The 55492-nt window shown below is 55.4% G+C and carries 58 protein-coding genes and 1 tRNA gene (1 of these 59 cut by a window edge); 26 read left to right on the forward strand and 33 right to left on the reverse strand.

Annotation, left to right across the window (positions count from 1 at the left end; all coding sequences use genetic code 11):
• Positions 1–277: 277 nt before the first annotated feature.
• From RBB62_RS15140 to RBB62_RS15160, 5 genes are all read right to left on the reverse strand, one after another.
• Positions 278–547, reverse strand: a complete 270-nt coding sequence (locus RBB62_RS15140) for a hypothetical protein (protein ID WP_309399846.1) — start codon at positions 545–547, stop codon at positions 278–280.
• A gap of 113 nt (positions 548–660) precedes the next feature.
• Complete coding sequence (locus RBB62_RS15145) at positions 661–987, reverse strand: hypothetical protein (protein ID WP_309399847.1); 327 nt, start codon at positions 985–987, stop codon at positions 661–663.
• Positions 988–1330: 343 nt separating this feature from the next.
• Positions 1331–1645, reverse strand: a complete 315-nt coding sequence (locus tag RBB62_RS15150) for an integrase core domain-containing protein (RefSeq protein ID WP_309399848.1) — start codon at positions 1643–1645, stop codon at positions 1331–1333.
• A gap of 36 nt (positions 1646–1681) precedes the next feature.
• The gene (locus RBB62_RS15155; protein WP_309399849.1) at positions 1682–1930 is read right to left on the reverse strand and encodes a hypothetical protein; all 249 of its coding nucleotides are present in this window, start codon (positions 1928–1930) and stop codon (positions 1682–1684) included.
• A 159-nt stretch (positions 1931–2089) separates the two neighbouring features.
• Positions 2090–2386, reverse strand: a complete 297-nt coding sequence (locus RBB62_RS15160; protein ID WP_309399850.1) for a hypothetical protein — start codon at positions 2384–2386, stop codon at positions 2090–2092.
• Between the two features lie 234 nt (positions 2387–2620).
• Between RBB62_RS15160 and RBB62_RS15165 the strand changes: the two genes are divergently transcribed.
• Positions 2621–2791 (forward strand): hypothetical protein, encoded by a 171-nt coding sequence (locus RBB62_RS15165; RefSeq protein ID WP_309399851.1) that lies wholly within the window; start codon positions 2621–2623, stop codon positions 2789–2791.
• A 359-nt stretch (positions 2792–3150) separates the two neighbouring features.
• Here the strand turns inward: RBB62_RS15165 and RBB62_RS15170 are convergent.
• A tRNA-Pro gene (locus RBB62_RS15170) sits at positions 3151–3227 on the reverse strand.
• 116 nt (positions 3228–3343) lie between these two features.
• Between RBB62_RS15170 and RBB62_RS15175 the strand changes: the two genes are divergently transcribed.
• A complete protein-coding gene (locus RBB62_RS15175) occupies positions 3344–4030 on the forward strand; it encodes an acyltransferase (RefSeq protein WP_309399852.1) in 687 nt (228 codons plus the stop codon).
• 120 nt (positions 4031–4150) lie between these two features.
• Complete coding sequence (locus tag RBB62_RS15180) at positions 4151–5491, forward strand: radical SAM protein (protein WP_309399853.1); 1341 nt, start codon at positions 4151–4153, stop codon at positions 5489–5491.
• Positions 5492–5530: 39 nt separating this feature from the next.
• Here the strand turns inward: RBB62_RS15180 and RBB62_RS15185 are convergent, their stop codons facing one another.
• The 3 genes from RBB62_RS15185 to RBB62_RS15195 form a co-directional block, all read right to left on the reverse strand.
• A complete protein-coding gene (locus tag RBB62_RS15185) occupies positions 5531–5866 on the reverse strand; it encodes a hypothetical protein (RefSeq protein ID WP_309399854.1) in 336 nt (111 codons plus the stop codon).
• Positions 5867–6015: 149 nt separating this feature from the next.
• A complete protein-coding gene (locus RBB62_RS15190) occupies positions 6016–6711 on the reverse strand; it encodes an AIM24 family protein (RefSeq protein ID WP_309399855.1) in 696 nt (231 codons plus the stop codon).
• Between the two features lie 108 nt (positions 6712–6819).
• On the reverse strand, positions 6820–8250 hold the full coding sequence (locus RBB62_RS15195; protein ID WP_309399856.1) for a B12-binding domain-containing radical SAM protein: 1431 nt from the start codon (positions 8248–8250) through the stop codon (positions 6820–6822).
• Positions 8251–8372: 122 nt separating this feature from the next.
• On the opposite strand from RBB62_RS15195, the gene RBB62_RS15200 reads away from it, so the two are divergent.
• Positions 8373–9488 carry a hypothetical protein gene (locus tag RBB62_RS15200; RefSeq protein WP_309399857.1) on the forward strand — a complete coding sequence of 372 codons (1116 nt, stop codon included), beginning with the start codon at positions 8373–8375 and terminating at the stop codon, positions 9486–9488.
• Between the two features lie 239 nt (positions 9489–9727).
• Complete coding sequence (lysS, locus tag RBB62_RS15205; RefSeq protein ID WP_309399858.1) at positions 9728–11389, forward strand: lysine--tRNA ligase; 1662 nt, start codon at positions 9728–9730, stop codon at positions 11387–11389.
• A gap of 271 nt (positions 11390–11660) precedes the next feature.
• Here the strand turns inward: lysS and RBB62_RS15210 are convergent, their stop codons facing one another.
• A complete protein-coding gene (locus RBB62_RS15210) occupies positions 11661–12275 on the reverse strand; it encodes a PEP-CTERM sorting domain-containing protein (protein WP_309399859.1) in 615 nt (204 codons plus the stop codon).
• 308 nt (positions 12276–12583) lie between these two features.
• Between RBB62_RS15210 and RBB62_RS15215 the strand changes: the two genes are divergently transcribed.
• On the forward strand, positions 12584–13459 hold the full coding sequence (locus tag RBB62_RS15215; RefSeq protein WP_309399860.1) for an MYG1 family protein: 876 nt from the start codon (positions 12584–12586) through the stop codon (positions 13457–13459).
• 106 nt (positions 13460–13565) lie between these two features.
• Here the strand turns inward: RBB62_RS15215 and trpC are convergent, their stop codons facing one another.
• From trpC to RBB62_RS15230, 3 genes are all read right to left on the reverse strand, one after another.
• Complete coding sequence (trpC, locus tag RBB62_RS15220; RefSeq protein WP_309399861.1) at positions 13566–14357, reverse strand: indole-3-glycerol phosphate synthase TrpC; 792 nt, start codon at positions 14355–14357, stop codon at positions 13566–13568.
• Between the two features lie 83 nt (positions 14358–14440).
• Complete coding sequence (locus tag RBB62_RS15225; protein WP_309399862.1) at positions 14441–15415, reverse strand: glycosyltransferase family 9 protein; 975 nt, start codon at positions 15413–15415, stop codon at positions 14441–14443.
• Positions 15416–15470: 55 nt separating this feature from the next.
• Positions 15471–16424 (reverse strand): helix-turn-helix domain-containing protein, encoded by a 954-nt coding sequence (locus RBB62_RS15230; RefSeq protein ID WP_309399863.1) that lies wholly within the window; start codon positions 16422–16424, stop codon positions 15471–15473.
• A 241-nt stretch (positions 16425–16665) separates the two neighbouring features.
• On the opposite strand from RBB62_RS15230, the gene RBB62_RS15235 reads away from it, so the two are divergent.
• Positions 16666–18786, forward strand: coding sequence for a hypothetical protein (locus RBB62_RS15235; protein ID WP_309399864.1), 2121 nt, complete (start codon positions 16666–16668; stop codon positions 18784–18786).
• A gap of 15 nt (positions 18787–18801) precedes the next feature.
• Here the strand turns inward: RBB62_RS15235 and RBB62_RS15240 are convergent, their stop codons facing one another.
• The 3 genes from RBB62_RS15240 to pyrE form a co-directional block, all read right to left on the reverse strand.
• Entirely contained in the window at positions 18802–20463 is a 1662-nt protein-coding gene (locus RBB62_RS15240; protein ID WP_309399865.1) for a tetratricopeptide repeat protein, read from the reverse strand.
• A 56-nt stretch (positions 20464–20519) separates the two neighbouring features.
• Positions 20520–20903, reverse strand: coding sequence for a VOC family protein (locus RBB62_RS15245; RefSeq protein WP_309399866.1), 384 nt, complete (start codon positions 20901–20903; stop codon positions 20520–20522).
• A gap of 113 nt (positions 20904–21016) precedes the next feature.
• Positions 21017–21589 (reverse strand): orotate phosphoribosyltransferase, encoded by a 573-nt coding sequence (gene pyrE / locus RBB62_RS15250; protein WP_309399867.1) that lies wholly within the window; start codon positions 21587–21589, stop codon positions 21017–21019.
• A gap of 151 nt (positions 21590–21740) precedes the next feature.
• Between pyrE and RBB62_RS15255 the strand changes: the two genes are divergently transcribed.
• The 4 genes from RBB62_RS15255 to RBB62_RS15270 are packed head-to-tail and all read left to right on the forward strand — an operon-like array spanning position 21741 to position 24986.
• Positions 21741–22616 (forward strand): transglutaminase-like domain-containing protein, encoded by an 876-nt coding sequence (locus tag RBB62_RS15255; RefSeq protein WP_309399868.1) that lies wholly within the window; start codon positions 21741–21743, stop codon positions 22614–22616.
• A gap of 39 nt (positions 22617–22655) precedes the next feature.
• Entirely contained in the window at positions 22656–23585 is a 930-nt protein-coding gene (gene aroE, locus RBB62_RS15260; RefSeq protein ID WP_309399870.1) for a shikimate dehydrogenase, read from the forward strand.
• Positions 23582–23917, forward strand: coding sequence for a hypothetical protein (locus RBB62_RS15265; protein ID WP_309399872.1), 336 nt, complete (start codon positions 23582–23584; stop codon positions 23915–23917). The genes aroE and RBB62_RS15265 overlap by 4 nt, the downstream gene beginning before the upstream one ends.
• A 37-nt stretch (positions 23918–23954) precedes the next feature.
• Complete coding sequence (locus RBB62_RS15270; RefSeq protein WP_309399873.1) at positions 23955–24986, forward strand: prepilin peptidase; 1032 nt, start codon at positions 23955–23957, stop codon at positions 24984–24986.
• On the opposite strand, the gene RBB62_RS15275 is transcribed toward RBB62_RS15270, so the two are convergent.
• From RBB62_RS15275 to rplU, 6 genes are all read right to left on the reverse strand, one after another.
• Positions 24980–25795, reverse strand: a complete 816-nt coding sequence (locus RBB62_RS15275; RefSeq protein WP_309399874.1) for a LolA-like protein — start codon at positions 25793–25795, stop codon at positions 24980–24982. The two genes, RBB62_RS15270 and RBB62_RS15275, sit on opposite strands and share 7 nt — an antisense overlap.
• A gap of 62 nt (positions 25796–25857) precedes the next feature.
• Entirely contained in the window at positions 25858–26472 is a 615-nt protein-coding gene (locus RBB62_RS15280; protein ID WP_309399875.1) for a hypothetical protein, read from the reverse strand.
• A gap of 4 nt (positions 26473–26476) precedes the next feature.
• Positions 26477–27178: a DUF502 domain-containing protein gene (locus RBB62_RS15285; protein WP_309399877.1), complete on the reverse strand. Its 702-nt coding sequence runs from the start codon at positions 27176–27178 to the stop codon at positions 26477–26479.
• Between the two features lie 16 nt (positions 27179–27194).
• Entirely contained in the window at positions 27195–27530 is a 336-nt protein-coding gene (locus RBB62_RS15290) for a hypothetical protein (RefSeq protein ID WP_309399878.1), read from the reverse strand.
• Positions 27531–27640: 110 nt separating this feature from the next.
• Complete coding sequence (gene rpmA / locus RBB62_RS15295) at positions 27641–27898, reverse strand: 50S ribosomal protein L27 (protein WP_309399880.1); 258 nt, start codon at positions 27896–27898, stop codon at positions 27641–27643.
• A 5-nt stretch (positions 27899–27903) separates the two neighbouring features.
• Complete coding sequence (gene rplU / locus RBB62_RS15300; RefSeq protein WP_309399881.1) at positions 27904–28218, reverse strand: 50S ribosomal protein L21; 315 nt, start codon at positions 28216–28218, stop codon at positions 27904–27906.
• Positions 28219–28665: 447 nt separating this feature from the next.
• On the opposite strand from rplU, the gene RBB62_RS15305 reads away from it, so the two are divergent.
• From RBB62_RS15305 to RBB62_RS15320, 4 genes are all read left to right on the forward strand, one after another.
• Entirely contained in the window at positions 28666–29403 is a 738-nt protein-coding gene (locus tag RBB62_RS15305; protein ID WP_309399882.1) for a class I SAM-dependent methyltransferase, read from the forward strand.
• Positions 29404–29476: 73 nt separating this feature from the next.
• Positions 29477–30199, forward strand: coding sequence for a hypothetical protein (locus RBB62_RS15310; RefSeq protein WP_309399883.1), 723 nt, complete (start codon positions 29477–29479; stop codon positions 30197–30199).
• Positions 30200–30254: 55 nt separating this feature from the next.
• Positions 30255–31553, forward strand: a complete 1299-nt coding sequence (gene hisD, locus RBB62_RS15315) for a histidinol dehydrogenase (protein WP_309399885.1) — start codon at positions 30255–30257, stop codon at positions 31551–31553.
• The gene (locus RBB62_RS15320) at positions 31550–32557 is read left to right on the forward strand and encodes a hypothetical protein (RefSeq protein ID WP_309399887.1); all 1008 of its coding nucleotides are present in this window, start codon (positions 31550–31552) and stop codon (positions 32555–32557) included. The genes hisD and RBB62_RS15320 overlap by 4 nt, the downstream gene beginning before the upstream one ends.
• Here RBB62_RS15320 and RBB62_RS15325 read toward each other — a convergent pair.
• Complete coding sequence (locus RBB62_RS15325) at positions 32554–32688, reverse strand: hypothetical protein (protein ID WP_309399889.1); 135 nt, start codon at positions 32686–32688, stop codon at positions 32554–32556. The two genes, RBB62_RS15320 and RBB62_RS15325, sit on opposite strands and share 4 nt — an antisense overlap.
• 38 nt (positions 32689–32726) lie before the next feature.
• Positions 32727–33455, reverse strand: a complete 729-nt coding sequence (locus RBB62_RS15330) for a VC0807 family protein (protein WP_309399891.1) — start codon at positions 33453–33455, stop codon at positions 32727–32729.
• Between the two features lie 85 nt (positions 33456–33540).
• Here RBB62_RS15330 and RBB62_RS15335 point away from each other — a divergent pair, with 85 nt between their 5' ends.
• Positions 33541–34191 carry a phosphopantothenoylcysteine decarboxylase domain-containing protein gene (locus RBB62_RS15335; RefSeq protein ID WP_309399893.1) on the forward strand — a complete coding sequence of 217 codons (651 nt, stop codon included), beginning with the start codon at positions 33541–33543 and terminating at the stop codon, positions 34189–34191.
• Here the strand turns inward: RBB62_RS15335 and RBB62_RS15340 are convergent.
• On the reverse strand, positions 34188–34586 hold the full coding sequence (locus tag RBB62_RS15340; RefSeq protein ID WP_309399894.1) for a tellurite resistance TerB family protein: 399 nt from the start codon (positions 34584–34586) through the stop codon (positions 34188–34190). The two genes, RBB62_RS15335 and RBB62_RS15340, sit on opposite strands and share 4 nt — an antisense overlap.
• Before the next feature lie 79 nt (positions 34587–34665).
• Positions 34666–35004 (reverse strand): hypothetical protein, encoded by a 339-nt coding sequence (locus RBB62_RS15345; RefSeq protein WP_309399895.1) that lies wholly within the window; start codon positions 35002–35004, stop codon positions 34666–34668.
• 96 nt (positions 35005–35100) lie between these two features.
• On the opposite strand from RBB62_RS15345, the gene RBB62_RS15350 reads away from it, so the two are divergent.
• On the forward strand, positions 35101–35961 hold the full coding sequence (locus RBB62_RS15350; RefSeq protein WP_309399897.1) for a YicC/YloC family endoribonuclease: 861 nt from the start codon (positions 35101–35103) through the stop codon (positions 35959–35961).
• 5 nt (positions 35962–35966) lie between these two features.
• Complete coding sequence (locus tag RBB62_RS15355; RefSeq protein WP_309399898.1) at positions 35967–37436, forward strand: phytoene desaturase family protein; 1470 nt, start codon at positions 35967–35969, stop codon at positions 37434–37436.
• Positions 37437–37560: 124 nt separating this feature from the next.
• Here RBB62_RS15355 and RBB62_RS15360 read toward each other — a convergent pair whose 3' ends face one another.
• The 4 genes from RBB62_RS15360 to RBB62_RS15375 are packed head-to-tail and all read right to left on the reverse strand — an operon-like array spanning position 37561 to position 41621.
• Complete coding sequence (locus tag RBB62_RS15360; RefSeq protein ID WP_309399899.1) at positions 37561–38166, reverse strand: hypothetical protein; 606 nt, start codon at positions 38164–38166, stop codon at positions 37561–37563.
• A gap of 1 nt (position 38167) precedes the next feature.
• On the reverse strand, positions 38168–40402 hold the full coding sequence (locus RBB62_RS15365) for a hypothetical protein (RefSeq protein WP_309399900.1): 2235 nt from the start codon (positions 40400–40402) through the stop codon (positions 38168–38170).
• 4 nt (positions 40403–40406) lie between these two features.
• A complete protein-coding gene (locus tag RBB62_RS15370) occupies positions 40407–41096 on the reverse strand; it encodes a PilW family protein (RefSeq protein ID WP_309399901.1) in 690 nt (229 codons plus the stop codon).
• 6 nt (positions 41097–41102) lie between these two features.
• Complete coding sequence (locus RBB62_RS15375; RefSeq protein ID WP_309399902.1) at positions 41103–41621, reverse strand: PulJ/GspJ family protein; 519 nt, start codon at positions 41619–41621, stop codon at positions 41103–41105.
• A 285-nt stretch (positions 41622–41906) separates the two neighbouring features.
• Here RBB62_RS15375 and RBB62_RS15380 point away from each other — a divergent pair, with 285 nt between their 5' ends.
• Together RBB62_RS15380 and RBB62_RS15385 are read left to right on the forward strand one after the other, a co-directional pair.
• Positions 41907–43493, forward strand: coding sequence for a putative Na+/H+ antiporter (locus RBB62_RS15380; RefSeq protein ID WP_309399903.1), 1587 nt, complete (start codon positions 41907–41909; stop codon positions 43491–43493).
• 644 nt (positions 43494–44137) lie between these two features.
• Positions 44138–45067 (forward strand): hypothetical protein, encoded by a 930-nt coding sequence (locus RBB62_RS15385; protein ID WP_309399904.1) that lies wholly within the window; start codon positions 44138–44140, stop codon positions 45065–45067.
• 292 nt (positions 45068–45359) lie between these two features.
• Here RBB62_RS15385 and RBB62_RS15390 read toward each other — a convergent pair whose 3' ends face one another.
• Positions 45360–47243, reverse strand: a complete 1884-nt coding sequence (locus RBB62_RS15390) for an FAD-dependent oxidoreductase (RefSeq protein WP_309399905.1) — start codon at positions 47241–47243, stop codon at positions 45360–45362.
• Positions 47244–47399: 156 nt separating this feature from the next.
• Between RBB62_RS15390 and RBB62_RS15395 the strand changes: the two genes are divergently transcribed.
• From RBB62_RS15395 to RBB62_RS15415, 5 genes are all read left to right on the forward strand, one after another.
• Positions 47400–48272 carry a ribokinase gene (locus RBB62_RS15395; protein WP_309399906.1) on the forward strand — a complete coding sequence of 291 codons (873 nt, stop codon included), beginning with the start codon at positions 47400–47402 and terminating at the stop codon, positions 48270–48272.
• 317 nt (positions 48273–48589) lie between these two features.
• On the forward strand, positions 48590–49336 hold the full coding sequence (fabG, locus tag RBB62_RS15400; protein ID WP_309399907.1) for a 3-oxoacyl-ACP reductase FabG: 747 nt from the start codon (positions 48590–48592) through the stop codon (positions 49334–49336).
• 36 nt (positions 49337–49372) lie between these two features.
• Entirely contained in the window at positions 49373–49630 is a 258-nt protein-coding gene (locus tag RBB62_RS15405; RefSeq protein ID WP_309399908.1) for an acyl carrier protein, read from the forward strand.
• 57 nt (positions 49631–49687) lie between these two features.
• Positions 49688–50950, forward strand: a complete 1263-nt coding sequence (gene fabF, locus RBB62_RS15410; protein ID WP_309399910.1) for a beta-ketoacyl-ACP synthase II — start codon at positions 49688–49690, stop codon at positions 50948–50950.
• A gap of 267 nt (positions 50951–51217) precedes the next feature.
• Positions 51218–52351 carry an acyl-CoA desaturase gene (locus RBB62_RS15415; protein WP_309399912.1) on the forward strand — a complete coding sequence of 378 codons (1134 nt, stop codon included), beginning with the start codon at positions 51218–51220 and terminating at the stop codon, positions 52349–52351.
• A 232-nt stretch (positions 52352–52583) separates the two neighbouring features.
• Here the strand turns inward: RBB62_RS15415 and RBB62_RS15420 are convergent, their stop codons facing one another.
• Positions 52584–53042: a hypothetical protein gene (locus RBB62_RS15420; RefSeq protein ID WP_309399913.1), complete on the reverse strand. Its 459-nt coding sequence runs from the start codon at positions 53040–53042 to the stop codon at positions 52584–52586.
• A 137-nt stretch (positions 53043–53179) separates the two neighbouring features.
• Complete coding sequence (locus RBB62_RS15425; protein ID WP_309399914.1) at positions 53180–55000, reverse strand: OPT family oligopeptide transporter; 1821 nt, start codon at positions 54998–55000, stop codon at positions 53180–53182.
• A gap of 483 nt (positions 55001–55483) precedes the next feature.
• Between RBB62_RS15425 and RBB62_RS15430 the strand changes: the two genes are divergently transcribed.
• Positions 55484–55492 carry the 5' end (the start) of an N-acetylglutaminylglutamine amidotransferase gene (locus RBB62_RS15430; RefSeq protein ID WP_309399915.1) on the forward strand. Its footprint extends 1767 nt past the window's final position, so 9 of the gene's 1776 nt are visible here — the first part of the coding sequence; its start codon is at positions 55484–55486; its stop codon lies off the right edge, out of view.

Consider the following 55492-nt stretch of genomic DNA (forward strand, 5'->3'; position numbering starts at 1 on the left):
CGTTCTTGCATTAGGACCAGACTGATAATCCATGGTCTATCACACAACTGTCAGATTGCCTCGTAACTACTTCAACTTTGGTCCGGTAGGCAGTTGGTCCGCCCTTGGCTATGGTTGGCCTGTAGGTTCATTTATTTTGTCTCATTTTTAGAAAAACTATACTAATGATCGCTAAGGATATTATAAATGGACATATATAGATAAGGGTGTTGTTGTGGTGATGTTCTAATGCATCGTTATCTTTTTGAATATCCGAATACTCTTCATTTGTTTTTAGCTATTCATGCTTGTCAGTGCTGCTTGGCATATCTTCACTATTTGTCTCTATTGTGTTATCAAAATAGGTATCGTTTGTTGATTTATTTGTATTCGTGGTATCAGTTGGCAAGAGTTCAGCGCGTTCAGTTCTTATCAAAAACCTATCGTAGGCATTATTTATTTTCAGTAAGTTTATTTTTCCCGCTTGCCCCTGCTTAACAAAAGACGCTTTCTTTCTTCTAAACAGGTCGTTGATGCTTTTTGTGAGATGGGGGCTTGCATCTTTCATCTGGGGATAGCTAGAAAGTCTGTTCATCGTCATCGTTAGATGATCAAAGTTTGCCACATCAGCAAATTTAATGAAAACAGGGACTGTTTCATCAGTTTGCTTTAATCTCCCAATTACGACAGGGATGTATCGGCCTTATCAGCTAAATAAAGAACGCCCTCAAGGAAATTTAATGCCGTTTGGGAGCTCTCAAAATTGTATTTATTAAGGGCTTCCGCCAATTCCATTGCAACATTATCGCTTTCGTTGTCTATGCCCAATTCACTCAATTTTGTAGTGTTCTCATCAACGCGTTTTTTCATAGAGTGCAGCTCTTTAAGCAGCGCTTCTTGTTCTGATACGGCTCTATGATCTGTCACTGAATCGTCAGCAGTCATTAACAAATTGCCAGTGACTAAAAATAAAATAACTGCAAGGTATTTGTATGAAGATGAATACATCGGTGAGGGTATTAGATTGTAGATTCTACAGAAATAGCATTTTATGATCACATCTCAAAATCAGGCAACGGGTAGTCATGACTTTGCATATCCGCCATCGTGGTCGGCCTACGGGGATAGATTTCCTAACCGCTTCGCAGAATTTTTGTACTTTGTTTATCCCCATAGGTTCACCGATGGGTAAGTATTTGCAAAATAGAATCGGCGAATTTTGAGCCGCTTTGTCCCTATTTGCTGTTCTTTTGCCCCCAAAACAGGGGATTTCGGCTCGCATCCCCAAAGGTCAGACCGATGGAGATAAGGTGCGAAAATAGAACATCGAGATCAGCGAATTGCGGTATTTTTAGGCTACCTTGAGTTCCTCCTTTCCGTTATCGCGGTGATAGTAATTGAGCAGGCCTCCGAGGCGTTCAAATTTACGAATCTCTGAGGATTGATCCGGTTTAGCGGGCGAGTAGGGGAATGGGATCAAATTGTCTAGGCCCTGATGGTTTCGCTCATGGTGAAAATGCTTCATATACTCAGAAATCGCCTTTTGCAGCGAGTTCTCACCCAAGAAGATGAAGTGGTTCAGGCACTCACGCTTGATGCACTTGACGAAGCTTTCGGCATAGCCGTTTTGCTCAGGACAGCCTCTCATTGTCGGAACGACTTTCACTCCGGCCTTCTCGATGATGTCAATGAAGGCAGGAGTCTAGAGCGGATCGTTGTCGACGATGAGGTATTTCATGCCCCGGAGGAACCCATCGAAGTCGTTGGTCAGTTCTCGCGCCAGGTTGCACATGACCTCGCCGTTGACCTGGCACCCTGTATGCACAATCTTGACTTTGCGTTTGGCAATATTGATGACGAAAGAGCTTAAGTAACGGACCAGTCCATATGGCGTCCAGACTTCTGTCGTGAAGAAATCAGCGGCGGAGATGACTGATAAATGATTGCGCATGAAGCGTTTCCAATTGGTTCGCTTCGCGCGTTCGGGGGAGGGGAGTATGCCGCTTTGCCGGAGGATGTTGCCAACCGTAGATTCGCAGACGTCGTAGCCAAGATTGGCCAGTGCGCCTTGGATCCGGCCATAGCCCCAATGGTCGTTTTCTTGGGCGAATTAGATGCACAGCTGCCGGATGATTTGCATGCGCTTCTGGCCTTCGGTGTTAACCGTGCGCTTGGCTGTATACTTGAGTGCAATCAGGCGACGATGCCATGCGAGCAGTGTTTTCGGCGTCACTAAATTAGCGTATTTTTCGAGATGGTCTTTGCCGAGTTTTTTGGCCTTTTCGGCGAGACTGCGACGCTGGCAGTCGTTCAGTTTGAGCTTTTTGCCAGTGGCGTCGAGCTGCTGCTTGAGCACTCGATTCTCCTCGAGTAGATACTCAATGACATCCTGTTGTTTTCGATTCATCCAACCAGCCAAAGTTGCCAAAAATAATCGTGCTTGCGTCTTCAAGGCACAATTTTCTAGAGTTTCGTAAAAGGCTGTCAATCAGCTTGTTCATCCTCTGCAGCGTAAGTTTGCACCCACCATGGAGCCCCGGTCGAATTTCGGTTGGTTTTGTCATTGCAGCCCGATTTTGCGTTTGTTCCGCCTACTCCAACAGTAGCCATCAGCTTGGTGAATTAATCGATTCTCCTGGATATGCAGACCCTGACGCCGGGCTACTGTTATAGTGTGTATAGTTCGCCAGATTTATCCAATGACTCTTGGGAAGAGGTGTTTTCATTGGATGCGTTCACCACCAGCCTAAAGCAGTTCTTTGTGTTGCCCGACGATTGGGATCGAGCCTTTTACCGGGTGGTGATTGAGTGAATGTACGCTAAGATGATTAATCCAAAATTTAGGGGGACAATCTGACCCAACTGCCTCAAAAACCCTCAAGGGAGGAAGGATACTATAGTTCGTAAGCTTATCCTGAAAGCCACTCCAGCGGGGAAATAACAGGGGAGGAAGGAGTTGACAAACGGAGAGCGAACGGAGAATTCTGCTCACCAAACGGAGAAAATTGCAGGTATAGATGATTTAAAATGTCACGGTTTGTCGCAGGTGGAGATGCTTAGGCCTGCCAATATAATTCCACAAAACATTGATAATCATGTGGTTTAGAAGCTATTGTTGTCCCTGCTTAAACAGGGGACTAACCCCTTTCAAAAGTTCGCATTAAAAATGCTTGGTCGGGCTGCAGGGATTCGAACCCTGGACCTCGTCGTCCCGAACGACGCGCGCTACCAGACTGCGCTACAGCCCGTAATTGGGAAAAGAGTGCATTTCATGCATATCCGGAATACTGGCAAGCAGAAATTTAATTTTTCCTGCACAGACGAAATCTCGACAGTAAATCGAACTCTTGCCAGCCTTAGGGCTATGATTGCTTCCGATGTTTTGACGCTCCCCGAGTCTCTGGAACCCTTTCGCGAATTCTTCCCGGATGACGTTCCGCCCTGGGAGTGGATACCGCAAATTGAACAGGCGCTCGGCAGCGTCAAGTGGCTGCTGATGCAAGGCCACAGTGCGATCCCGGCGGGAGTTCACATCAAGGGCAAGGTCTACATTCACCCGACTGTCAAGCTGCCGCCGATGGCCGTCATCGAAGGGCCGACCTGGATTGGCACCGGCACGGAAATCCGCCCCAACGCCTATATCCGTGGCAAGGTGATCATCGGCGCGAACTGCGTCATCGGCAACGCCTGTGAACTCAAGAACTGCCTCGTCCTCGATGGTGCGCAGATCCCGCATTTCAATTACGTGGGCGATTCGATCCTCGGGCAGAAGGCGCATCTCGGCGCGGGCGTTATTTTGGCGAACCTTCGCCTTGACCAAGCCAATGTGCCCGTTCGACTGCCGTCGGGCTCGGTGGACAGCGGTTTGCGCAAGTTCGGTGCGATCTTTGGCGACCATGCGGAGGCGGGCTGCAACGCCGTTATCCAGCCGGGCACCGTGCTTGGCCGCAAATCGGTGGTTATGCCCTGCATGCCCTATGGCGGCGTTCTGCCAGAGGCAAAAATCGTCTACGCGAAGTCCGAAGTACGCATCATAGATAGGCGTTTTTAGTTAAATCGCCATAAACAAAACTAATAGGCTGGTTGTCTTGCCCTGCAATCGAGACGCATTCTCGATATGGGGGTTGTTTATTGAGACTGGTTCCTGCATGATGTAGGTATGAACCACTCAATGCCAGCTTCGTCGAATCCGTATGCCGCCCAGGTCGGGGCAGGCCTCGCGGAGATCTTTCCCGCCAGCACTCAACGTGGCGGGCATGGGCACGGTCATTCGGGCGGTGGTGAGGCGTTAACTGAGCCTTTTGCTGAGTGGGCGCCGGAGCTGAATTGGCAACGTCGCGACGTGCCGCTGAACCTGTATTTGCACACGCCGTTCTGCCACCACCGTTGCGCGTTTTGCCCGTTTTTCCAAAACATCACACGCCCGGGCTTCAGCCGAGACTACGCGGATCGGTTGATCCAAGACTTGGAGCACAAGGCGCGTGGGCTGGGGGACTCGATCAACGCACGGCGGGTGAGCTCGGTGTTTTTTGGCGGCGGCACGCCGAGTGACCTGGATGCTGACGACTTGGCGCGGGTGTTGATGACGCTGCGTGGGCTCTACCCGGTGGATGACGAAACGGAGATCACCGTCGAGGGCCGTATCTGGGGCTTTACGCGCGATAAGGCCGAGGCCTGGCTCGACGCTGGGGCGAACCGTATTTCGATCGGCTTGCAAAGCACGAACACCAGAGTTCGCCGCTGCATGGGCCGTCTCGCCGACCGCGGTTTGATCCGTGAAACGCTGCAGAACTTCGTTGATCTTGGCTTTGTGACCATTGTCGATCTCATTTACGGTCTACCGAGCCAGGACGTGGATTCCGTGGTGGAAGACGTCCGCTTCCTCGCGGAAGAAACCGGCATCGATGGCCTGGACCTCTACGCGCTCAAGCAGTTTCCGGGTAGCCCGTTGGCCAAAGCGGTGGAGCAGGGGAGGATGAAGCCGCCGGCCGACATTCACCTGCGCGCCGATATGTTTACCGCGGCGGAGGCCGAGCTAGCGCGGTTTGGTTTCGAGCACTTCACGCCGCAACACTGGCGTCGCAGCGAACGCGAGCGCTCGGTTTACAATCAGCTGGCGAAGACCAGCGCCGACATTCTGCCCTTTGGCTCGTCGGCGGGCGGGCGCCTGGGCAACGTCGTCCTGTCGGGATATCGTGTGCTGGCCGACTACGAAACCGCAATCGATTCAGGGGAGCTCGGGGCGCATTGCCTCGTGGCTGCGGACAAGCCCGGGCAGGCATTCACCGATGCGCTCACGGAGTCGATTCAGCGCCGCATGTTGCCGCCGTTGATCGAGTGGCCGGATAGCCTTGCGGCGGCACCGATCATCAACAACTGGCGTGAAGCGGGGCTAATTGAGTCACCGGAAACGGGCGGCATTCCGCTGACTAAGGCGGGTTGTTTCTGGTTCCCACGCATCCAACAGTTGCTGGCTATGTGGTCGGTGCGCATGGCGACGAAGGCCGCCTGACGGCTCATTTGGGCGTGCCGAGCCTTGACGCCCGGCGAATTAGCAGCGGCTAACCTTGAGCCACCACATGCTTTGCGGCGTCGAGTTGCTCAGGCCGATGGCAATGGCGCCAGCATTGACGAGCGAGGGGAATTGCGCGCTAAACTGCGGAGTCCAGACATCGTAGCAGTCCTCATAACGCCAGAACATGATCGAATTGAAGCGAAACCAGACCCAAAATTCCTGCTTGCTCGTCAGGATTGCCTGAACGGATGAAGGGTCCGCATTTTGGGTCATCAAGGTGGCGATTTCGCGCAAGCCGTCGGGGCCTGAGCCTTGCAGATGTCCGCAAGTGTGTGGTCCTACCTGGAATCTGGATCTCTTGGTTACTGGCATTTTAAACGGTAATTCAGGAAGCTTTGTTGCTGTTGATCAAAGGAAGTGCAGTGGCACGCATCCGAAATTGATGCACTGCAAATAGCAAGGCGCAAATTCATAAAAAATAGGACAAAGACCCTCCGCCCTGCTCTAGGTAATACGAATTCCTAGCCGGCTGTGTGCTGCATGTAAACTTCCTCGTAAGGCTGGATAACTACAAAGCCGTCGCCGGAGAATTCCATCTGAATGCTCTCGCCACTACCGCGGCCGACAAAGGTTTTTAGCGATACATCCTTGCGGAACGCGGGCTCAAGGTTGCCCGACCAGGCGACGGTGGCGTTGGGGTCGGTGATGATGTTCTTGCCCGGCGTCACGCGCAGCGTCACCGGATCATAGTGTGTGGTGAAGGCGATAAGGCCGCTACCTTCCAGGCGCACATTGAAGAGCCCGCCGGACATCATGGCGGCGACCTTTTTCATCATCTTGATGTCGTACTTAATGTGCTCTTCGAAGGCCAGGATGTCGTTGCCGTTGACGACGATGGCTTCGTTTTGCAGCTCAACGATGACGACTTTTTTGCCCTCGTCGGCGAGGTAAACCACGCCTTGGCCCTCGGCGCGGGTCAGGCGGGCACCTTCACCGCTCACGGCCTTCTTGAGCAGGTTGCCGATGCCCTGGCTGAGGATGCCTTCGCGCGTGAATTTCACTTGGCCGTGGTAGCCGACCATCGAGCCCATCTTCGTCCAGACGGAGCCATTGAGGTTCACTTCGAGCATGCGCTCGTTTTCGAGTTCGAAGAGGCCTTCACCGCGGTCTTGGTTGGCGGTGCGGGCGATGAAGCTGGCGAGGGATTTATCAGACATGGCGTATTGAGTTATTGGCGAACAGTTTTTACGCAGGATTTGGCGCCTGAGCTTCGTTGACAATATTATTTTGTATCGTGCATCTGTTTGCTCATGAAATATTGTTTTCTAATTGCCTCGTTTAGCGGCGAGTTCCGGAGGGTTGAGCATGGATCGGCTTGAAGGGGTGGTGGGATGTAGCTTGGTCACTTTGGATAACACGGCTTCGAGCAGGGGCGTCATGACGTTGAGCTTCTTCATCTGGATGACCATATTCCAAAGTGGCTCAAACTTTTTCCAGCCACTGGTGTAGAAAAAGTGCTTGAGCTGGTGCTTGGGCGCGCCGTGATGTAGGCTGGCTCGCGCGATGTTTGGCCAGCGATAGAAGTCGACGTAGGCGCGGTCGTAGCCCGCCTTCAGCTCATCGGCTGTCATCCGCAAGGGTTGGAAGACCACGTGGCGTGTGTCGTAGCGGTCCCAATTATCAGTGGTCAGGCGGTCGGCGGCCTGCATTTGCTGGTAGAAGGCGGTGCCGGGGTAGGGCGTGGCAATGTGAAAGGTGGCCGTCGTGATGCCCATATCGACGGCCCATTGGACGGTGCGGTCGAAGACGTTGGCGTCGTCGGCGTCGAGCCCGAACACGAAACTGCCGTTGATCATGATGCCCAGGTCATGCAAGCGGTTAATGGCGCGCTGATAGTCTCGCCCGAGGTTTTGCCGTTTGTTGCTTTGCTGGAGGTTGCCTTCATCCAAGCTTTCAAAACCGACGAATACGCTGCGCAGACCGGCGTCCGCTGCGTGCTCAATCAAGTCTCCGTCGAGGATGGAGTCCACCGTGGCGGCGCCTTGAAAAACCCGGTTCATACCGCGCATGCCGTGGAACAGGTCGCGGGCGAATCGCTTGTGCCCGAGCAGGTGGTCATCGAGGAAATACAGGTGCCGCCCGGGTAGCCGCTCGATCTCGGCCAGGGCATCATCCACCTGCTGGGTGTAAAAGGATTTGCCACCGGTGAAAAATGCGTCCTTGTAGCAGAATTCGCAGTGGTGTGGGCAGCCACGGGTGACCACTATAGAATTGGGGACGAGGTAGAGCCGCCGGTCGATGAGGTCGCGTCGTATTTGCGGAACACCCGCTAGCGTGCGTTGGCGGGAGGTGTAGCGGCGGGCGATTTTCCCGTTTTTCAGATCATGGAGGAAGCGGGGAAAGGACTCCTCCGCGGGCCCCAGAAATATGGCGTCGGCGTGCGCTTCCGCCTCCTCGGGCAGCGAGGTAACATGGAGCCCGCCCAGGATGACCAGGCATCCCAGCGCGCGGTAATGGTCGGCAATCTCGTAGGCGCGGTAAGCGTTGGTGATGTAAACTTGGATGGCGACAACGTCGGGCCGGTCATTGAGGCGGAGCTTTTGCACGTGTTGGTCGACGATCTCAGCTTCGTCGTCATCGGATAGGAAGGCCGCCAGAGTGGCGAGCCCCAGCGGCGGAAAGAGCGAATACTTAATGGGGCGCCAGAATGGGCTCTCTGCTTCAGTTAAGGATGGCAGGATGAATTTGAATTTCACATAAGCTTTGTCATGCAAAGCAACTTTGTGTTCCAAAGTTATCTGCCTTTCGCTCATCATTCCAGAGAAGCATGCAGAAAGATAGGCTTGACATGCTGTGATGGTTTTAATCTGATGCGGACATGAAGCTGCCTGCCTCGCATGTGCTCTGTTTTCTCCTGCTGCTGCCCTTGGCTGGGCTCAACGCGCGGACCTGGACGGATAGTCAGGGGCGGACACTGGAGGCTGACTACGTTTCGGCGAATGAGACGAGTGTGCAGGTGCAGCGTGTTGCCGATCAGCAGGTTTTCACGCTTCAGTTGGTGCAACTGTGCCCGGCCGATCAGGCGTTTGTGGCCGAGCAGATCGTAGCCGAGCAAGGCGTTCTCCACACGCCGGATGAGTTTGAGTTTGCGCACTTTCGACCGCGAATCGTTGGTTTCAAGTTTGGTAATAAGCGCGTGCCGGCGAACTACTTGGGAGCTATTTCGATACGGGAAAAAACGCTGGGCAGCGTCCCGTATTGGATGGACGGAATGAGCATCGGTAAGGACGGCGAAATCATCATGTCTTCCGGCAACGGAACGACGCCGCACATGAAGTTGATTACGTGGTCTCCCGAGGCGGGGGAGCGCGACATCGTGCCGCTGGTTTACAAGAAGCATGAGCAAGGCATCACGCCCGATGAGCGTAGCAGGGACGAGGCGCGCGGCGTATTTTGGTTCTTTGGCGGGCAGATCGCGCATGACCGAGATGGCGAGGTGCTGTTCACGCTGGGGGCCTGTTGCGATAACGGAATTTTTCGCGTGGATAGCACGCACCCGGTGCGCCTGAAGCGGCTCAATACCGGCATCTCCAGCAGCAGCCTCCAAGTGCCACCGTGGGATGACCGCTGTGCGTACATTGCGCGTGGGAACTACATTTGGAAGTATCGCCTTTCCCGCAACGATGCCGAACAGGACGGCTTGGTTTTCACGATCGAAGGCGATGACATTTTTATGGCTAGCACCTTGATGCTCAGTGAGGATGCGCTCATCACCTGCCTCAGCATGCCCACCGATGAAGTCGACGAACGCGGGATGCGCGTCAGCGGAAAATTCGGCATCTACATTGATCGCAAAGCCAACGGCTATTACCTCTTTGACGACGCCTATCTCGGCGCCATGGCGCGCAACCCGAGCACCGGCCAACTCTTGCGCGTGGCGAAAACCGAAGACCGCAAATACGAGGTCCGCGAGTTTGAGCTGGTGACGAATTAACTACTCCCAAGGCAGGAACTGGAACTTGATGAACAGCGTGTTCGTGGCGGCGGCAGCGATGGCGCGGGCGAAAGTCTTTGGGAGAAAAACATACTCGGTCGCGCATTATACTCCAATGAGTGTTAATGCGGGCAAATCCTTGGTCTGTCAGTGTCGGCGCGTCGCCTGTTCTCAAGCAGGACGGTGCCACCTTTAAACTTGCCACCATGCCGCCGGGGCCTCAGCGTTTCCCGCTTCTCATGAGCCAGAAACAGCCCAATCAAGACAATTCCCATGACCTTTTTGCCGTGCGCCGCGAAAAGCTCGACAAGCTGCGCGCAGCCGGACGCGATCCCTTCCGCGCCAACTGGGAACAGACGCACACCAGCAAGCAGGCCTTCGCGCAATTTGAAGCCGAAGAAGCCGCTTTCTTTGACGCGAACCCCGAGGTGAAAAAACAGCTCGAGGTTTACGAGGCTGCCGCCGAGAAATTGAACGCCGCCAAGATGGAGCGCCGCGCCAAGATTCAAGCTGGCGAGATCACTCCGCAGGACCCGTTTGAGCTGCCCGAAGTCCCCGCGAAGCCGGAAGTGCCGATGGGCCCCGAGGTCTCGATGGCTGGCCGCGTTATCACCTTCCGCGTGATGGGCAAGGCGAGCTTCATGAAGATCCTCGACCGCGACGGTGTCATCCAGCTTTACGTGACCCGCGACGACCTCCCCGAGGGCGAATACAACGACTTCTTCAAGAAGATGGTCGACATCGGCGACATCATCGGCGTTCGCGGCCAGACTTTCCGCACCTCGACGGGCGAGATCACGGTCCACTTCAAGGACTACGCGATCGTTTCCAAGTCGATGCGTCCGCTGCCGGAGAAGTTCCACGGCATGACCGACAGCGAGCAGATTTACCGTCAGCGCTACCTCGACCTGATCAGCAACGAGGAGAGCCGCACGCGCTTCCGTCAGCGCAGCGAGATCGTTAAGGAAATTCGCCGCTACCTGTGGGACAAGGACTTTGCCGAAGTCGAAACGCCCTGCCTGCACAATGTGGCCGGTGGCGCCGCTGCGCGCCCTTTCGTCACGCACATGAACGCGCTGGACTGCGATTTCTACCTGCGCATCGCGCTGGAACTGCACCTCAAACGCATGCTAGTGGGCGGCGTTGACCGCGTGTTCGAGCTCAGCCGCGTGTTCCGCAACGAGGGCCTTTCCCGCCGCCACAATCCCGAGTTTACGATGCTCGAGGTCTACCAGGCATACTCCGACTACCGCGGCATGATGGACCTCGTGAAGGGCCTGATCATGCACCTGTGCGAGAAGGTCCTCGGCACGTATCAGATCCCGGTTTACGGCAAGGACGAGGTGATCGACTTCGCCGCTCCGTGGCGCGAGGCGCAATACAACGACCTCATCATCGAAGCGACTGGCGACGCCGATTGGTTCAGCCGCAGCCGCGAGGAAAAGTTGGCCGCTTGCGAAAAGCTCGGCATCCAGGTGGACCCCGATGCCGCTGATTTCGAAGTGACCAACGACGTCTTTGAAAAGCTGATCGAGCCCACACTGATCCAACCGACATTCGTCACCCGCATCCCGAAGGAGCTTTGCCCGCTGGCGAAGCTCAACGAGTCCGGCGACGGCTCGCTGGATGTGTTCGAACTCTGCATCAACGGCCAGGAAATCGCCCCGGCTTACAGCGAGCAGAACGACCCCTTCGTGCAACGTGAGATGTTTGAAGCGCAAGTTGGCGAAGAGACTCAAGACCTCGACGAAGACTTCCTCGTGGCCCTCGAGCACGGCATGCCTCCCGCGGGCGGCATGGGCATCGGCATCGACCGCCTGGTCATCCTCCTGACCACCGCCTCGAACATCCGTGACACCATCCTGTTTCCAACTTTGCGCAACAAAGTAAGCGCGGAGTGATTGGCCAATAGTTGAATGCTTTAGCGCCCTGACTCCAGATGGAGCAGGGCGCTTTCTTAGAGGGCGTCTAAAAACTCAAGTGGTCTTCGCCGGAGGGCGTCTTCGAGGTCAAAATATCATTTCTTCATCTCGACGAAACTGGTTTCGCCTTGATTCAGAAGCCGAAATTTTGCCTCTCGAATACATCTCGCCGACTCGATTAGACTTTTTAGACGCCCTCTTAGGCAAAAATTTGAACTGCAGCGGAAATATTGCTGCGTGACTAGCTGGTTTACGCTTCTGTGGTAGTCGCCACTACCGACTTGGCTTTACGTCGGCGAAGGGCGATCAAGCCCAGCAGCGAAACAAAACCAGCTCCGGCAATATATGTGCTGGGCTCTGGAATGGGAGAGGCACCTACGAGTGTGAAGGAGATAGGCTGTTGGCCTGTGCCAAAGCCGCCAGATGACACACTGAAGCCAGCGCCGCCGAGTTCTTCGATGAGCGCAATTTGCGATGCATCCAAGCCAGCATAGCTAACCGATCCGCCAGCAGCATTGAACCCAGCAGGCGAAAACTCGTCCACAAAGTCGACAGATGCCGATACGTTAATAGTCATACCGCTCAGAGTCAGCGTGGGGAAGGAAACAGTGCCGGGGCCGCCTGAGGCAAATGAAGTTGTGATGGCGCTTAAATTAACAGTACCGGCAGTCGCAGATGTGATGCCTACGAAGTTGCCATCCCAGTCGACTCCTCCTTGAGGTGAAAAAAAGCTGTCTGTTGTTCCCGATACTGAGCCTGACGCTGTGATCAGTTTCGTTCCCGCATCGATTTGAAAAACGAGTGCTGCTTGGGTGGCTGTAGATGTCAGTATTAATACAGAGATTAGTGAGATGTGCTTTGGCATTTAGATGTATTAGTAGTAGTTTATTGTAATGAGAGTATTTGTTTATGTTTACGTTAAAAATGGTAGGTGTCACTTTATTCTGCCGATTAATACCCATACAAAATAGGGGGATGGTGGGTATTGCTTGAAGAGGTCTCTAAGCATTGCTTGCCCGGTCGATGCGGATTGCTTACACTAAACGAAGTGCTGATGAATGCTCGGGGGGGGCTTTCTGGGCACTCCATGCGGATGCCGGGTTGCGATGGTTCGCACAAGTTTCTCGGCTGAGGCTTGACCTCGGCGTCATTGTCCGCCCTCCTCGGCGAGACATGGATTTAGACAAGATAATTACCCACGGCGGTGGTTCGCACCGCGACGAGTTTCTGGCCTGCTGCCTGTTGATCAGCGAGTGCGCTGTGCCGATTGAGCGCCGCGACCCAACGGAAGCCGAGCTGGCCGACGCCCGCATTGCCGTGGTGGACATCGGCCACCAGCACGAGCCCTCGCTCAGCAATTTTGACCACCACCAGTTCCCGCGCGACATGGCACCGACCTGCGCACTGTCTCTTGTGTTGATGCACATGGGGCTCTACGACCACGCCAAGCAATTTTGCGACTGGCTGGAGTCCACCGAGCACTTTGACTGTCGTGGTGCCAAGGAAACCGGCGAGTGGATCGGTGTGACCCCCGAGCAAATGCGACGCCTCGATTCGCCCATCGACCCAACCATCCTGCGCCTTTTCGCGGGTAAGGCCGTGCACCAGCCCGGCGAGCCTCTCTGGGAAGTCATGCGCGCGATGGGGCAGGAGTGGGCCAGCTACGTGCGGGGCCTCGCCCAGCAAATCGAATTCCTCGCCGAGCATGGCGAGCTCTGGACCATCGAGCAGGACGGCGCGGCATTCGAAGTCTTTGCGATTCTGAAACGTAACTCGCCGCTAGGCGACTCCGCCACTGGCGTTGGTTTCCACCTGAAGGCCATTGGGAAGGAAGAGTCCGTGGTCGCAATTGCCTACCCAGACAACCGCAGCAATGGCCACGGTTTGCGCAAGTTTAATGATAGCCCGACACTCGAGTTTACCCGTGTCGCGGACGAGGACGACGTCCACTTCGCTCACGCCCGCGGCTTCATTGCGAAGACGTCAGCCGAGACGCCTGAGCGCCTGAAAGAGCTGCTGGCCAAGGCCTGGGTGGGCACACCGGCTTAACCAGCTTTTCTGCCTTGGAGCGTATCCCTGCTCAGCGGGATCGTCGCCGCCACGTTGGATTTGCATTTGCACAATGTGCAAATCTACCGGTGCAGCAGGATGCTGCTTACACGTTGTGGAATTCTTCGACGAGTTCGGCGGGGTCTTCCTGGCGCATGAGCGCCTCGCCGCAGAGGATGGCTTTCGCTCCACAAGCGCGGGCGCGGGCGGCGTCTTCTCCAGTGAAGATGCCGCTTTCGCTGACGGGGATCACGTCGTCCGGCATTTGCGGAATGATCTTTTCGGAGATGCCAATGTCGGTTACGAAGCGGCTCAGGTCACGGTTGTTCACGCCGACAATCTTTGGGCTGAATTCCAAGGCGCGGTCGAGCTCACGCTCGGTGTGGACCTCAAATAGCGCATCAAGGCCGGCTGCTTGCGCGGCGTCGTAAAGACGGTCGATCTCGTCGTCTTTCAGGGCGCGCACGATGATGAGCATGGCCTTGGCACCGGCTTCGGCGGCTTCGACAATTTGAATCGGATGGATAAAGAAATCCTTGCGCAGGCAGGGGATGTCGCGGCGGTGGTCACTGAGGAAATCCGTGACGCCGCAGAGGTCGTTGAGGCTGCCGCCAAAAAACTTTTCGTCGGTGAGCACGGATAGGCAGTCGACTTCCGCATTGTGGTATTTGCGGGCTTGCTCGGTGGCGTCGGGCAGCTCGGCAATCTTCCCCGCAGACGGCGAGCGTCGCTTGATCTCGGCGATTACGGCGAGGCCCTTGGGCGCGCTCAGGGCTTCCGCAAAGGTCTTGCCGGTGTGGTTGCGGGCGAGGCGGTTGAGTTCGGTGTCGCGCACCGGGCGAATGCGGTGTTCGATTTCGAGGCGCTTGTGCGCCATGATTTCGGCAAGTTTGTCCATGACTGAAACGTGCGAATGAAAGCGATTCCCGCGCCGCTGGCAAGGCGAGAGATGGATCTGATTGGCCAGGCGTGTCGGTTGTTTTAGGAAGCGAATGTTGCTTCCAGAAACTCAAACAACTCTTTGCTTAGGGCTTGGGGGTCCAATCGGCGGAAGGCTTTCTCGGCGGCGGTGGTGTTCTTTTGCCACGGCCAGGGCTTGGCGTCGACTTTGAACAAGTGGACGCGTGGTCCGAGCGGGCGCCAGCGTGTGGGCGAGGTGTCCGGACGAGTGCTCGGAATGATGCAAAACGTCGGGCAACCAGTGGCGGCGGCCAGGTGAGCCGGGCCACTGTCGCGACCGATGAATACCGTTGCGGTTGAGATCAGCTCGACGAGGCCGGGCAGTGGCAGTTTGCCGGCAAGGTTTTCCACGGGCCTGTGGCGGGCTTTGAGCTCGTTGGCCGTTTGCTCGGCGAGGGCAAATTCCTCCTTCGTGCCGATTAGCTGAACGATGGGCTCGCCAACTGGTGGCAATGCAGCTTCGGCGAGTGTCGCTAGCAGCGTGGGCGGGAGCTTGGCCTTGGCGCCAAAGGAGCCACAGTGGACGACCACGCGGGGCTGTGCATGGTGGGCGTTCCAAGCGGTAAAGGGCAACTGGGGCGTCCACGGGTCTTTGATTTTGGGCAAGGCGCTCTGGACGACTTCCAGGCAGTAGTCGAGCTCGTGCTTTTGACCGGCGTCCTTTCGGTAGGGCAGAGTCTGGGTCAGCCATTGCTCGTCACTGGTGAAGCCCGCGCGAGTGGGAATGCCAGCCTGGGCTGCGAGGGCTGCGCAGGCAGGATCTGGGTGCAGGTGGATGGAAATATCGAAGCGGTAGGCGGCAAGCTGTGGCGCGGTGAGTCCATCCCAAGGGATGAATTGCGCGGCGTCGTCGGGGGCGAAGAGCAGTGGGCCAAAGGCTTGCTTGGCGCAGAAGCAGACAGTGGCTTCCGGGTAGGCGCGACGGGTCGCCTCCACGAGGGCGGAGGAGATGATAACGTCGCCGAGCCGGTCAGTCCGGAAAAGCACAATTCGCATGGCAGGTCAGCTTGGAGAAGTTGTCCGTCGCGCCAAGTGAAAAGGTAGCAGGAGATTACAGACCCAAGCCAGCGCGGATGGCGGTGAGCTGGGTGTGCAGCTCCATTTTACGGCGTTCAACTGGTTTTAAAAACTGTTCCAGCTTGCGCTCGGCTTTGACTTCTTTGCCGATTTTGCGAAACGTGCGCGGGCTCGCGTGATACCGTGAGCGGAAGCAGCGGTTGAAGTTGGTTTGGTTGCCAAAACCGACTGCTTCGGCAATGTTGGCAATTCCGCGGTCCGTGTGAAGCAGGAGGAGGGAGGCAAGGCTCAGGCGGGTCGTTTGAACGAAGTGGCGGTAGCTCTGATTGGCTTGGCGCTGGAAGAATTTGCCGAATGCCTCGCGCTCCATGCCGAGTTGTTGGGCGACTAGACTTTGTGGCAGCTCGTGATGGACGTTATTGAGAATGTAGTTGTAGGCCTGGTGCATGCGCGCGGTGCGCTCGGCATTACGGTCTGCGCAGTAGCTTTCGCTGGATAGCGGTGCGCCCTGAGTCTTGCTCAACAGACCAAGGATTGACAAAAACTGGCAAATGATCTCGTGGTCGATGGCGCTTCGGAGGGAATTCAGTTTGCCTGCCGTAACGGTAGCGGCGTCGATGCCGAACTGCAGGCCGCGGTTGGCTCCATCGAGCATGGCGGCGACCCTGGCCAACTCGGGCGAGTCGTCAATCACCCCACCGCAGCAGTCGCGCCGAAATTGCAGGACGTAGGCGCGCGGCTGTGTTCCAGAGGGGATGCTATGAAATTTATGGGGGAGTCCTCCACCCAGCAGGCAAAGATCGCCCTTTTTAAAGATTGCGATGGAGTCACCGACGAGCCGCAGGCCTACGCCTTCCGCAATCAGCGTTAACTCGATCTCATCATGGTGGTGAAAAGGCGTGTCGAAGCGGTCTCCTTCTAATTCAAAGAAGCGAAACGATTCGTTTTGCTGATGATCTTGCTGCTGAAAGCTTGCTTTAGATTCCATAGAATTGGCTAATTTGGCCTAAGGAATGGCATAAAAGTACTGGTTTGAGCCGTCCAGCACAAAATGATTTTGTCAAAGCCCTTATCGCTGAGTGGTTTATGCATTTCTTGCCTCGGATAAGCCAAAAAACCTTAAAATAGTCCAGAGAGTCGTTTGAAGAGCGCCTAACATCTTGCGGGGCATTTGCGGGTATTAGGAAATAAGTTGCGCTTGAAAAGGCGCTCGTTTTACTGACGGCAGAATGTCTAGGCGATTCAAAGGCTACTGGAAGTGGGTGCTGGGAAATTGGTGGGCGGATAAGCGCTATTTTTTCCGTCACCAGCTCAAGGACCGTTTTAAGTTCTTGAAGGGCTATAGCCGCTATCAGGCCAAGGAATTTGCTGATTGGCGTGGCAGCGCCGAAGCTCGTCGGAAGACGGCCAAACACGAGCGTTGGGCCTCCCGCGCGAACGCCAAGGAGTCTGTCAAGCAAAGCGGGGCGCGGTTCGGGGAGTTTGTGATTGGGGTGCTGACGTCGCCGTTTCGCTTCGCAAGCTGGTTGTTTCGAAAGATCAATCAACTACGCAAGATGTCTTTCCGCGAAGCTTGCGTGGAGCTGTGGTATGGGTACCGGGCGCTAATTGCCTGGGGCCTGAATCGGCTGGAATTTTTCTTTTTCCGTTGGTCGAAGGCGCCGCTTTGGCTGAGGGGTATTAGTGCATTGGCGCTCATTGGCGGCATTGGTGGAGTGGTCTCCTTGCCCTGGGTGGTGAAGGCGGCCAAAAGTTACCGCAGTGAAGTGATCTTTGCTGAAGCCAAGGAGTTGAAAAAGGACGGACGCATCGTGGAGGCTTACACCAAGGCCCGCGCCGCTGCGCTGCTCGATCGTAGTGATCCCGAGCTCTTGGAGCTCACCACCGAGCTGGCCAAAGATACGCGAAACCCTGAGCTTGTTTGGTGGAGTGAGCTCAACGCCAAGGCCAGCGGCTATGATGTTGATTCCCTTTCCGAGCTAGTGGAAAACGCCAGCCAATACCGTCGGATTCGTGTGGCCTCGCGCTTCTATCAGCTCATGGCGCAGCAGTATCCCGACCATGAGCTGACCACCGCTGCGCGCGTGCGTCTCTTGATGGCGCAAGGGCGCTTGGCCGAGGCTAATGAACTAGCTGGACGGGCCTTTGCCGATGGTAGCCAAGCTGCCGCGGTGCATCAACTAATGCTCCAGCGCTATTGGCTGGATACTGAGCCCGAGGCTCGGGCCGAGCTGGCTGGCTACTTTCAGGCCAACATCTTGCGCCAAGATCACGTTGGCTTGGGCATCATTCATATGGCCTTGGTCAATCCTCAGCCGTTCATGAACGACGGCCTTGATTTTCAGCTGGTTTTAGATGCGGCAAAAACGCATCCTGACATCAAGCCGCTGGAGCTCGCGATGGCCTATGGCAGGGCCGGTGAAACTGGGACGCTTGCCCTTGAAACTGCCATGCAGGGCTTTTATGAGGCAGTGGATTGGGAGGATGTCGAGGACTGGGATGAAGCACTGCGTCTGCTGAGGACATTTCAGTTTTACGAGGTGTTGGAGCATGACGCCTTACAGCGGCAGATCAGTGCTGATGAGGCATTATCCGAACTTTACCTCGAAAGCCTTGTTATGGCCGATGAGCCGGACTACGAGCAACTCGATGCGATTATTAATAGCCCGGCTGGCAGCACGCAGGTAGCGCTCAACCCCCGCGACCGCGCCTTCTGGCTAGCGGTGCTGGCGCAGCGCAATGATGAGCAGGAGAAGTTTCGCGAAAACGTGGTTCGTGCTTTGGAATTTTCCGAGGCCAAGGATTGGTGGAACCTCCAGCAAGTCGCACAGCGTGTATTTGAGGGGCAGGCTTTGAACGAGTTTTACAGCGAGTCTCTGCGACAGTCTCCGAATTCACCACAGATCCTTGGCGGTTTCCTGAACGCTCTCTACAGGCAAGGTAACGATGCTTTGCTGCAACGAATTCTGCCACAAGTCTCACTGCAAACCCTCTCGAATTATCCGGGCATTCAGGCGCAAGTGATCTACCTGAAGGCGCTCTACGGTCAAGACCTGGAGCTGTGCCGCTACTATGCGGAGGATTTGGTGGGGCGCTATCCGGCACGCGCGGACAATTATCTGGTGCTGGCCTTTGCGTATTACCAATCTCAGCATCCAGAAGTTGCCAATAAGATAGTCCAGGAGCTGCCTGTCAATGCGCGCACCAGTGAGACAAATCCCTACGCATTTTTTTGTTATGCGGTGTGTAGCAAGGATCTGGATCTAGTGCCCACAGACAAGCTGCCTCTTCAGCAAGAGCATGCGGTGATTCAAGCCGCGAGAATGACCCAAATGGGCGCGGAGTCCTAACAGAAAAGCCCGCGACTACAATTGCGATACGCGTTCGGACGCTTGTTCAAAGAGTAGCTTTTCTTCGGGTAGTAGCTGATTGGCGCTCATGCTGTTTAACATTGCTTCAGCGGTCTGGCGGTCTTGCCGGTCGAGGGCCACGAGGGCATTGGAAAGGCGGCAACTGGCCACCTTGAGGTAGCGGCGGTTTAAGTGCTCCAATTGATGCTCGGCTGCGTCGAGTTGGCCGACTTTCCACAGCATAAAGGCGTAGCTTGCCGGGTAGATGCTGTTGGGGTGCTCCTCGACAAGCGCTTGCATCTGGTCGAGCTTCTCCTGGCTGGGGGTGGCAAGCAGCGCGTCGAGATAAAGCGCGTTATTCCGCATCGCATGGTTGTCGGGTTGAAGCGCCAGGTATTGGTTGATTGCATCCAGCGCTTCTTGGGTCTGTCGCTGAGTCGCATGGATGATGAAGAGCTGGTTGAGCGCACGGCTCTTCTGTCCCTTTTCTTCCGCAGTCTGCAAGGCCGCCTGAGTTGCCGTAATGGACTCGTTGATCCAGCCAAGACGGAAGGAGAGCCCGGCAAGCGACATCAACTCGTCGTATGCTTGCTGCTTTTCTGCAATTTGATAAGCGTGACGCCAAGCCTGCGTGGGCGTATCGCTGACCTGACGACTGCTTTCAATATGCGCCAGAAGCGTGGCGCGCTTGAGCTGATCCAAGTCGCGAGCTTCCTCGTTTAGCACGGCAACGGCCTCGTCTACCTGGCCTTGGCCAATGAGCGCTTGGAACTGCGCGCGCCAGCGTTGGTCGGCTTGGAGCGGGGCTGCTGCCGGGCTGTTGATGAACTTCAGCATCGCGTCATAAGCGCCGATCGAGAGCAGCCAATTGGCCACCAGGTCAGGTTCCGCTACACCTTCGCTCTGCACGGTGTTTTGGATGATCGTATCGCGCTGATCGGGGGTGAGGATGAGCTGTTGTGTGGCGATCACGATGCGGCTCAGTGGCGTTTGCTTGGCATGCTCATCCAAGCTCTGGAGCAGCCACTCGCGGTCGTTTTCAAACATGGGTATGTCGAAGCGTGAGCCAAGTAGGATTAGCGCTTTAAAACCTTCTTCAGAGTGGGATGAACCCGCGCGTCGCAGGAAAGACTTGGCCTGAAGTGAGGCAAGCGGCGTTGGTTGGGCCAGTAAATATTGCCCCTTGAGCAGCAGCGCTCCAGTGTGCTTGGGGTCGATGGCAAGCAGGCGGTCCAGCGACTCCATTGCTTGCTTCGTGTGGTTGCGCAAGAATTCGATTTGCGCCTGTAAAAAGAGGTATTCCGGCTCGCCGCCCAGGGTTGGCCCGAGCGCTTCGTAAATGCTCTCCACGCGGTCGAATTTGCGGTCTTTGAGACTTTGGCGCAGGTAGGCTAAGCCGAGCTCTGGTGTGATGGTGGACTTATCGGCAGCGGCAAGGGTCTCCAGCGCCGCTTCGGGTGTGAGCTTGAGAAAGGCCAACGAACGCAATTCCTGCGCGGCGGATTTTTCCCAACCAAAGGCGATCACAAGGTCGGCGTGGGCGATGGCTTGTTGATACTCTTTTTTCTCAAGCGCGGTCCGAGCCAGGTTCAGCTCGCGGTGCTGCCAAAACCAATATCCTGCTCCAATAACGCCAGCAATGACGGCGACAAGTAGCGTGACTGGTAGCCACGACATGCGCTTTAAATTAGTGCCGGAGTAGGGCATCTAAATTGAAAAATATACCGTCCAAGTTAATGTTCAAGTATTTCAACTTCGTAGCCATCTGGGTCGGTGATGAAGGCCATTTTATTGCCGCCGGAAGTAAATTTTTCCTGCCACCGATTCGGCCAGATGTCGATGCCTGCCTTTGCGAGCATCTCGCAATATTCCACAATATCGTCTACTCGAATACAGGTGTGCACGAGGTCTTCGGGGAACTCGACTTTATAGTCCGGCGAATGCGTGAGCTCGAGTTTGTGTGCGCTACCTGGGATTTGCAGGTGGGCGAGCTGGTTGCCGGAGGGGGACTTGTCCGTGCGCTTAAGCACCTCGAAGCCGCAGGTGAGGCAATACCAGTTGATGGACTTTTCGAGGTCGCTGACGCGGATGCGGGTGTGGTCGAATGAAATGGGCATAGGTAGTGAGCAATTTAAAGATTAAAAATTATAGAGTGGATTAGAACATTCTCGTAGACCAAGCGTGTTTTCAACCCAACTTTAATTTTTAATTTGCTCACTTCAATTTCTGCTTAACTCCCGGGCTTAATCGGGGGAATCGACGCCAGCTCGGCGGGTAGGTTCTCAGGATCGTATGTCGGGAACGAAAACTGGAGCAGCGAAGTCAACGGCGTGCGGAAACTGGCCTTGCCCTCAGAGCGGTCGACGAGCACTGCCACACCAACGCAGTTGCCGCCTTCGGCGTCCACGATGTCCAGCGCTTCATTCACGCGACCGCCGCGGGTGATCACGTCTTCGACCACAAGGATCGTTTCCCCGTCGGCGATCTTAAAGTTGCGGCGCAGGGCGAGCTTGTCGTCGACCTTCTCCACAAAGAGAAAACGCTTGCCAGCCTGGCGGGCGACTTCCTGGCCGATCACGAGGCCGCCCATAGCGGGCGCGACGACGGTGTCAAAGCTGTCCACGTCGATCTTTTCGAGCAGGAGCTCGGCCAGGCGAGTGACTTTGTCCATGCGTTCACAGACGCGGGCGCATTGGAAAAAATGACCGGAGCGCAAGCCCGAGCGGAGGATGAAATGGCCCTCCAGCAGGGCGCCGGAATCGCGGAAAATTTGCAGGATTTCTTGGTCGACGGAATCACTCATAGGGGGACGCTGGGCAGCGTCCGGCGGGGCGTCAAGGCAAAGTGCCGGGCGCGCTGGGATGCACGGTGTAAAATGCAAAAAACGGCCTACAGGTTGGCGCAAGCTTTGCTTTTCCATTGCGAAGGCTGAGTTTAATCCTATGGTGAAAATCGTGAAAGAAAACAAACCAGCACCGATTAAGGCCACGCGCAGACACGCGTTGCTAGGTTTGTTGGATGACACCAATACGGTCGTCCGCAGCGCCGTGCGCGCAGAGCTGGAGCGTCTGGGGCCGAGTGGCGTCGCCTTTTTGCGTGAGGCCACTCACCACGAAGACGCCAACATCGGTTGTGCCGCCCGCGACCTACTCGATGCCTTGACTGGCGGTCAGCCGGAGCGCGTGTTCCGCGATTTTATCCGCTCTTTTAATTACGAGCTCGAAACCGGTGTGCTGCTGCTCGACCGGGTTGCTAACCCGGAGGTCGGCATGGCTGACTACGAGCGCTTCCTGGCCGAGGTTTCCGACCGTTGCCGTGAGCTGATGCTGCACCCCAGCACCGCTTGGGAAAAGTGTCGCGTGCTCAACCGCGTGATCTTCGGTGAATACGGATTTTGCGGCGACACGGATAATTTCTACGACCCGCGTAACAGCTTCTTGAGTGACGTGGTGGACCGCCGCCGCGGTATTCCGATCAGCCTGTCGATTCTTTACCTGCTCGTGGCCGACCGCTGCAATTTGGAGCTTTCGCCGGTGGCCTTTCCGGGGCGCTTTATGGTGGGCTGCTTCCTGGATGCGGAGCCGTTTTACGTCGATGTGTTTGAGGGCGGCGTGTTCCGGACGATTGAAGAAATCGAGGCCATGCTGGAGCCCTATGAGATCGAGCTGGAGCCGTCGATTTTTGCGCCGTGCCCGGTGGGTGAAGTGCTCGCGCGCTGCTGCCGGAATTTGGTCAACCAATACAGCCGAGCTGGCGACAAAAGCCGCGTGAAGCTCTTTTCCGAATACGTCAATGAGTTCGAGGCGGCGTATCGCCTCAATGACGAATAGGGCTTGTCGGTGAGGCCGTGAGCAGCATGCTTGCGAGCCATGCAATATGACGACCCCGACCGCGTGCGTTCGCTCGATGAGCTGGAGCACTGGGATTTTCAAGGCAGCTCGCTGGCCGTGCTGGGCAGCCCGATCGGGCACAGCGTGAGCCCGGCTATGCACAATGCCGCCCTGAACCTGATGGGGCAGACGCAGCACATTTTCGCCGATTGGCGCTACTTCAAGTTTGATACGCCGCCGGAGATTCTTCCGCAGGCTTTGGAGCAACTGCATCGCGCCGGTTTTCAGGGCGTCAATTTAACTATCCCGCATAAAGTGCAGGCTGTGGATCTCGTCGTGGAAATCGACCCCGGCGCCAAGCTCTCCGGCGCGGTCAATACGCTGCATCGCCGCGAGCATGGCTGGGCCGGTTTTAACTCAGATGGCTATGGCCTGGAACAGGCGTTGCTTCGAGAACTCAGCGTGGAGCTGACCGACGCGACGGTCATCATGCTGGGCGCAGGTGGCGCGGCGCGGGCCGCCGCAGTGCAATGCCTGCAGTCGGGCGTGGCCGAGCTGTGGATTGGCAATCGCAACCAGGAGCGCCTCGGCGGGTTGATTGATCTCCTGCAGGAAGCGCCGAACAGCGAGCGCGTGCGCGGCTTTGATTTGAGCCAACCGCCGGCGGATTTGCCGAAGCACGCAGTAATCGTCAATGCGACTTCGCTCGGTCTGAAAGCCGAAGATCCGGCGCCGATTGACCTGACTACTTTCGAGTCGGAGACTAAGGTTTACGACATGACTTACGGCGTGGAAAACGCCTTGGCCAAGGCAGCGAAAGAGCAGGGGATCGCCTACGCGGATGGGCTCTCGATGCTGGTTTGGCAGGGCGTGCGCAGCCTGGAAATTTGGAGCGGTGCCGAAGTGCCGGCTCAAGCCATGATGGACGGCGCTTGCTTCGCCAAAGGCTATTCACCGCGCCGCGCATGAAGCCCCGAATACTCTTTGTCTGTAGTCGGAACCAGTGGCGCAGCCCGACGGCGGAAAAGTGCTATCTTACCGATGCGCGCATCGAGGTGCGCTCAGCCGGGGTGAGCCAGGCGGCGCGCCACGTAATCAGCAGCGCAGATGTTGAGTGGGCAGACTTGATTCTCGTCATGGACACCGAGCACAAGCGCCGCATCGTGGAGCGTTTTCGCGGCGCGGACTTGCCGCCGATTGAAAGCCTGGAGATTCCCGATGACTACGGCTACCTGGATGACGAGTTGATCACACTCATTCGCAGTTCGACCGAGCCTTGGATCAATCAACTATTGTCCTGACGCGAAACTGCTGGTAATGACCCTTTTATAAATTCGCATGACCCTCGAAGATTTCAATGCAATCAACCAGTCCTTTCCGTGGTTTTTCGGTTTTTGGGCCTTTGTCTTTGGCGCCTGTTGGGGCAGCTTTTTCAATGTGGTGATCTACCGCGTGCCAGCGGGGAAGTCCGTGGTGAAGCCGGGATCGCATTGTTACGCCTGCAACAAGCCGATCAAGTGGTATGACAATTTGCCGATCCTGAGTTGGTTTATTTTAAGGGGCAAAGCTCGCTGCTGCGGGGTGCCGTTCTCCGTGCGTTATGCGGTTATCGAGGCGATGACGGGGTCGTTTTTCCTGATTGCCTGGTTGGTATACAGCGAACATCTAGGTGTCGTGGTGGCCGTCTGGCTGTTTATTTCGCTGCTGATCTGCAACACTTTCATCGACTACGATACACAACACCTTTACGACGCCTTCACGGTGTGGGGCATGATGCTTGGCGTTGTGCTTTCGGCGCTATACCCGGACCTACATGGCATGGGGGGCAGTGGCGACCCAGTGATGCTGGAGCGTCTGCGAAGCGTGGCCCTCAGTGTGACGGGCGCAGTGGTTGGCTCGGGTGTAATCCTGTGGATTGCGATGATTGCCGAGAAGTTTTTGCGCAAGGAAGCGATGGGCTTTGGCGACGTGCTTTTAATGGGTTGTATCGGTGCGTTTATCGGCTGGAAAGGCGCGGTGTTTGCCATCTTTGGTGGCTCGATGCTGGGGGCGTTGGTGGTGATCCCGCTCATGCTCTTTAACCAGATTTGCGGCACGAATTTAACGCCCGGCAAGACCGGCCATGCCGAAGATCCAGAGGCAGCGAAAAAAGCGGGCGACCAGGCGAGCACAGTTGAAGCGGTGGCCAAGGAAGACGCCAAGGCCGAAGGCGAGGAAGAAGCGGCGCAGTTGGGCATGGGCACGGCGATTCCTTTTGGCCCCTGGCTGTCGCTGGGTGCCTTGGTTTACGTGCTATTCCTACACGAATATGTGGACGCCTATTTCGAGAGCACCTGCGAAATGATCTTCTCGCCGGTGAAGTTTTACTGAGCGTTTTTACCCTTGAGCCAGACTTCCTTGACCTCGGGCATCTCGAACAGCGTGTCGTCGAGCTGTTGATTCGGATTGATGTTGGAGAGCTCGGATTTCATGATGACTTCGCCTTCAAGCGCGGTTTCGGTTTTGACGGGCATCCAATAGCCGTCGATTTTATCATACTTCAGCATGTAAACGTCGACATTTACGATCGCGCCTCCTTGGACTAACTTATTGCCCCGGCGTGTAACCAAGTAATTTTTGGGGTGAAAGTAGAAATACTCAGTCTGGCCTTCGGGGTGATAGAGTTTAACGAGATAGTTTTTCTGGCGGCGGTTGTTGACTGGTCCTTCGTATTTCAGGATACAACCCCGCTCCTTCCAGGTTAGTAAAATGTCGTCTTTGCTACTGAGCTCTTTGAGCTCCGTGGCGTCTGAGCCTCCAAGTTTTTGTGGAAAGGGATTTTTCTCGGACGTGTCGTAAACCCAAGCATCTGAGCCGTTGAAGCCGCGAATGATTTCATGGGTGCGCCCCATATGCTTCACGATGAGTTCGGTGCGGATTTTGTCCGGGCTTTTAGTGAACAGTTTGAGGTCTACGACGTTAGGGCCTCGCGTAAGCTTTAGGTCGGCGCTGAGATTTCCAATATTGAAAGCTCCGGGACCGCCCATGGCTTTAACCGAGGTAGCAAACAACTGTTCGGCAATGGGGTCGGATTCCGCGGGCACTTGCTCTCGTAGTTGCTCTTCCAGAGCCTGGGTGTCCTGCGCGAGAGCAGTGGTTGTCGCAAAGATCATCAGCAAAACGGCAAGCAGAGATTTCATAAGGCAATTGTGAACATGCACTAGCGGTGCGACAATCTTGGATGAAGTCCATTAGACATTTTTTACGGAACCATGATATCTGTATCGGCGCGCAGCCAGCGCTCCAGCTTTTCAATCAGGGCTTCGGCGGCCGGCTCGTGTTCGGCATCGAGCTGTGCCAATGGCTGGCCTAGAATGCCCTTGGCGCGATCTTGATCACTCTTGGCCAACTGACGCAGCCACTGCTGGCGCACGGCATAGCCCTCCTCGGAGGCGTAACGATAGAGCGCCTTCAGGTAAATACATTGCGGCAGGGGGGAGTCTTCGAATGCGCCGAGGGCCTCCTGAGCGAGCAGCGCTGTGGGCTCGTAAAACTCCGCATGCTGAAGATTGCACCAGAGCAGCTCACTCAAGCGGGTGGCCAACAAAAGCGCGCGGTAACGCCGGGCAATGCCCACGCGGCGGTGCTCCAGGCGGTATTCTTTGAGAAACCATGTGCTGGATTGCGAGGAGCTTTCCAGGTGGAAATGCGCCTGGTCAAACAGGTCGGGCCCGCTGCCGGAGGATTTTTCCGAGCGCCGCCACATGGCCACGATGCGGCCTTCTTCGGCACTGAAAATATGCAGGCGCAGGAATCGCTCACCGGATTGGCTGGCGGACAAAACGATGCCCGCGGTCTGCAATTCGCGCGCGGGCATGGCGCTAATTGCTGGAGGCGGGGGCCTTGCGCTCCTCGGGGAGGGCGTCCACGGCACCATTGCCGTCGATCATTTCGGCCTCTTTCGGGTTAAATTGCGGGGAGACCGCGCCGCCGGACACGATGAGCTTCATGCCGTCGGCCACCGACATTTCCATGGGGATGATTTCATCCCGCGGGACCATGAGCAGGAAGCCGCTGGTCGGATTGGGTGTGGTTGGGACGAAGATATTGACGACTTCGGCGCCCGTTTTGTGTTGGACTTCACCCTTGGCCTCACTGGTCAGGAATCCGAGTACGTAAACGCCTTTGCGCGGGTATTCGGTCAGCACGACCTGCTGGAACACGGCCTTCTGCTGCTTGCTGAAGGTGTCGACGATCTGCTTTACCGTTTTATAGACGGCGTTGACGAATGGCAGCGTGTCGATGATGCGCTCGCCCAGATTGATGAAGATGCGGCCTATGAAATAGCGCGACAGGAAGCCGAGCAGCGTGAGGACCAACACCACGACCAGCATTGCGGCGATCTTCAGCAGCAGATCGATGCCGGGCATGTTTTTGATGTCCTCGGAAACGAATCTGAAAATCGCGTCACTGGCGGGCGCGCCAATGCGCGTCAGCATAAAATTGACGACGAATATGGTGACGCCCAAAGGGGCGACCAGGATGAGCCCACCGATGAAGGCGTTGCGCAGTTGGCGAAGCATAATTGAGAAGCTATTATTACGGTGCATCGGGATAGAGCAACTCTGGCAGGCCGAAAAGTAGGAAGATTATGAGCCCTGCGACCACAATGCCAGCTAGTATGCAACCCAACTTGGATGAACCGTCGAAGCCACCTGGTTGGTAATCCACAGGGATTTCTGCCGGGGCGGGGGCGGGTGTTTCGCTGGCGGCCTGCTTGGTTTGAGCTGGAGGCTGGACTTCGGGGGTTGTGGGCTCCGGTGACTGGTCCGCAGGCGTTTTACCCTCCAACTGCGCAATCTGGCGATCGAGCCAGTTCAGGTGTTCGCGGACTTTATCGCGCTGGGCGCGCAGCTCATTCAGGTCGAAAGACATGGATTCTCTCAGATAGTTTGCCAGTCTGCGGATGTTGCGCAGGGATGCGAGCAAGAAAAAAGCGCCTTCCGTAATGGAAAGGCGCCTGCAAAGTGTTCCGCGAGAATCGCTTAGACTTCGACTGCGTGCGGGACGACTTGCACCTTGCGGTGCTCCTTGTCCCACTCGACTACGCCGTCTTCGAGAGCGAAGAGGGTGAAGTCCTTGCCGATGCCGACATGCTTACCGGGGTGGAAGCGAGTGCCGCGTTGGCGGATCAAGATGTTGCCAGCGCGAACCTTTTCGCCACCGTATTTCTTGACGCCGAGGCGCTTGCTTTCACTGTCGCGTCCGTTTTTGGAAGTTCCTTGTCCTTTTTTATGAGCCATGACGTTTAGCCGTTGATGGATTCAATCTTGATGACCGAAAGCTCCTGACGGTGACCGCGGGTGCGGCGGTAGCCGTGGCGGCGCTTCATCTTGTGAATAATGACTTTCTTGTCGCGCTTGTTTTCGAGGATGGTAGCCGCGACGCTGGCACCTTCTACGTAGGGAGCGCCGAATTTGGTTTCCGCGCCTTCGCCCACGCACAGAACCTTGTCGAGGGTGACGGTGTCGCCGGCCTGCGTGTCCTTGTAACGGTTCACGAAGAGCACATCACCTTCGGTGACGATAAATTGGCGGCCTTGTGTTTGAATGGTTGCTTTCATTTTGGAAAATGGGAAAACCGCCTAAAAAAGCGGATTACGGGGCCAATGCAAGAATTTTTGTGTTAATTCATGCATGTTTTTTTATTTCTGGTCCGAATTGCTCGGAAAGCTACATACTTGAACCAACTTCGCGTACGTTGTAAAGCCCGGTTATTGCCGCCAAAAGAACGTTGAGCAACTCAAGGAAATTCGGCCCAAGCTCTGCCAGTCCACCGAGCTCATGAAAAACTTTTGAGGTAAGGCGGAAATACTTGCGCCTGTTACAAACGTATTCTTTGGATCGATGATTTTCGCTGAGAAAGGATATGTTGCATGGGAATCCATTTTTCAGCTCTTGGCGTTCTGGTTAGATTTTTTGCCAGCGATTCCCACTTTATTTTTCCTGAAAAAGAAAAGAGATTGAGCCTGAATCGTAATTGAACAGTGAAGAATACCGTTCGCAGACTTATGGATATTTCCGAAGCCCAGACCTATTTTCAACAAGCCACCGTGGTGGATCACTATGCCCGCGCAGTGAGCCGGGTAGGGCTGTGGAAAAGCGAAGAGCTGATTTTCAAGCGCTTGTTTCAGCCCGAGCAAAGCATTCTTGAACTTGGTTGCGGTGCCGGGCGCATTGGCATTGGCATGTGGGAGCTCGGCTACCAGCGTGTGCTGGCTACGGATTATTGTAAGGAAATGGTCGCCGAGGCGCGGCGCATCAACCAAGCCTTGGAATACGGCGTGCCCGTTCAACAAGCCGATGCGACGAACTTGCAGTTTGAGGATGGCGAATTCGACGGCGCGATCTTTGGCTTTAATGGCCTCATGCAAATCCCCGGGCGCGACAACCGCTTCCAAGCGATGCAGGAAATTAACCGCGTGCTCAAGCCTGGGTCGTGGTTTGTCTTCACCGGCCATGACCGCAATCGGCATGGCCGCAAAAGCTTCTGGAAAGAAGAGCGCAAGCTGTGGATGAAGGGGCAGCAAAACCCGATGATCCAGGATTTCGGCGACCTCTACTATGAGAACGACGACGGCTACTGGATGTTTATCCATGCGGCGGATTCCAAGGAGGTAACGGCGGACTTGGAAGAGGCCGGCTTCCGCGTGGATGTGTCCGCGCTGCGCTCGGAAATTTGTTTGGAACCACCGGAAGTCCGTGATTTCTCAGACGATACGCGCTTCTGGGTGGTTCAGAAGGTGTAAATCGGGGCTTCCCTTTTATCCGCGCGCCATTACGGTTTGGACCTTAATCATTCGTTGTTATACTAATTGCATCATGAGATTTTACCGCACCATCGCCGTCCTCTTTATGGTATCTTCGTTCAGCGCCCTTCACGCTGATTCGCTCGAAGACTTTATGAAAAAAGCCCGCTCGCAGTTGGGGACCGAGAGCGCGCTTGATTCGGTGGAAACCATCCACTACAAAGGCAAAGTGATTTCCCCGACCGGCGAGGAGATGTCCGAGCTGGAACTGGTCTTTGATAAGCCCAACCGCCAACTCCTCAAGGAAGTGCGCGGCGACGTCATTAACCAAACAGCGGTTAATGGCTACGAAGGCTACGTGATGAGCAAGGACCCGGCGAACCCCAACGGCCCGATGGTGCAGGTGCTGCGTCCTGGCCAGGTGAAGCGCCTCATGGCGAACGCCATTGAAAACCTGAACTTTTTTGACGGCCCCGAGAAAATGCGCGGTGCTGAAATCATCGATGAGGGCATGGCCGACTACAACGGGGAGACCGTACGCAAAATCAAGTTTTCTTACCCACTGGGATTGTACTACACACGTTATTTCGATCCCAAGTCAGGCAAGCTAATCGCTACGGTGAGCAGCGATGGTCTGACCATGGTGGAAAAGAATTCGCTGAGCGCTGGCGGCATCAAGTTTCCGAAGACTGTCGATACCTACGACGAAACGGGCAAGCTGCTGCGCACCGTTGAATTTAACGAAGTGACCGTGAACGAAAAGATCGACGCGGGCATGTTCGATTTCCCGGAATAAGCGCTCGTCCTAATTTCCAGTTGCGCGTGGGCGTTGGATTGCCCAAGTTGTGCGCATGGAAATCCTAGAGTATGGCCAGAAAGGCTTTGCGACGAAGTTAAAGCGCGCTTGCCCGTCCTTCCGCGCTTCGGAAGATGTGGCGGCGACCGTGCGCACCGTCATTGCCGACATTGAGAAAGAGGGCAACAAGGCAGTCTTCCGCTACACCGAAAAGTTCGATGGCGCGAAGCTCACGCCTAGCACGCTGCGCGTGAAGCAAGCAGAACTCGACGCCGCCCCGAAATCGCTCACGCCCACCCAGCGCAAGGCGATCAAAGAGGCAATTAAGTGCGTTAAGGATTTCCACCAAAAGACGCTGCCCAAGGCTTGGCGCGCGAAGAATCCGCACGGTGCGACCGTCGGCGAAGAATTTTACCCGATCCAGCGCGTGGGCCTCTACGTGCCCGGCGGCCAGGTGCCGCTGGTTTCGACTGTCGTCATGAGCGCTGTTTTGGCCAAGCTCGCCGGCTGCCCGGAGGTCGTGGTCTGCACGCCGCCGCAGAAAGATGGCTCGGTCAACCCCGGTTTGCTCGCCGCGCTGAAGCTATGCGGCGTGGACGAAGTTTACAAGATTGGCGGCGTCCAGGCGATTGCCGCGATGGCCATTGGCACGAAGTCCGTGCCCGCGGTCGACAAGGTTTTCGGCCCCGGCAACGCCTACGTGATGGAAGCCAAGCGCGCGCTGTTTGGCCAAGTGGGCGTGGACCTCTTGCCCGGCCCGAGCGAAGTACTCGTCATCGGCGACTCGACCTCGAACCCCGCCTACATCGCGGCCGACCTCCTCGCCCAAGCCGAGCACGGCACCGGCAAGGAAAAGGTCTACCTCTGCGTCGGCAGCCGCAAGCAATACGACGCAATAGCGGCCGAGATTACGAAGCAGGCAGAAACACTTTCCCACAAGGACGCCGCGCTCGGTGTTTTGAAAAACCACGGCCTGTGCGTGATCACCAAGAGCGTCGAGCAGACGGTCGAGATCGCCAACTACATTGCACCGGAGCACTTGGAAATCCACGTAAAGCCCGAGACGCGCAAGGTGCTCGCCAAAAAGATCACCACCGCCGGTGCCATGCTCCTCGGCGGTGATACGCCGACCGTGCTGGGTGACTTCACCGCGGGCCCAAGCCACACGCTGCCGACGGACCGTACTGGTCGTTTCTTCGGCGGCATGCAGGTCACGGATTACATGCGCCGCACCAGCATCGTGCAATACAACCCCAAGGCCGCCAAGTTGGCGTGGCCGGTCGTCAAAGCCTTCTCCGAGATGGAGCAGCTCGACGCCCACGGTCGCAGCCTGCAAATGCGCGTGGAATCATGAGGCATTGGCGACAGGCCTTGCGGGTGCTCGCCTGCGTGATATTGACGGCCACGCTCTTTGCGGATGACGCGGAGCAGGCGGACGTCATCATCACCATTGGGCCAAACCTGCCCGCCGCGCCTGTTGTTGAAATGCTCCCGCCGCCTGTCGAGGCCGAGGACGATACCGAAGAGGCAGCGTCGCTCGACCCCGCGACGGCACCTGACCGTGATTACTTGTTCTCGCTGCTGCGGTATCTCTACCGCTGGCACATCGACGCCGCGATGCTGGCGGACGACTTCAATACGGCCGATAGCGTGGTCATCGCCTACCGCGAGTTAACGCCCGAAACCGACGACTCGGACAACAGCCGCTTTGGCGAAGTGATCGTGCCGATTGCGCGCACCCGCGTGATGCTCAAGCAGGCTGATTACCAGATCGAAGAGCTGGATTTGGAAGTCAAAAACCAGCGCTTCAACGTGGTCAACGTGATCTACGACCCCGAGCTGGAGTGGGACCATGAGGACTACCTCGTGCAGGTTTACACGGTCGACGAAGTCTTTGAGTGGCTGCACGAAACCCGTAACGATCAGCTGTTCCCGACGCGCGAATTGCTCAAAATGATTCGCGACGAAGTACGCGAGGAAGCCGGCGAAGAGCGCCCGGATTTGGTTAAGCCGAGCGAGCCGCAGGTAGTCTACCTTGCGCCGGTTTCGCCGGTGATCAACGAGGTCTGGATTTATTGGGAAACCGGCCAGCAGCTCATTCACTTTACATCTGACGATGATTTGGGCGACATCGACACCTGGCGCAGCGAGCTGCATCATGTGGAGCTGTTTGACTTGCGCAAAGACGTAGTCGTATCGCCGTTGGAAAAGCCCGGCAGCAACGCCTACATCACCAAGGACTGGGCGGGCCGCGTGTTGTTCAACTGCGTGGTGTTGGGCGCGAAATTAATCCTCCCGCCCGAGGATCAACCCGAGGCAGAAATCATCATCGAGATCAGTTCCCCAGCCGAAGATTAATTTCGGATCTTCGTCGGTATCCATTGGCTGGTCAGTTCGGCGCAGGCTTCGAGGAAATCCTGGCTCGGCGTGCCGCCCGCGATGATGTTGGGCCGTAGGACTTGCGTCGACGTCACGAACGGATGGCGCATATTACAGGGGGCGAAAATGGGTTTGATGAAGCTGAAGCTTAGCTTTCGACCTTGTCTTTATCGTTTTCCTGGGCGTGCATGCACTCTTCGAGCTTCAGGCCGGTGAGGCCCTCGATGCCCTTGAAGAGGGTCCACATTGCGTAGATGCTGATAGGCAAGGTGCAGGCACTGATGACCACAATACTCACCCAGTATTGCGTGCCGACTTCAGCGTTGTAGGCCGCCTGGTCGATCAAAGGATCGGTCTTCACAATCATGCGAGTCAGAAAGAAATTGAGCGCAGCGCTGACCAGGAAGGATGCCGCGATGATCCACGTGCTGCGCAGCATTAGCTTGTCCATGGTGGACTGCTTGGCGGGCGTGTCTAGGTGGCTGTTGATTTTCTCCGTGTCGAAGAGCTCGGGGTTGTAGAGCAGTGCGTGGATCAGCGGGTTTTTTGTCTTGGTCGACGCCACGACGAAGATGCCGATCAGCAGTGGCATGAGTGTTTCCTTGATCGCAAAGACCATCGGGTCGAGCTTCATTAGGCTAATGCCGCCGGTGAGGAGCACTCCAACGGCACCGAGAATTGACAGCAGGTTACGCTTTTTGCGCTTCTGGTAGTCGTAGATGAAGTAGCCGACCGGAAACAGCAGCGCCAGCACCATGATAAGCGCTGGGTCGAGCGATGGCAGCCACTTGCTTCCCTTGTTGAGAATCAGGACGGGCAACAGCAGGTTGAAGCCGAGGTTGGCGAACAGGTTTTCGCGCTGTGGTGGTGGCGGCATGCGAAGGGTGATCTCTTGCACAGGCGCGCTAGTCAACCCTCAAATAGGCGTTGCCTTGCGTGCGCGGGTGTTAATCGTATTGGTTATGAGCATTACGCAGCCAGTTCGATGCCTGATTACCGCCGGCCCCACCCGTGAGTGGCTCGACCCGGTTCGCTTTATAACGAACCCTTCAAGCGGCAAAATGGGCTACGCCATCGCCGAGGCTGCGCGCGACCTTGGTTGGGCCGTAGAGCTGGTCAGTGGGCCGGTGGCGCTGGCCGCACCGGAAGGGGTAGAGCTGGAAAAGGTCGTTACCGGCACCGAGATGCTGGCGGCCGTGCAAAAGCGTTTTCCGCAGTGCGATGTGCTGATCAAGACCGCTGCCGTCTGCGACATGCGCCCCAAGCAAACCGCCGCGCATAAAGTAAAGAAAGGCGACATCTCCTTTACCGTCGAATTTGAGCCAACAGCCGACATTTTAAAGACCGTTGCTGCGGGCAAGCAGCCCAGCCAAACCGTTGTTGGCTTCGCCGCCGAGACACGTGATGTCGAAGACTACGCCCGCAAGAAGCTGGTGGCAAAGAACCTGGATTTCATCTGTGCGAACTCGGTCGCACAGGGTGGGGCGTTTGAGTCGGATTTCAACGAGATTGCGTTGATCAGTAAAGACGGCTCCAGTGTGAAGTTCGGCCCGGCGAGTAAGGCGGAAGTCGCCCGCCAATTAGTTGCCAAGTTGGCGAAACTGCTGCTTTAGCTAGCCAAGCGCTGAATCATTTTCAGCATTTCCTGGTAAACTGCGGACTCGTCCCCATTGATGATGCTCACCATTTGGCGGACGGCTTCTTCTTCCTCCGGGGCGATTTCGCCGTCGGAAATGAAGAGCTGATTGATCGCCTGGATGGCAAAACGGCGGTCTTTTTGGTCAGCGATTAACAGGCGCATATCGCGGAGCATCCGGATGCGCTCAGCCTCATAGATAGGGCGCTCAAGCATGGGCGCTAATTCTTCCCAGGTCGATTCATCGATACCTGGCATACGGATGATGAAATCACGGAGAAAGCGTTCTTCCTCCTCTTGGACGATCCCGTCGACCCAAGCTGCTGCAATGAGGACTTTGGCGACCGCTAAGGAAAGTTCTTGTTTGATCATTCGGCTCAGGAATTAATTGGATAATAAGCAACTCGCGCCAAAGTGCAAATCGGAAAAACCGGTGTGCAGTGACGATTTTTTAATGGTCGGAGAAGGCTTTGCCGTAGCGCGAAAAATCGGTTTCCGGCACGTCAAAAGTGGTGTCTTGCGCCTCAAAAATGCTGGGTTGAGTGACGCTGGGAAACTTTATGTCGCCGCTCAGGGAATCAAGTTCAACGCTGGATTGCGTCTTGGTCTGCGACTCAGCCTGGAGAGCCTGAATGGCGAGTGGTGGTGCGAACTCAGCCAGCCAGGTATTCGCGTAGGTTTGATCGGTAGGAGAAGCGATCAGGTAGCCATTGTTGTAGAGAGCATAGAGAGGAGACGCACAAGCAAATGACAGCGCCAATAAGGCCACTCGACTCATCGCGTTTTTCAAAAGCATATATGTATTTCTAGCAAAAGTTTTCCTTCACGCAATGCAAAATACGCGTTCCTCCTTGCGCTGAGGATTAGAGACCCTACGGTATGGCGCATGAACTCAATGACTGGTTACGGGCGCGCACAGGTAGAATGCCTCGGGCGTCTGGTGTCTCTGGAGATTTCCTCAGTTAATCGACGCAACCTTGAGCTGACCTCGTCGCTGCCCAGGGAATGGCAGGGCATGGAGCGCGTTATCGCCGAGCAAGTGCGCGCGCGGTTTGCACGCGGCAAATTCCACGTGCAGTTGCAATTGCGTTCGATCAGCGGTCCCGAAACAGAGTGGGACGCCAACGCCATTCAACAGCGTTTCAAGGAGTTGCAGAAAATCGCGGGTGGCAGCCTTGATGCCGACGCCAGTTTCTGGCTCCGTCTGGCCGCCTACACGCAGGAAAATCAGGCTGATATCGACTGGGAGGATGCCTGGAACATTATCTCCGGGTCGCTGAGCGAAGCCCTCGATTCGCTGGCCAATATGCGTGCGGTGGAAGGCCAGGCTATGGCCTATGATATACGCGCCCGCCTCGAGCAAATGGAAGCTTGGCGCACAGAGATTTCCGGCCTATCGGGCAAGTCGGTCGACTACTACCGCGAGACGCTTATGGAACGTCTGAAAAAGGCTGGTTTAGAGTTGGAAATTGAAGACGAGCGTGTGCTCAAGGAAATTGCTATTTTCGCGGATCGTTGTGACGTGGAGGAGGAATTAACTCGTCTATCCAGTCACCTGATGCAGTTTCAGGAGGCGCTCAAAAGCAGCGAGCCGGTGGGCCGTAAGCTGGATTTTATGTGCCAGGAAATCAACCGCGAGGTCAACACTATCGGCAGCAAAGCCAATAACCTGGAAATTACGCGTCTGGTCATCGAATGCAAGAATGAGCTGGAGCGCATCCGGGAGCAGGTTCAAAACATAGAATAACGCCGATGACCAGTCCGGTAATCGTCGTAGGTGGTGGATTAGGTGGGCTCAGCGCCGCGATATGCCTAGCGCATGCTGGGAAGAAGGTTACACTCTTGGAGCAGCACGACCGCCTCGGTGGTAAGTGTAATCTACGGGAGTGGGAGGGGTTCCAATTCGATACCGGGCCCTCACTACTCACGATGCCTTTCGTGCTCGATGAGCTCTTTGCCAAAGTCGGTCGCCGCCGTGAGGATTACTTGGAATTTACCCGCGTCACTCCAGCCTGCCGTTACTTTTTTACGAATGGTAAGACCTTTGATGCACCGGGCTCGCTGGAGACTTTTCGCGATGCCGTGGCGCAGGATTATCCACAGGACGTAGTTGGTTTCGACCGTTTCATGAAGTATTGCCGCGACCTGTGGGAGGTCAGCGGTCCGCTTTTTTTATTTAACCGTCTGGAGCCCGGACTGGTAACGAAGATTCGCCCCAAGCATGCCTTGGCCGGGCTTGCCGCAATGCGGCCTTGGACACTGCGTCAGGCCGTAGAGCACTACTTCAAGGCGCCGGAGCTGCGGCAGTTGTTCTCGCGCTATGCGACTTACAATGGATCAGATCCGTGGCGCACGCCAGCAACCTTCAACGTGATTAGTTACGTGGAGATGACCTTCGGCTCGTGGCATATACAGGGCGGCATTTACAAACTCGTGGAGGCGCTTGCGCAGGTCGCTGGAGAGCTGGGCGTTGATGTGCGCGCTGGAGTCGGCGTGGACGCTCTTCGTTTCACTCAAGGGCGCGTGGCGGGTGTTCGCTTGGTCGATGGGCGTGAGTTGGATGCAGAACGCGTCGTCGTCAATGCTGACGGTGTAACTGCTCTGACAGGGCCGTTGTTTCGCGAGCATCCCAAGGCCCTGAAGTGGAAGGCGAAATGGGAGCAGAGGGAGGCTTCAAGTAGTGGCGGTGTGCAGCTTTTGGCCATCGATGGAGAATGCGAGGCGCTGGCTTGCCACAACATTTTTTTTAACGAAAACTACCGCCAGGAGTTTACGGATCTTTTTGAGGCACCGCAGCCATTACGTGATCCGACGATTTACGTCGCCGCGCCGTGCAAAATTGATCCCAGTCAAGCGCCCAAAGGCAAGGAAGCTTGGTTTGTGTTGGTCAATGCGCCTGACACTCAAAGCTCGCCGGGATGGCCAGGTGATTACGATGCCCATGTGCGTCAGCGCCTGGCCGAGCGCCTGCCATGGTTCCATGAGAATCGGGTGATTTGGAGTGAAAGCCTGCCGCCGAGTTATTTACGCGATACCTATGGCTCCTGGCGCGGTGCGATCTACGGGCCGTCCTCGAATAACCGTCGCGCGGCGTTTTTGCGTCTTCCGATCAGATGTCCGGCAAAGGGTGTTTTCTTTGCTGGTGGGTCCGCTCATCCGGGTGGCGGGATGCCCTTGGTGTTAACGAGTGGGCGATTAGCGGCGGAATTGGCCGCACGTTAAGTATGTGCGCGAGAAACCAATGAAGCTTGGCGGGGAAAAGCACTGCGGTAGGCATAAAGGAAATTGGAAGAACGCAGCGTTGGCACACTTGATTATTCGGCCAGGTTAGATGGAAACTGCTTCGCTAGTTAATAAAGTACATGCTGGAGGCCATGCCCTTGGCCATGTTGAAGAAGTTTTCAAAGCGCTCCTCTGGTGCTTCGATACGCAGCAGGTAGGTCGTACCGTCGAGCTGAGCCCAGTTTTCCTGCACGAAAATTCGCATCGTTTCGCCATCAACTTCCCGCTTAATTATGTATTCGATGGTTACTGGTTTGGCTCCCAGAAAACGCAGTTTGGTTGGGGTGTTGTCATCGGTGGGGAGCGTAACGACTTCGAAGAACTCCTGTCGACGAATGGCACCTTCACTCAGTTTGCGCAGATACTTGCTAATGTTTCCTGGAGTGACACCGCCAGGGATGGCCGAATCAGGAAAAACCGTCAGGGAGAATTCGTGATTGGGCAGATAACGGTGTGTTAGCAGAAAAGATTCATTTTTCGGCTTGGTGATGGAAAAACCATCATAGTAATCCAGTTGGATATCGCGCTCACCTTCCAAGCGGATGCGAGGCATCTCAATCGTTTCAAGCTTTTCGGTTACGATTTTTGCCTGTAGGGGAGATATCTGAGCAGCCGGAAGCGCAAATGGCGTGGCAAAGGCTGCCAGGAATACGAAATGTCGCAGATACATGTCAGACGCCGCTGGAAAGGTTGGTTTTTATCTCGGCTACGGCATCTTCGTATTCCTCAGCCGTAAGGTCACGGTAGTCGCGACCACGGTAGGTGCGGGTGCTCGGAGTGCCGGGAGGGTAATAGCCTTCTCCGAGTTTGTCGTGGAAACCCCAATTGCGGTTTGGGGCGCTGTAGACATCGCCTTTGCCCCAACGTTCATTGGCAACCTCACTCTCAAACAGGGCCACAATCGAGCCACGAATCCGCAACGTTTTACCGCCCCAGTTTTCGAGGAAGCGTGGGAAGTTCTCCACGCCACCGCTGTAGGAATTGGAACCAGTTTTACCTGAGGGAACGATGCCCGCCAAAATGGCGGCGGACACTTCGGTGAAGCTGGAAGCCACACGGTTACTCATGCTCTTGGCGCTGTCAGCATCGTCCCAGTTCGTGCTCAGGAAGGTGATGGCGTCGGCGATTAATGCCGAAGGGGCTTCACCGTCAGCAGTCGCGAAGTCGCTATCGGAATCGGGCTCAGTAGGTGAGCCGGTATTGGAGTCGCCATCTGCATTGTAATTACCATCTATGTACATGGCTTGGTTGGTGGCGAAGCTGGTGCCGTAGATGCCCTCGCTTTGGGCGTAGGTGGGATTTGGTATCTCCTCGGCGTTGGTAATTTTCACGCCCCAGCCATCAATGGCTGGGTTGACATTGTCTTCGCGGGTGGAGCTGGAGCTTTGCTGGGGAAATTCTACGTAAACGACTCCATTCCACCAATCACTGGGGGAGCCACCTGAGTTGAAGTCGTCCGAGTCATTGTTGTCGACCAGATCCTTCAGCGCGCCAACGTCAAGCTCGACAGTATTGATTTCGGAGCCTTGACGCTTGTCATATAGGCCGGAGGTAACGGTTTCGGAGCTGCCACTGCCGGTGCTCGCATAGTTTTCCACCGTGACGAAGCTGGACTTGGCTTCGATGGTGACTTTTTGGGGATTGCCTGAGGCATCGTAGGTGAGGTTGCCATCGGAATCGCGCGAGTAGCTATACATCGTAACACTGCCCGAGGAATCGACGGAGACCGTAAGCCCGGCCTTGTAAGCATATTTCTGCTTTTCGACTTCATTGAGGTCGACTGCGGCTGCATAGCCCTCTGGGTCTGAGGTTGCGTCTGGAATCGTAAGCGCGGATGCGGACAAGGTGGGCTGGATGAGCTGGTAGGCGTAGTTTAGAGAATCTTTGCTGCTGGTGGAGTCGTCGGTGTCTTCGACATACTGCATGACGCCCACCGGGTTTTGCTCGGAGACGCCATGGGCGTTGTTCATCAGATTGCCGTTGTAGAGTTGGCTGGAAAGAGTGGACCAGTTTTCGTCGTCGCTTTCGAGCCAGTCGCCGGAGTGTGCGTCGCGTGCCTCCTGACTCCAACTGCTGTCTTCTTTCATCGAGATGTAATCGCCGTCGCGGTTGGTGAATTTAACTGAGCCACTGCTGTTGCCCTGGCCGGATTCGCTGCGTCGACCGTGGTTGATCTCACCGGCGGAGGTGACTTTTTCGTGGAAGGTCAACCCGCTGTTGGATTGAAGATACATGTCGCCATTGGCATGGACATTGCCGTATATATTCATGCTAGGGCCGGGGGCGATTTCCATGGGCAAGTTGTAGAAAATCGCATGTGCAAAAAGCGGTGCATCTCGCACTTCGAGGAGTTGACGGGTGTAGGCGGTGGAGCCGTCGGACCAGCCTTTGCGTGAAACTGTGGCTTTAGCCAGGATTTCAATACCGCGAACGAAAGACATCGTGCCCGCTAGCGGATCGTTTTCGTTGCCCGGGACGGTTGGGTCGATGAAACGCCAGTCTCCGGGGGGGACTGGGCCGCCAATCACCTCAACTGGTTGGGTGTTGAACGCATTGCTCGACGTATACATCAGTACATCTGGATTGACGAGGTTGGTGTTGGGATTGTTTTCGTCGCCGATGTAGCGGCTGATGAACTCCGTGGGCACACCAAGAGGATTGTTTTGCGGCGCCAATTCATCCTCTGGAAAGGCGACCCGGGTGTCGAAGCGATATTGAAGCTCTGCGAAACTGGCCTGAAGCAGGGTTTCTGCGGCCAGTCGCGCCTCGTGATACATGTTGGCGCGTTTGTTAAGCGATGATTCGTGGCGAACCAAGCGCAGCGCCGAAAACACGATGGCGCCCAGTGCGGTGGCGATGATCAACACCAGCATGATGCTGTTGCCGCGGCGAGATTGAATTTTCATGTGATTACCCCCTTGGTGAGATCGAAAGATTGTAGGTGTTGGTGACTTCCTGGGCGTTGTTGCCGTGTAGAATTTCACCATTCACAACCGTAATTTTGCCTTGCTGATAGTTGGTGAAGAGTCGACCGTCAGCAACTCCACGGGAGAGCTCCACAACCACCTGGTAATCGCCCTCATCGTTTGGCGCAATAGAAGCGAGTAATTCTTCCAGGGTGTTGTCGCTGGCGTTAACGTAGTTGCTGGCCGAGGTTGCTTTCCACTCGATGCGGTAGACTGGGCCCACACCAGAATCGTCGTCGCTGACCGTACGGAAGTATATGGCGGCGCTGGTGTAGTGTTCGGGAGAGTCGGTATCAGGGTAGGGTTCGGTGGTAATGAGCACTAGGCAGTCGCCGCTTTGGCCGTCGTCGCGGCGGTCGCTGCCGGTATCACGGTCTTCGGTGGCGAAACTGCTGTAAATGACGGCTGCATTGGAAGAGCGTGCTTCTGCGGCTAGACGCATGGTGAAGCTGCGTACGTCCTCGGAGATCGCGGCTTTCTCAGTGCCCCAAAATATGCCGCGTGCCACATCGAGCATGAAGCCAATCAGGCCAGCAGACAGCAGCGAGACGACTACCAAAGCGATCAGAAGCTCTGTCAATGTGAAGCCAGCTCTACTGGACTGGCGGTAAAAAGTTGATTGGCTTGTATTCATGAGAAATTAGTAGGTGGCGACTTTGGCGCAGCTAAAGCCACGCACATCGCCGGTATAGACCTTGTGACTGGTCGGGTGCTCCCAAGAGTAATCTACTTGAAACCAATAGCCATCGAAGTCCGTGGCGTCTTCGATGGTGATGTTTACGGTTACTGGGAGCTCTTTTTTCGCTTCTCCGTCAGCACTGGAAATAATCGGCACCGTAATTTCGGTATCCTGACCGCGCACGATGTCAATGGACTCCCCAAAGCCGATCATAAAGGTATGGTATGCCTTGCCACTGGTATTAGTGGGGGGATCGGCCAGCGTGCTGGCCCCCGTGCTTTTTAATTGCTCAAGAAAACTGATGGCCACATTGAGCGACGCGGATTCGTAGAGGTTGTTCTCAGAATCGGCCCGGACAGTGAAGACGCCTGCAATGATTCCACCTGCCAGCACCACAAAAATGGTCATGGCAACCATGACTTCAGTCAGTGTCATGCCATGCGTGCGGTCGAGTGAGCTATTTTGATGTGCGGGTTGCATAACTATTGGAATAATCACCATGATCGTGATTAATTTAATTAGGGTCAAATGGCAATGCAGATATGCGGACCTTTTACTCCTTTTTGGCAAACTCAATACGATATTTTTGCAGAAATCAGGAATTCTGCTCAGCCTATTAGTAAAACTGGCTTAGAAATATTCAAAGGAGGTGTGATTTCGAGATTGGCCTGATTTTTCTCGGGCTAGACTGGACATTGTCTGGAAATGCGCTTTTTCTGCCCAAAACATAACTGAATGACTATGATGCGACGCTTTGCTACTTTAATGAGTTTTGCCATTCTGGGCCTGCTTGGCACCAATGCCGCTTTAGCAGCCGGCGGGGGCCACGGATCGGCGGAACCCAGTAATTTTCCCACGCCGCTTTCCACCTACATGGATCAGGAGGAGGCAATGGCTCAGGAACAGGGCAAGGAGAGTCTTGGCTTAGTCGAAACCCTAAAGCACCGGGCGAAAGAAAATCCGTTCAATGTTATTGCAACAGTGATTTTCCTACTCGCAGTGGCCCACACCTTCATGTGCGCCAAGTTCAACAAGATGGCTCATCATTATGAGCATGAGCATCAGGAGAACCTTAAAAAGGAAGGCAACAACTACTCTCCGGGTAAAGAGCCGGTCTCGTTCAAAGCCACGTTGTTTCACTTCTTGGGTGAAGTTGAGGCGATCTTTGGCATCTGGGTCGTGCCACTATTCCTGGCGATTGTTCTGGCTCCAGCACATGGTTGGAGCGATGCGGTTTCCTACATAGATTCCCGCAACTATGTGGAGCCGATTTTTGTGGTGGTGATCATGGCAATCGCGTCGACTCGTCCGGTTGTTAAATTTGCCGAATCCTGCCTGCGGATTTTTGCTAATATCGGTAAGGGCACGCCGCTTGCATGGTGGTTATCAATCATGACGATTGCTCCGCTTTTAGGCTCGTTCATTACTGAGCCGGCTGCGATGACGATTGCGGCAATGCTGCTGGGGCAACAATTCTACAGCCTCAAGCCGTCGAAAAAACTTTGTTACGCCACCCTTGGTTTGCTCTTTGTCAACATCTCGGTCGGTGGCACGCTGACTCACTTTGCGGCGCCGCCTGTATTGATGGTTGCTGTGCCTTGGGGCTACGATATGCCGTTCATGTTTACACACTTCGGTTGGCGTGCGATCTTAGGTATCCTGATCGCCAATTCGCTCTACTTTATGGTGTTCCGCAAGGAGCTGAATGAGCTGAAGCAAAAGGTGATTAAGCAGGACGATGATTCGACTGAGGAATCGGTGCCTGCCTGGGTTATTTTAGTCCACATGGGCTTTCTGGCGTGGACGGTCGTTACGCTGCATCATCCTCCGTTTTTCGTGGGCGCTTTCTTATTCTTCCTTGGTTTCACCAAGGCAACTCAGCACCACCAGTACGAGTTGAACATCAAGAGTCCCATGCTCGTGGGCTTCTTCCTGGCTGGTCTGGTGATTCATGGTGGACTGCAGGGATGGTGGATTGCCCCCGTCCTCTCTAGCATGGGCGAAACAGCGCTCTTCTGCATGGCCACGGTTTTGACTGCGTTTAATGACAATGCGGCTATTACTTTTCTTGCTTCGCAGGTGCCCGCCTTTAATCCCGTTGATGTCCATCATGGCGTCGCGATTGCTAAAGAGGGCGCGGAGCTCGCCTATGCGCAAAGTCTGCAATACGCAGTGCTGGCTGGCGCGGTCACTGGCGGCGGGTTGACGGTTATTGCGAACGCGCCGAACCCTGCTGGCCAAAGTATTTTGAATAAGTATTTTGATGGCGGAATCAGCCCAATAGGCTTGCTTTGGGGTGCCCTGATTCCGACGCTAATCATGAGCGTTTGCTTTATTGTAATCCCTCACTAAGGTATTACTTGAATTTCGTTAACAACACAAGGCGGCCTCGATGGGGCCGCCTTTCTGTATGCGCGAATTACCGCTCAATGAGGTAGTATACGGCGCTCAGGTAAGAGCTTGAAACTCCGGGTTTCGGTAAAGAATTCTTCGTTGAGAGGGGAGCCATTGAGAGTAGGTGGAGTAACCTTGAGCAGGTGGGCTTCTGGGCGTTTAATGAAGGCGATGCCTTGGACCTCGCGAAACAGTCATGGCGCGTGTCCCATGTTCAAGATCATCTTAAAATGAGTGCTCATTGGTGCGCTTTGGAAATCAGTTGGCTCTTCTTCCGTGATGAACTGAAGGAGCAATTGTATTTTGATCCCAAAGTTGTGTAGAATAGCCACTGGAGAGCTCTTGACGCCTCACATTGCCATGCCTGTCGAAAGGTGTTATTCGTTGGTTGGGATGCTTCTTTTCCTTCGAGCCAGACGTAGGCGGCTTGTAGAGGGAGCAGGTCGCTAGCGACAAATAATGCAAAAAAATGTAGGGATTGATTAACCTTGGAATTCTATGGTCTGTAGATTTCTTGTCTGATAATTCGTGACTGAGGCAATATGTTTATCACGATTAGTGTCGATGAACTATGCTGATATCAGTATCACGGGGTGGACAGAATGAAAATTACCGGCAAACTTGAACTCATGCGCAAGACCGACGTCATGACCCACCTTCAGCGCGCTTTCGACCAAACCAAGTGGCGTTTGCGGGGGATGAAGGTGTACGCATTGGTCGGCAAAGCGGGCACGGGGAAGAGTTTTCGTGCGCGCCTGATTGCGGATTCGCGGCGCATTGATGCGATTTTGGACGACGGTTTGCTGATCCACCAGGGCAAAATCGTGGCGGGGCATTCAGCCAAGCGTGAGACCACTTACATGGGGGCTGTGAAGACGGCAATGTTCCATAAGCTGGAACACCGCAACGCCATAAAAAAAGCACTGAGGACGGTGAAGACCGATGGTATTTTACTGCTCGGCACAAGTGAGAAAATGGTTCGTCGAAATTGCCTAACGCTTGGCCTGCCTGAGCCACGTGAAGTGCTGAAGATTGAGGATATCGCCACGCGCGAAGAAATCGAAACCGCTCAGCGCGAACGTAGTTCCGGTAAGCACGTAATTCCGATCCCGGTAATTGAAATACAGCAGGCTTACCCGAAGCTTTGGGCGCGTTCGCTCAAGGTTTGGTTTGAACGCGGCATCTGTAAGTTTACACATAACAAAAGCTACGACAAAACGGTCGTTCGCCCGAGCTATAATTCCAAGGGCTCCATTACGATTTCTGAAACTGCGCTGACGCAGATGATTCTGCATTGTATGCTCGAAGAAGCGCCGGATTTGACTGCTCGCAAAGTCAAAATCAAAGAAACGCCAGAAGGCTTCCGCATCCAAATGAAGGTGTCCCTTCCTTTTGGCCAAGAGGCTATTCAGACCTGCGCCGACCTACGCGACTACATCATCCGCCAAGTCGAGAACTACACCGGCATTCAGATCGAAGAACTCGCGATTCAGATCGACTCGGTCACGTCCAAGCCGTCGTCAATCAACTAGAGATAACATGAAGTTGGTTACACTAGAGCCCTTTTCATCTAAATTGGCCGATCAGGCCGCAGTGATTTTTTGTGTACAGCAAGGCGGCTTGAGCGCGGCAGGCTGGAAGCCTGTGAGCGAAAAACCAACGAAGCTGACGCGGAAAAGCGCTCGGTTAAAGGCTTGGGGCCAGATTGGAAGATCGCTGAGTTGGCATTTCAATCACGGGCTTCCAGCCCGCTCAATCAATGCCGCCTTGCGCTGCATCCAATCTTTTCCCCACCTGATTCGGCCAAGTTAGATGAAATGTGCTCTAGGCACCCACTCGGCTTTGCCCGCGTCGAGCGTTTTCCAAACCATTATCAGGCTCTTTGAGTTGCTCGGGATCGATGCCGGCGACTACGTCAGTCCAGCTCATGCCATCTACGGGGTCTTCGCTTAAGGGCAGGGGGGTAGCTGAAGCCTCAAAACTGTAAACGCGTATTGGCGAATTGCCCCAGGCGGCCAGCCCAGTGAAGCGTAGTCCGCGGATGCTCTGTTTGACTGGTAGCACCACAAGGCGGCGGTTGTTGTCGCTAGTTTCGTGCAGGATGTTCCATTTTCCTTCGGTATTCTGGACTTCGATACAAAAGGCCTTCACGAGCTGCTTGGGCATGGAGACGGGCCCACGTCCATGTGGGTATAGCACTGGCATTTTCTTGGGGTCGTTTAGATCGCTATCAAAAACGAGGCGCGCGCAGTCGACGCTGGTTGGCTGCATGAAGTCGATAGTGATGGTTGCGCCGACAGGGCCTTCCCAAGCGTGGTCGATGTCTTCAATTTGGCGTTCATGGCCGTCGAGGAGGATACCGGCGTCGGTGTCGTGTGATGCCGAAATGTAGGCTTCTTCCATGATAGGCGAAAACGGCTTGGTCAGACCAGGCAACCAGCAATCATCTTCCATCAAGTTGCGCTGTAGTTCTTGAAGATACTCACCTTGGATGTCGCGCGGGAAAATGGATTTCTTGGCGCATAAGGCTGCTGCCGTTCCTGCCGCCTGCCCCATGATAGAAGTGGTGCCCATGACACGCGTTGAGGACATGGCGCTGTGCGTGGCTGAAATGTTGCGGCCTGCGCAAAGCAGATTTGGTATGTTGCGTGAATAGAGTGAACGCAGCGGGATGCCATAGGGGGACGGAGCGGGGTGGAAGATGGTGGGTTTTCCTGGGTAGTAAAGACCGGCGGGGTGGTGGTCGTCCATGCTCCAACCACCGTAGGCAACGATGTCTTCAAAGGGGCCTGCTGCTTCGATGTCGTGCTGGGTCATCAAGTGGTCCCCGATGTAGCGGCGGTTCTCGCGTTTGCCAGGTACGGCGCCCATCCAGCGAAGGCGCCAATTAATTAGCTTTTCTGCCTGCACGCCGCGATTTTTCATGTAGTCCCAAACGCCCCAAGCAACCTTGACGAGTTCGTCGCGGATGCTTTCGGAATCGGCAATGGAGTCTCCCAAGCCGCCGAGTTCAAGCCACCAGAAGTTGTTGCCCAAGCCATTACCCAAGCGACTGGGCAGGTTGGAGGCGTCGTCGAAATGATACGCCCAGTTTGGGGGAGTAAATGGCTGCGGCTCCGTGGTTTCCTCTAGCTGCATGAGGATGGTGTTTCCCATCGTTTTCAGGTCGGCTTGAAGCGGGGCAATCGGTTCACCAAACTCCTCTCGAGCTTCTCGACCAGTGCGGACTTCCGCGCCGGCCAGGGGCGCAAGAATGGAGTCACCGGAACAATCTATGAAATACTTCGCCTCGATACGGCGCCAAGTCTGCGAGGGCATTTCCCATGCGTCGATGGACTTCAGCTGCCCGTTTTCAACGACGGCGTCGTTGCAGGTGCAGTTGAAAAAAGTCGTCAGCCCTGGCGTCATTTTGCCAAATTCAAACAACACCGAATCCCAGACGTTGTAGAGCCCTTGCGGATTGCGGTGTATGTTGCGCAACTGAATTTCTTCCAAGATGCCGGTTTCCTTCTTGTGCTGACCGTGTGCGCCGCAGATCCACATGCGGACTTCTGATGAGGCGTTGCCGCCGAGGACTGGGCGGTCGTGAACGAGAATGACAGAGCTGCCGCGACGCGCTGCTGCGACTGCTGCGATGAGACCTGCCATGCCACCGCCGACTACACAGATGTCGGCTTGATGTTTTTCAAGAGGGAGTTTGGAATTCATGATGATGTATGACTGTCACGCATTTGGCAAATTTCGTAAAATACAAACTCTGTTCAATTGACTGAATGCGTTCAGTTTGTGCGCTTGTTGACATGCCGATGTTGCGGTTGACGCTTCCAGATCGCCATCGCTGCGTTGCTCGTTCTAGGATTAGGCATGTCTCGTATTCTGAATCTTGGATCCATCAACATCGATCATGTCTATTCAGTGGACCATTTTGTTCGCCCGGGAGAAACGCTAGCTAGCCTGCAATATTCTGTGTTTGCAGGTGGCAAGGGCTTCAATCAGTCGGTCGCGTTGGCGCGGGCAGGTGCTGCGGTGGCGCATTTGGGCGCAGTGGGCGCAGATGGCCTTTGGCTTACTCAGCGCCTAGCATCTGAGGGCGTCGACTTGAGCTCCGTGGCTCAGGTTGGCGCAGCCACGGGCCACGCGATGATTCAAGTGTCAGCTTCAGGCGAGAACGCCATTGTTCTGCATGCAGGCGCAAACCATGCATTGAGCGCGCAAGCAATCGAGCGCGCGATGGATGGTTTTGGACCAGACGACTGGCTACTGACACAAAACGAAACCAATGGCATTGCCGAAGCGATGAAACTGGCCAAGGCGAGGGGAATGAAAATCGCCTTTAACCCTGCTCCTATGACGGATGCTGTGCAGGGTTTCCCCTTGGAGATGGTTGACCTTTTTATCGTCAATGAAACTGAAGCTGAGGCGCTGGCTGGCGCTTCGATTGAGATGGCTGGAGAGGCGCTGTGCGCTTGTTATCCGCAAGCAGCCGTCTTACTGACGTTGGGTGCCGAGGGTGCCGTGTATTTCAAAGACAGTGAGCGCCATTTCCAATCGGCTGAGCGTGTGGAGGCCATCGATACTACGGCGGCAGGTGATACTTTTATCGGGTATTTTCTAGCCTCACTTTTGGCAAGAGATGACGGCGTTGAAGAGTCTCTGGCCTTGGCTTGCCGGGCGGCAGGCATTGCGGTGACGCGTCTTGGCGCATCAGACTCGATTCCACGCAGGGATGAGCTGTGAATACCGGGCTACGGTGGCTTTCGTGTGATCCATTGATTGCGTCTAAAACTCAGTTGAGCTTAGTCGGAGAGCGGCTTTGATGTCGAATTTCCGCAGCTTTACCACGACGAAACGGTTTTCGCCTCGATTCAGAAGCTGAAATTTCACCTCTCAAAATACATCTCACCGACTTGCTTAGACTGTTTAGACACCCTCTTAGGGCAGAGGTGAAAGGGTGCGCAGAAGTTAATCAGTGAAATTCCGGAGGAAGTGTGACATTTTTGAACCGTTTTTTGCTTGCCAGCCTAGGGGTCACGGCGCATCCCTTGGCCCCTTACATGAAACTCACCTTCGACAACAAGATTGCTCTGGTGACGGGCGCAGGCCGAGGAATCGGCCGAGCCATCGCCGAAAGCCTCGCGGCCGAAGGCGTCCACGTCATCTGTGTTAGCCGTAGCGAAAGCTCCTGTGGTTCCGCCGCAGAAGCCATCCGCTCTAACGGTGGTTCGGCTGAAGCCCTCGCGGTAGACGTTGGCGACTCCGCCGCTGTTTCCGCTGCCTGCGAAAAGCTCCTCAAGGAACACGAGAATATCGACATCCTCGTGAACAACGCCGGCATCACCAAGGACATGCTCCTCCTGCGCATGACCGACGAAGACTGGCTGGACGTCATCAACACCAACCTCTCCTCCTGCTTCTACTGGACCAAGGGCATCCTCCGCCCGATGACCCGTAAGCGCTGGGGCCGCATCATTAATATTTCCTCCGTAGTTGGCATTATTGGCAACCCGGGACAGACCAATTATGGCGCCGCCAAGGCCGGCATGATTGGCTTCACCAAGTCCACGGCGCGCGAAATTGCTTCCCGCGGAATCACCTGCAACGTCGTTGCGCCCGGCTTTATCGAGACGGACATGACGGCAGAGCTCAATGACACCATCAAAACTGAAGCCACGAAAGTCATCCCGCTCAAGCGTTTTGGCCAAGTAGCTGATATCTCTAACATGGTCACGTACCTCGCCAGCGAAGAGGCCGGTTATATCACCGGGCAAACTTTTTCGGTTGACGGCGGCATGGCGATGTAAACAACTTTCCTTTTTAATCCATACACCTCCCGAAATATGTCGGACAAAAGCATCGAAGATCGCGTAAAAGAAATCATTGTTAACCAGCTCAACGTAAACGAAGAGCAGGTAACCCCCGAAGCGTCCTTTTTGGATGATCTCGGCGCCGACTCGCTTGACCTCGTCGAGCTTGTAATGGCCTTTGAAGAAGAGTTTAAGGATGAGATTCAGGGCGAAATCCCCGAGTCGGATTCTGAGAAGCTGCAGACCGTCGGAGACGTTGTCAGCTACATCAAGGAAAAGTCCGCTAGCTAATTAGTTTTTTTCTGAATGGGCGGTCGCAACAACGGCCGCCCTTTCTTTTTATACTGCATGAGTGACCCAAGCTCCAAGCCGAAGGTTGTTGTTACTGGCATAGGCGTAGTCCATGCCCTGGGCAACACGACTGATGAATTCTGGGCCGGCATCACCGCTGGTCGTAGTGGCATTCGCCGACTCGAATCCTTCGACCCAACGGATTTTGCCTGCAAGATTGGCGCGGAAATCGTCGATTACGACCCCGTGCCACACTTCAACGTGCCCAAGGACGTCAAGCGCAACGACCGCTACGTCCACTATTCAATGGGCGCCAGCAAGCAGGCCATTGCCGACGCCAAGCTCGACATGGAATCGGAAGACCCGTATCGCGTCGGCGTGCTGATTGGCTCCGGCATCGGTGGTCTGGAAACCGTGCAGGATCAAGCCTGGCGCTTGAAAGAGTTTGGTCCCCGCAAGGTGTCGCCATTCATGATTCCCTCGCTGATTGCCAACATCGCTTCTGGCGTCCTGGCAATCGACATCAAGGCGAAGGGCCCGAATTTCGGTGTCGTGAGCGCTTGCTCCACGGCCACCCATGCTCTGGGTGAAGCCGCCCACATGATCATGCGCGGTGACGCCGATGTTATGATCGCTGGCGGTTCCGAAGCGGCCATCACGCAGGTTGGCTTTGCCGGCTTCTGTAGCATGAAGGCCATGAGCACCAATTTCAACGACGACCCGACTAAGGCATCCCGCCCGTTCGACGCGCAGCGCGACGGCTTCGTCATGGGCGATGGTGCTGGCGTTCTGGTCCTCGAGTCCGAGGAGCACGCCAAGGCCCGTGGTGCGAAGATCTACTGCGAGCTTTCCGGTTACGCAGCGACTTGCGACGCCTACCACATCACTAGCCCGGACGTCGAAGGCGAGGGCTTAGCCCGCGCGTTGAACCGCGCCTTGGATATGTCTGGCTTTAAGCCGGAGCAGGTGGACTACATCAACGCCCACGGCACCTCCACGCCCTACAACGACAAATTTGAGACCAAGGCCATTAAGAAGGTCTTTGGCGACTACGCCTACAAGCTGCCCGTCAGCAGCACCAAGGGCATGACTGGACACCTCCTGGGCGCCGCTGGTGGCATCGAGGCGGCCATCCTCGCCAAGGTCATTGAAACCGGCATCATTCCGCCGACGATCAACTACGAGAATCCAGACCCAGATTGCGATCTCGACTACGTGCCGAACCAGGCCCGCGAAGGTCAGAAGGTGGATGTCGCGATGAGCAATAACCTCGGCTTCGGTGGCCACAACGCCACGATTGTATTCAATCGCGCCAGCTAACCGTTCTCAATAAGCTTTCTGATGCCAAGGCGTCCGCAATCCCTGCGGGCGCCTTTGTTTTTACGGAATTAGCACTTAGTTGCGTCTAGCTTTAGTCGATTAGATCCTGGCATGATTCTCATTAATCGAAGTTGCCAAGGAACAAAAAATTCCCATTGTATTCTATCTTGTAAGGCAGCGTTATCCTGAGTTTTTCCTGCTAGCGAATCATCCGCGAAGCCGCATTTAGGCAGCGCGTTCAGACATCCGAAACACCCTAATACATTTATGTTCAAGCACATCCCTTTCGACCGCGTAGAGTGGATTACCTTCTTTTTCCTCTTTGGAACATTGTTTGCCTCGCTCACGGTCGTGCCCTGGTATCTTTTTACCCACGACATTGGCTGGTTCCAAATAGGTCTGTTCTTCTTCTATTGCTGCGCGACCGGCATTAGCATTACCCTCGGCTACCACCGCCTTTTTTCGCACATTTCATTCAAGGCCAAGTGGCCGGTCCGTCTGTTTGTAACGCTCTTTGGTGCCGCCGCCTTTGAGAACTCCGTCTTCGACTGGTGCAGCGATCACCGCCGTCACCACAAGCATGTCGACCACGATGACGACCCCTACAACATCAACAACGGCTTTTTCTACGCCCACATGGGTTGGCTGCTTTTCAAGCTCAAGCCTGAGCCACCGCAGGACAATATCAACGACCTGCGCAAGGACCCGATGCTCGTTTGGCAGCACAAATACGTGCACCTGATTGCCATGTTCATGAGCTTTGTCGTCCCGGCGGCCATAGGCTATCTCTACAACGGTGGTGAGGGCGCGATGACCGCATTCCTGCTGTCGGGCGTTTTGCGCGTGGTGGTCGTCCAGCATGCGACGTTCTTCATCAACTCCGCCTGCCACTGCGTGGGCAACCAGCCTTACTCGTCCAAGCACAGCGCGCGCGACAGCTGGCTGATGGCTATCTTCACCTTTGGCGAGGGTTACCACAATTACCACCACGAGTTTCAGCACGACTACCGTAACGGGGTGAAGCCCTGGCAGTTCGACCCGACGAAGTGGTCCATCTGGGCGCTGTCCAAAGTCGGCTTGACCTCCAACCTCCGCACCGTGTCCGACGCAAAGATCCTCCTGGCTGAGCTGACCGAAGCCCGCCGCCGCATTCAAAACGGCTTGGATCCCTACATCAAGACTCCGGCCATGCGCGAGCAATTGACCCACGGTGTGCAGCTAACCCTCGACCGACTCCACGAGGCTCAGGAAGAGCTGGCCACTCGCTACTATCAAGTCGAGAAAAGCGTCCGTGACCGTGTCGAGCTTTCAAAGGGCAAGGTCAATCAATGGCGTCGCGAGCTCAAAGACACGTTGGATCATCTGGACCGCTTGCCTGGGCTCCAGCCTATAGCCATCTAAATTTTCCCAACAACTGTTTCAAAAAGCCAACGCTGCTCGCGTGGAAAACCACTCGGTTACTGGCTTGAGTCAGATTGGAAGTAATTACGTTGTATTTCAATCTTATCCCCACCTGATCGGCCAGGCAAAATGAAAAGTGCTCCAGCACTTCGTTGCCGGTGAGTGGGCGGGTAGGGGCTATGTTCTTTGTCAGGTGAAAATGTGTCGCCCCTCAGCCTTGCACTGAAGGCACCTAACGGCTGGTTTGGGCGTTGGGGAATTCGATAAAGACCAGGCGGCTCGTAGAGGCACTGGGGATACCAGATGGCGTTTCCGGGTAGATGGACACATGTATTTCTCCATGACGCTCAATTTGGCGTCTAAGCGTAAATGTTCCTTTCCCAGTGTTGATCGGGATGATTTCACCTGCCTGCCAAACGTGCTTACCTCCCTTTTCACGGGATGAAATCGACAAGCCCAGTCGCGCATGTTTCACGGACCCCAAAACATAGTTGCCGGTGATTTCAATAATACTGCCGATAGCGAGTTCCTCGCCATTGATGACTCGAGCCGTCTTGACCTCCAATCTGTCTTGGGGTGCATGCTCATAAATTAAAATATCGATGGGCAGGGAGGTTTCGGCATGGGCAAAACACGCTAGCGCCATCGCTCCGAAACAACAAAGCATCCATGTGGCCAGTTGTGTGAACATAACTTTTTATAACCGATTATCGTTCGCATGGAAAGCCATAATTTGCCATGCCACCAATTACCTGTTCAAGCTGTTTGGCCTGCGAACGTCTATGAATGGCGACGGCAAGCTATTCTATCGGTCCAGCGGGACGCTGGCTATTTCAGGAAGTGACTGATGAAAGAGGGGATGGCTTCGAGGACGCCGGCCAGCGACTCGCCAGCCACTAGGCCTGCGGCGATGACAATGACGTATTTCGCAGCCCAATGCTTGTTGATGAGCTTCGCCAGTTCGCCGATCATCGAGCCCACGAACATTGCCAGGTTGATGAACGGCGGGATGATCAACGCGAAGCCGAGGGCTGAGGCGCTGGGGACGAATTTCTTGTGCTTTTCCGGAATGACTGCTTCGGCGACGGCCAAGGCGATGCCGATTATCAGTGCAATGATCATCGCGCCGCGCGCGCCTTCGGGAACGGCGTCGAATCCTTCGGCGAGGACTTCGGCAATCGTTTTCCACGCGGCGACTGCAGGCGCTGGCCATTCCTCTTTGAGGAGCATTTCTTGTGGATTAGGGATCAACACCTTGTAGGCCGCGCAACCCGCGATTGAGCCGGAGATAATACCAAAGACCTGGGCAACCGCCTGGGCCTTCATATTGGCGCCGATAAGCTTGCCGGTCTTTAAATCGTGCAGCATGTCGGAGCATTGGCCCGCGGCGCCTCCAGTCACATTGGCGGCCATGAGGTTGGTTGTCATGTTGGCGGGGGCGAGGAAGGCGAAGCTCACCTGCGTGATCTTGCCCAGCGCGCCGATGGGCGGAATGCCCGTCTCGCCGGACACGCGGCCCGCGATAATCGCGAGGATGAACGACAGGGCAAATGCGATGACGCCTAGCCAGACCGGGATGTCGAAAAACGCCTTTTGCGCTATGACGCTGAGCACCAGCGCAATGACGCAGCCCGCGATAAACCAACTCCGTGGGAAGTGGCGTTCGCCGCCGGGCTCGTAGTCTGCATTGTCATCGACCGCGGCGGCTTCAGCGGCGGTTTTGGCCTGCTGCTTTTGCCAGAAGATGCGCGCCAGCGAAATGAAGAACGACATGAGTGCGGCGGCGGCCATCAGCGTGACGCCGGGCCAGATCGTCCATTCGTAAATCTTGCTGTACCACGCGCCGTCGAGCGCGGGCTCGATCCAGCCTTCGGCGAGCAGTTTTTCGGGGAGCATCATCCAGCCGATTAATGTTCCGAGCAGCAGGGAAACGCCGACGCGCGGGCCAACAATTGCGCCAAAGCCATAGAGCAACAGTGAAGGCTGAAGCTCGACGCCGAGGGCGCGGTAGCTGACGAAGTCGAGGCCTTTCTGGACGATGTTGGGCGTGGTCGCGAAGCCCCAGCTTTCGGGAAGTCCTCGTGAAGGGATGGTCCAGTTTTGAGGCGCGAAAGACTGGTAGAGCTTCACGCCGCCCGCCAGCAGCCCCGCGCTGAGCAGCAGCTTGATGCGGAAGGCGGCCTCTTTCCCGTGGGCATAAATTTCGGTGATGGTTTCGGCGGTGGCGACGCCGTTGGGGAAGGGCAGGTTGTCGCGGTCGAGCATTTGCCGGCGCACGGCTAACGCGCAAATGATGCCCGCAAAACTCACTACAAACACCCACGTCACCAGCATGGGATAGTGGAACGGTTCCCCCGTAATCAACTGCAGCGCGGGGATCGGCGCGACGAGGCCGGCGGACAGAATCGAGGCAGCGGCGGAGGCGGCCGTCTGGTTGATATTGTTCTCCAAGAGCCCCCAGCGCGGACCGGCACCGAAGTGCGCGAGGCTATTCCAGAATGCATAGCTGACGAGCGCAGCCGCGATCGACATGTTGAAGGAAAAGCCAATCTTGAGGCCGGTGTAAATGTTGCACGGGGCCAGCAACGCACCCAGCAAAAAGCCGGTTGCGATGGCGCGCACGGTGAGTTGTCGCTCGGGGGAGGCCATGGTCCGGTTATCGGCCGGTGGCTCAGAATGGCAAGGGTTTATCCGGTTATCGTTCCAGTTCCAGCCGTGTGTTGCCTGTCCGCTAGGGCTGTTTTGAGTCCTGACCACTACGGTTGATGCTCCTTACGTCCATGGACGTAGGAAGGTTTCGTCCACCGACGTAGAAGCGTTACGTCCACGGACGTAAGGGGGCTACGTCCCGGGGCGTAAGGAGCGACAACCGGTAATGTGTTGCTCCAAGGACCGGGGCTAGGCGGATGCAACGCACGACTGGGTTTCAGATGTGAGCGCCCTGACTGTTGCCGAGGCATCGGAGGGGAGATTTGGCTTCAATGTCAGTCTTTTTTAGCCTGAGCCGCCGTTCTCGCAATCGATAAGCTGGGCAAAAAGCCCATTAGCCTTTGACACTTCGCATCGTTTTGAAGATGGTCTTCCCGACCCTGCGCCAACTCCAATTATCTTGGCGCGGATACCCAGGAAGTTATGTGTGGA

It is taken from the genome of Cerasicoccus maritimus (genome assembly GCA_031296935.1).
GTDB lineage: Bacteria > Verrucomicrobiota > Verrucomicrobiia > Opitutales > Cerasicoccaceae > Cerasicoccus > Cerasicoccus maritimus.

What these genes read in the sequence shown, in the direction of transcription:
- RBB62_RS15140 (WP_309399846.1), bottom strand. Translation starts at nt 547, where the DNA reads ATGAAAGATGCAAGCCCCCATCTCACAAAAAGCATCAACGACCTGTTT.
- RBB62_RS15145 (WP_309399847.1), bottom strand. Translation starts at nt 987, where the DNA reads ATGTATTCATCTTCATACAAATACCTTGCAGTTATTTTATTTTTAGTC.
- RBB62_RS15155 (WP_309399849.1), bottom strand. Translation starts at nt 1,930, where the DNA reads ATGCGCAATCATTTATCAGTCATCTCCGCCGCTGATTTCTTCACGACA.
- RBB62_RS15160 (WP_309399850.1), bottom strand. Translation starts at nt 2,386, where the DNA reads ATGAATCGAAAACAACAGGATGTCATTGAGTATCTACTCGAGGAGAAT.
- RBB62_RS15165 (WP_309399851.1), top strand. Translation starts at nt 2,621, where the DNA reads ATGCAGACCCTGACGCCGGGCTACTGTTATAGTGTGTATAGTTCGCCA.
- RBB62_RS15175 (WP_309399852.1), top strand. Translation starts at nt 3,344, where the DNA reads ATGATTGCTTCCGATGTTTTGACGCTCCCCGAGTCTCTGGAACCCTTT.
- RBB62_RS15180 (WP_309399853.1), top strand. Translation starts at nt 4,151, where the DNA reads ATGCCAGCTTCGTCGAATCCGTATGCCGCCCAGGTCGGGGCAGGCCTC.
- RBB62_RS15185 (WP_309399854.1), bottom strand. Translation starts at nt 5,866, where the DNA reads ATGCCAGTAACCAAGAGATCCAGATTCCAGGTAGGACCACACACTTGC.
- RBB62_RS15190 (WP_309399855.1), bottom strand. Translation starts at nt 6,711, where the DNA reads ATGTCTGATAAATCCCTCGCCAGCTTCATCGCCCGCACCGCCAACCAA.
- RBB62_RS15200 (WP_309399857.1), top strand. Translation starts at nt 8,373, where the DNA reads ATGAAGCTGCCTGCCTCGCATGTGCTCTGTTTTCTCCTGCTGCTGCCC.
- lysS (WP_309399858.1), top strand. Translation starts at nt 9,728, where the DNA reads ATGAGCCAGAAACAGCCCAATCAAGACAATTCCCATGACCTTTTTGCC.
- RBB62_RS15210 (WP_309399859.1), bottom strand. Translation starts at nt 12,275, where the DNA reads ATGCCAAAGCACATCTCACTAATCTCTGTATTAATACTGACATCTACA.
- RBB62_RS15215 (WP_309399860.1), top strand. Translation starts at nt 12,584, where the DNA reads ATGGATTTAGACAAGATAATTACCCACGGCGGTGGTTCGCACCGCGAC.
- trpC (WP_309399861.1), bottom strand. Translation starts at nt 14,357, where the DNA reads ATGGACAAACTTGCCGAAATCATGGCGCACAAGCGCCTCGAAATCGAA.
- RBB62_RS15225 (WP_309399862.1), bottom strand. Translation starts at nt 15,415, where the DNA reads ATGCGAATTGTGCTTTTCCGGACTGACCGGCTCGGCGACGTTATCATC.
- RBB62_RS15230 (WP_309399863.1), bottom strand. Translation starts at nt 16,424, where the DNA reads ATGGAATCTAAAGCAAGCTTTCAGCAGCAAGATCATCAGCAAAACGAA.
- RBB62_RS15235 (WP_309399864.1), top strand. Translation starts at nt 16,666, where the DNA reads ATGTCTAGGCGATTCAAAGGCTACTGGAAGTGGGTGCTGGGAAATTGG.
- RBB62_RS15240 (WP_309399865.1), bottom strand. Translation starts at nt 20,463, where the DNA reads ATGTCGTGGCTACCAGTCACGCTACTTGTCGCCGTCATTGCTGGCGTT.
- RBB62_RS15245 (WP_309399866.1), bottom strand. Translation starts at nt 20,903, where the DNA reads ATGCCCATTTCATTCGACCACACCCGCATCCGCGTCAGCGACCTCGAA.
- pyrE (WP_309399867.1), bottom strand. Translation starts at nt 21,589, where the DNA reads ATGAGTGATTCCGTCGACCAAGAAATCCTGCAAATTTTCCGCGATTCC.
- aroE (WP_309399870.1), top strand. Translation starts at nt 22,656, where the DNA reads ATGCAATATGACGACCCCGACCGCGTGCGTTCGCTCGATGAGCTGGAG.
- RBB62_RS15265 (WP_309399872.1), top strand. Translation starts at nt 23,582, where the DNA reads ATGAAGCCCCGAATACTCTTTGTCTGTAGTCGGAACCAGTGGCGCAGC.
- RBB62_RS15270 (WP_309399873.1), top strand. Translation starts at nt 23,955, where the DNA reads ATGACCCTCGAAGATTTCAATGCAATCAACCAGTCCTTTCCGTGGTTT.
- RBB62_RS15275 (WP_309399874.1), bottom strand. Translation starts at nt 25,795, where the DNA reads ATGAAATCTCTGCTTGCCGTTTTGCTGATGATCTTTGCGACAACCACT.
- RBB62_RS15280 (WP_309399875.1), bottom strand. Translation starts at nt 26,472, where the DNA reads ATGCCCGCGCGCGAATTGCAGACCGCGGGCATCGTTTTGTCCGCCAGC.
- RBB62_RS15285 (WP_309399877.1), bottom strand. Translation starts at nt 27,178, where the DNA reads ATGCTTCGCCAACTGCGCAACGCCTTCATCGGTGGGCTCATCCTGGTC.
- RBB62_RS15290 (WP_309399878.1), bottom strand. Translation starts at nt 27,530, where the DNA reads ATGTCTTTCGACCTGAATGAGCTGCGCGCCCAGCGCGATAAAGTCCGC.
- rpmA (WP_309399880.1), bottom strand. Translation starts at nt 27,898, where the DNA reads ATGGCTCATAAAAAAGGACAAGGAACTTCCAAAAACGGACGCGACAGT.
- rplU (WP_309399881.1), bottom strand. Translation starts at nt 28,218, where the DNA reads ATGAAAGCAACCATTCAAACACAAGGCCGCCAATTTATCGTCACCGAA.
- RBB62_RS15305 (WP_309399882.1), top strand. Translation starts at nt 28,666, where the DNA reads ATGGATATTTCCGAAGCCCAGACCTATTTTCAACAAGCCACCGTGGTG.
- RBB62_RS15310 (WP_309399883.1), top strand. Translation starts at nt 29,477, where the DNA reads ATGAGATTTTACCGCACCATCGCCGTCCTCTTTATGGTATCTTCGTTC.
- hisD (WP_309399885.1), top strand. Translation starts at nt 30,255, where the DNA reads ATGGAAATCCTAGAGTATGGCCAGAAAGGCTTTGCGACGAAGTTAAAG.
- RBB62_RS15320 (WP_309399887.1), top strand. Translation starts at nt 31,550, where the DNA reads ATGAGGCATTGGCGACAGGCCTTGCGGGTGCTCGCCTGCGTGATATTG.
- RBB62_RS15325 (WP_309399889.1), bottom strand. Translation starts at nt 32,688, where the DNA reads ATGCGCCATCCGTTCGTGACGTCGACGCAAGTCCTACGGCCCAACATC.
- RBB62_RS15330 (WP_309399891.1), bottom strand. Translation starts at nt 33,455, where the DNA reads ATGCCGCCACCACCACAGCGCGAAAACCTGTTCGCCAACCTCGGCTTC.
- RBB62_RS15335 (WP_309399893.1), top strand. Translation starts at nt 33,541, where the DNA reads ATGAGCATTACGCAGCCAGTTCGATGCCTGATTACCGCCGGCCCCACC.
- RBB62_RS15340 (WP_309399894.1), bottom strand. Translation starts at nt 34,586, where the DNA reads ATGATCAAACAAGAACTTTCCTTAGCGGTCGCCAAAGTCCTCATTGCA.
- RBB62_RS15350 (WP_309399897.1), top strand. Translation starts at nt 35,101, where the DNA reads ATGAACTCAATGACTGGTTACGGGCGCGCACAGGTAGAATGCCTCGGG.
- RBB62_RS15355 (WP_309399898.1), top strand. Translation starts at nt 35,967, where the DNA reads ATGACCAGTCCGGTAATCGTCGTAGGTGGTGGATTAGGTGGGCTCAGC.
- RBB62_RS15360 (WP_309399899.1), bottom strand. Translation starts at nt 38,166, where the DNA reads ATGTATCTGCGACATTTCGTATTCCTGGCAGCCTTTGCCACGCCATTT.
- RBB62_RS15365 (WP_309399900.1), bottom strand. Translation starts at nt 40,402, where the DNA reads ATGAAAATTCAATCTCGCCGCGGCAACAGCATCATGCTGGTGTTGATC.
- RBB62_RS15370 (WP_309399901.1), bottom strand. Translation starts at nt 41,096, where the DNA reads ATGAATACAAGCCAATCAACTTTTTACCGCCAGTCCAGTAGAGCTGGC.
- RBB62_RS15375 (WP_309399902.1), bottom strand. Translation starts at nt 41,621, where the DNA reads ATGCAACCCGCACATCAAAATAGCTCACTCGACCGCACGCATGGCATG.
- RBB62_RS15380 (WP_309399903.1), top strand. Translation starts at nt 41,907, where the DNA reads ATGAGTTTTGCCATTCTGGGCCTGCTTGGCACCAATGCCGCTTTAGCA.
- RBB62_RS15385 (WP_309399904.1), top strand. Translation starts at nt 44,138, where the DNA reads ATGAAAATTACCGGCAAACTTGAACTCATGCGCAAGACCGACGTCATG.
- RBB62_RS15390 (WP_309399905.1), bottom strand. Translation starts at nt 47,243, where the DNA reads ATGAATTCCAAACTCCCTCTTGAAAAACATCAAGCCGACATCTGTGTA.
- RBB62_RS15395 (WP_309399906.1), top strand. Translation starts at nt 47,400, where the DNA reads ATGTCTCGTATTCTGAATCTTGGATCCATCAACATCGATCATGTCTAT.
- fabG (WP_309399907.1), top strand. Translation starts at nt 48,590, where the DNA reads ATGAAACTCACCTTCGACAACAAGATTGCTCTGGTGACGGGCGCAGGC.
- RBB62_RS15405 (WP_309399908.1), top strand. Translation starts at nt 49,373, where the DNA reads ATGTCGGACAAAAGCATCGAAGATCGCGTAAAAGAAATCATTGTTAAC.
- fabF (WP_309399910.1), top strand. Translation starts at nt 49,688, where the DNA reads ATGAGTGACCCAAGCTCCAAGCCGAAGGTTGTTGTTACTGGCATAGGC.
- RBB62_RS15415 (WP_309399912.1), top strand. Translation starts at nt 51,218, where the DNA reads ATGTTCAAGCACATCCCTTTCGACCGCGTAGAGTGGATTACCTTCTTT.
- RBB62_RS15420 (WP_309399913.1), bottom strand. Translation starts at nt 53,042, where the DNA reads ATGTTCACACAACTGGCCACATGGATGCTTTGTTGTTTCGGAGCGATG.
- RBB62_RS15425 (WP_309399914.1), bottom strand. Translation starts at nt 55,000, where the DNA reads ATGGCCTCCCCCGAGCGACAACTCACCGTGCGCGCCATCGCAACCGGC.